Origin of the sequence: Aquimarina litoralis (assembly GCF_039523995.1) — a bacterium.
Classification (GTDB): domain Bacteria; phylum Bacteroidota; class Bacteroidia; order Flavobacteriales; family Flavobacteriaceae; genus Aquimarina; species Aquimarina litoralis.
Window position 1 is genome coordinate 1,944,438 of sequence record NZ_BAAAGE010000001.1, and the last position, 57,671, is coordinate 2,002,108.

Below are 57,671 nucleotides of genomic sequence, written 5' to 3' on the forward strand. Positions count from 1 at the left end.
GTGATGATAAAGGTCTATTAACCTTATTTAATAAAACGGCTAAAAAATGGCATGGATTGCAAGCTAAACCAATTTCTCCTTCGGATCTATCAGAATATTATGGTCTACGAAAACCTGATGGGATTACACCTTTAAAAGAAGAAGAGATTCCTCTTATAAAAGCATTAAGAGGCAATCAGGTAATGGATGATGAAATAGTGATTACATCGACATCTAGCAAACAAAGACATGTTGTAACCAACGGTTCTCAATTGATTGGTGTTAATGGCGAGGTTAGAGGAGCTGTGGTTGCTATGCACGATGTTACAGATAGAAAATTAGCTGAAGAGAAATTAAAAATAAGTGAACAAGCTTTTAGAGGAAATTTCGAAAGTGCAGCGACAGGAATGGCTATTATTGGTCTAGATGGAAGATGGATAGAAGTAAATGACGCTGTTTGCAATATGATAGGATATCGAAGGGAAGAATTAACTAACATGACATTCCAAGATATAACTCATCCTGAAGATTTAAATAAAGACTTAGGATTATTGAATAAGCTACTAAATGGTGAAATATCCTTTTACCATTTGGAAAAGAGATATTTTCATAAGAATGGTAGAGAAGTACACGGATTGCTTTCGGTTTCATTAGTAAGAGATAAAAAAGAGACACCATTATATTTTATTTCTCAAATAACCGATACCACTCAGAGTGTATATAATCAAAAGAGATTAGAAGATACTTTAGCTAAGTTAAAAGGTATTTTGGAATCGAGCAGTAGAGTTGGAATAATAGGGACCGATGTTTCAGGAATCATAACGACATTTAATAAAGGAGCTGAAAATCTTTTAGGATATGATCGCGAGGAAATGTTATATAAGCAAAGTTCAGTTATTATTCATGATCAGGAAGAAGTAGAATTGGCCGGGCGGAAATTGTCGCATGAGTTACATAAAGAAGTAAAAGGTTTTGATGTTTTTATTGAATTAACAAATAAAAAAAAGCATTACACCAAGGAGTGGACATATATTCGGAAGGATGGAAGAAGATTTCCTGTGCAGCTTACAGTCACTGCAATCAAAGAAAGGGATAAAACGATAGGTTACTTAGGAGTTGCTACAGATATTAGCGATATAAAAAAGGTTGAAGACGAGCTCAAATCCATTTTAGAACTAACGGAAGAACAAAATGAAAGGTTAAGAAATTTTGCTTACATCGTATCTCATAATTTAAAATCTCAATCAGGTAACTTCGAGATGTTACTTGATATTTATACCAAAGAAAATCCCGAAGCTGAAAAATCGGAGGTGATACAACTATTTAAAACCGCTTCTACTCGACTATCAGACACCATAAAACATTTAAACGAGGTAGTACAAATTAATAATTCTATTGGCGAAAATTTGACCTCCAGTAATCTTAAAAAATCCGTAGATGAAGTAGTGAAAACAATATCAGTAATCTCAAAGGACGCTGAAGTTACTATCAATAATAATATATCCGAGGAGTTATGGGTGCAAGCTATTCCTGCCTACCTAGATAGTATTATTTTAAATTTTGTAACTAATGGGATTAGATATAGATCTAAAAATCGTGATAGTTATATTAATATAGGAGCTAGGATTCAAGATGGTTTTATCGTCATGCTTATAGAAGATAACGGACTAGGAATAGATCTAAAAAAGTATGGTTCTAAGTTGTTTGGAATGTATAAAACTTTTCATGATAATCAAGATGCAAGAGGTATTGGACTATTTATTACAAAAAATCAGGTTGAAGCACTTGGTGGAAAAATTAAGGTTAAAAGTAAAGTAGATGAGGGAACTACATTTGAGATTTACCTTAAGAAAGGAAAGCAATTCTAAATTCAGATTGTCTTTTTTTAAAAATGGACTTTTTTAAGAAATATGTTGCAAAAATTAGCAAATTATTTAGGGAATATTCAGTAAATTTAAGTGATATTCAACGTTTGCACAATTCCCCATTCGTTTGTAAAAATAAAAATGAACATGACCATGAAATTGACGAGAGTAAAGGATATAGCGCAAGATTCGAATAGAGATCACTACCTAAAGGAAGAACTATATGGCTTAATCAAAACTGATAGTTATATTTTTGATTTTATACAAGAAGCAGCCTTAGATGGGATATGGTTTTGGGATCTATTGGATCCTGACAATGTATGGATGAATCCAAGATACTGGACGCTTTTTGGGTATGATCCGGCGACCAAACCTCATAAAACAGATGCTTGGCAAGAAATCGTCTTTAAAGAAGATTTAAAAAATGTATATGCCAATTTTACTGCGCACGCAGAGGATCCCTCAGTTCCATATGATCAAATAGTTAGATTTAAACATAAACTAGGACACACCGTATGGGTGCGTTGTAGAGGTGTAATGCTCAGAGATGATCAAGGGAAACCTGTTAAAATGCTTGGTGCTCATACCGATATTACTAATATCAAAGAAAAAGAAGAAGAGTTAAGGTTACAGTCCGCTTTTTTTGAGCACATTATTGATGGAACTGGATTAGGAACGTGGAAATGGAATGTTAAAACTGGTGAAACCATCCTAAATGAACGCTGGGCAGAGATGATAGGGTATACTTTAGAAGAGCTGGAACCAATCTCTTTAGGAACCTGGTTAGCACACTCAACCAAGGAAGATCAAGATCGATCGAATGAACTTCTTAAAGAACATTTTGAAAAAAGGACTCCTTATTATGAGTGTGAATTTAAAATGAAACACAAAAATGGAGAATGGATCTGGGTTTTAGACAGAGGGAAAGTAGTAAGCTGGGATGAAGAAGGTAACCCAGAATGGATGCTTGGTGCTCATACTGATATTACGGAGATCAAGAAAAAAGAAGAAGAACTAAGGATACAATCGGCTATATTTGAGCATATTATCGATGGGACGGATCTTGGTACTTGGCAGTGGAATCCCGAAACCGGAGAAACTATTTTTAATGAAAGATGGGCAGAAATTATTGGTTATACCTTAGATGAAATTGGACCGATTTCTATAGATACTTGGGTTAAATACACGCACCCTGATGATATCCAAAAGTCAAATACATGTCTGGAAGAATATTTCAAAGGAAATACTCCTATATACGAATGTGAGGTAAGGATGAAACACAAAAATGGGGGGTATGTTTGGATATTGACTAAGGGTAAAGTAGTTAGCTGGCATGAAAAAAGAAAACCAGAGTGGGTTTTCGGATCCCATCAAGATATTACAAGGAAAAAGCAAGACTTCGAAAGAAATAGACTTTTTATAGAGCAAGCTCCAAGTGCCATAGCGATGTTTGATAAAAAAATGAACTATTTGGCCGCATCGCAAAAATGGTTTCAGATTTATGATATAGAAGGAGAGGATATCATAGGAAAATCTTATTACAATATCTTTTCAAAGGTTAGCAAGATCAGAAAAATGAATATTGCTAAATGTTTAAAGGGTATGGTAATTAAAAATTATGAGGAAAAAATACATAGAAAAAAGGGAGATTTTGTCTGGTTATCTTGGGAATTGCGACCTTGGTACTCTGATGAAAATGAAATAGGAGGTATTATCATACACGTTTCAGATATTACCAGAATTAAAAAAGAAGAAGAGCTAAAATCCTTGTTAAGAGTAGCAGAAGATCAAAATCGAAGATTGAAAAATTTTGCACATATCGTTTCACATAATCTGAAGTCTCATTCTGGAAATTTTGAGATGTTATTGGATTTATTCTTACAGGAAAATCCAGAGATTAGAGATAATGAAATTATTAGGCTATTTAAAACTGCTTCTTTAAATCTTTCAGATACTATTGCGCATCTAAATGAGGTCGTATTGATTAATACTTCCTTAGATAAAAGTTTGGTTCCAATTGATCTCAAAGAAGCGATAGATGAAGTTATACGAGGCGTTTCTGCAATCGCAATAGAATCTGAAGTAGCCATAAATAACCAAGTAAATGATAATGTAAGAGTGATGGCAGTACCAGCTTACTTAGATAGTATATTACTTAACTTTATAACTAATGGTATTAAGTATAGATCATTAGAGCGGGAAAGTTACCTTACATTAAGTGCTGTAAAAGAAGATAAATATATGGTGTTATCAATTGAAGATAATGGATTAGGTATAGACCTAAGAAAGCATCGATCTAAATTATTCGGAATGTATAAAACCTTTCACACCGAAATTAAAAATGCTCGAGGGATAGGATTATTTATAACAAAGAACCAAGTAGAAGCTATTGGTGGTAAAATAGAAGTTAGTAGCGAAGTGGATAGAGGAACAACCTTTAAAATTTATATGAGATATGAGTAAAATAGATATTGCCTGTGTTATAGATGATGATCCAATTTTTGTTTTTGGAATTAAGAAGGTGATGCAACTCATCGACTTTTGTGAAGGAATCTTGGTCTTTAAAAACGGTCAAGAAGCTTTAGATAATCTAAAAGCAATCATTTCTGCCAAAGAACAATTACCGGATATCATATTGTTAGATTTAAATATGCCAATTTTAGATGGTTGGCAATTTTTAGAAGAGTTTATAAAGATTCCTTGTAATAAAAAAATTCTTATTTATGTAGTTTCATCTTCTGTAGATCCAGAGGATGTATTACGTGCTAAATCTTACGAAAGTGTTAGTGAGTATATTGTAAAACCAATATCAGTAGCAAAACTAAAAGAAGTGCTTTATGATTTTGAAAATGCGACTGGGTAAAAAATAGTAAGGTTTAATTCGTTAGCTCTCTAAATAAACTCTCTAGGTTTTTATTTTTTCTCGAAAGCTGCAGGATTTTTAGTTGATTATCATGCGCAAAATCAAAAACTGCTGGTCTCATATCTATTGTAGTATCAAATGTGAGTAAGTATACAAAGCCATGGACATTTTTAACCTGTTTGATATAATCAAATTTGGATAAAAAGGCTTCTTCTACTCGGTAATCAAATTCAACTTCAATGATCTGATCAGTTTGATCCATCATTTCATTTAAGTCTTTATCAGCTACTATTTCACCTTTGTTGATAATGATAACACGATCACACATGGCTTCTACTTCCTGCATAATATGTGTAGAAAGAAAAACTGTTTTTTCTTTGCCTACCGTTTTGATAAGTTCTCTGATTTCTACCAACTGATTTGGATCAAGTCCAGTGGTTGGCTCATCAAGAATTAATACTTTGGGATCATGAAGTAATGCACAAGCCAATCCTACGCGTTGGCGATATCCTTTAGATAATTGACTAATTTTTTTATTGGATTCTGGTAGTAAACCAGTTTGTTGTATTACTTCTTCAATTCGGGATTTAGTAACTTTATATACCTGAGCATTAAATGCCAAATACTCTCTAACATACATGTCTAAATACAAAGGATTGTGTTCTGGAAGATAGCCTACATTCCTTTGTACATCCATGGATTCTGAATGTATGTCAAATCCATTTACTTGTGCTTTTCCGGAGCTAGGATCTAAATAAGTAGTCAAAATTTTCATCATTGTGGATTTTCCAGCACCATTCGGACCTAAAAAGCCAACAATTTCTCCTTGTTTTACTTCAAAAGAAATTTCTTTCAAAGCATTTTGCTCATTATATACTTTAGAAATTTTTGAAACTGAAATAGACATAACTTCCCTTTATATTCAAAAGTACATAAAACCTTATTTATTGTATGTAAATCAAATAAAAAAATAAAAAATCAGATCATAACCTTTTGATAATGTTTAGATAAACTTCTCTGGGTTATATTTTGTTAAATTTATATGTAAAAGATTTTCAGTATGTTATCGAGTAAAATAGTAAGGTTTGTACTTAGATTATTTGACAAAATAGTATGTAATATTCAGCAAGTATTTTTTGTTGTATTATTTCCTTTTTTTAAACGGGGTTTATTCAAGCACTAATTATTTACCATTTTTTCTTACATAGTATTTTATTCCATTAATGGGCTCTAAGAATCATATTATTTGGGGAGTCACTACTGCTGCAGCTCAAACTGAAGGAGCTTTTGATAAAGATGGAAAGGGACCTTCTATTTGGGATACATTTACCAAGAATTCCAGAAAAATAAAGGATAAATCCAATAATCAGATTGCTACCAATTTTTACGAACGTTTTGCAGAAGATATTGATGTATGTGTCGATATAGGGTTAAAGATATTTCGCTTTTCTATCTCTTGGTCAAGAATAATTCCTGATGGAACTGGAGCTATTAACGAGAAAGGAATCGCATTTTATAATAAGGTAATAGATTATTGTCTTAAGGTTGGAATAGAGCCTTGGATCACTACATATCATTGGGATCTACCTCAAAAATTACAAGACAAAGGTGGATGGCGAAATAGGGAGGTAATCGCAGATTATGAAAATTATGTTCGTGTTCTCAAGGATCATTTCTCAGATCGTGTTAAAAATTGGATTCTTGTAAATGAAGCTATTGTTTGTATTGGAGCCGGATATTTCCTAGGCATACACGCTCCAGGAAAACGAGGAATTAAAAATTTCAGTGCAAGTATTCATCATATTTTATTAGCACAAGCTAAAGGATTTTATATTTTAAAAACAGACAATAATTTGCTTGTGGGTACCGCCGTAAGTTGTACTAAAATTGAGGCTTATACAGATCAAAAAAGAGATCAAAAAGCCGCACTTAGAATAGATGCATTAATGAATCGTTTATGCATAGAACCTTATATTGGATTAGGATACCCTAAAAATGAATTACCACTTGTAACTAACATTGAAAAATTCATACAAGAAGGAGATATGGAAATCATGAAAGTGGATTTTGATTTCTGGGGTATTCAAACATACGCTAGAGAAGTAGTAAAAAGTGCATGGTATATTCCTTATTTAGGCTGTGTTTTGGTAAGTCCAAAAAAAAGAAAAGTGCCTGTTTCAGTAATGGGGTGGGAAACATATTCAGAAGGAGCAGAATTTTTTTTAGAACGGTTTTCTAAATACGATCCAGAAAAACCCTTATGGTTATCAGAGTGCGGAATAGCTTTATCTGATGAAGAAGATGATTCTAAAAGGATTGCCTACTATAAGAAGATTATTAAAGGAATGGAAAACGTTATAGCCAAGAAGATTAATTTGAAAGGAATTTTGTTATGGACACTTGTCGATAATTTTGAATGGGCAGAAGGTTATATTCCTAAATTTGGAATCGTAGGTATGGATAAAACTACACTCAACCGAAAAATGAAAAAAACAGCAATCTGGCTTAAAGAGTACTTTTCGAATCAATTTGATTAAATATAAAATTCTGAAGAATGTTTAATTTCCTTTAGGACAAATGTACTGTTTAGAATACCAATGTTCTCTATTTTAGATAGTTTAGACTTTACAAAATCATGATACTCTTCAAGACTTTTGGTATGGATTTTTAATACGAAATCGACTTGCCCAGCCATATGATAACATTCTTGTACTTCATCTAAATTCTGAATTTGCTCTTCAAATTTTTCAATAAATGCCTCATTATGATAGCGCATAGATACTTGACAAATGGTGGTGATTGATCTGTCAATCAATTTTTTATCCAAAATTGCTACGTACTTTTTTATAAACCCTTGTTTTTCTAACCTACGTACTCGTTCATAAACAGGAGAAGGAGTTAAATTTAGAATAGAGGCTATTTCTTTAGCTGTCTTTTTAGAGTCTTTTTGAAGAATTCTAAGAATTGTTAAATCAGTTTGGTCTAATTGATCCATAAATGTTAATTAAAAATTACTTTAAATTTATTGTTATTATATTGTTAAAAGTAAATAAAACTAATTTTATGTTATTTTTCAGTAATAATTACTTAGTTTGTTTATTAAACCAAATATAAACATTGTTATTCTTATTTTAGTAAGTAAATAACACTGTAAAGTGTTAAAAAAATTAAAAGGAAAATGGATACAAAAGTTTTAGTAATTGGTGCAAATGGTCAGCTTGGTTCCGTATTAACCAAAGAGCTTCAGAAAAAATATACCATAGAAAATGTAATTGCTTCTGATCTTGAGCAAAGGGAATCTTATAAAGGAATTTTCGAAGTAATAGATGCAACGAATCAACAAAGAATCCAAGAGGTAGTAGAACGATATAAGATTACTCAGATATATCATTTGGCTGCAATTTTATCGGCCAAAGGAGAAGAAAATCCATTAGCTACCTGGGATATAAATATGAAAACACTTTTTAATGTTCTTGAAGTATCCAGAAAGAATCAAATAGAAAAAGTATTTTTCCCCAGTTCTATTGCTGTTTTTGGAGAAGGCGCTCCACTAATAAATACTCCAAACGACGCATATCTTAATCCAGCTACTGTATATGGAATGAGCAAGGCTTCAGGAGAAAATTGGGCTCAATATTACTTTCTTAAATATGGATTAGATGTTAGATCAATTAGATATCCCGGAGTAATAGGATACCAATCATTGCCTGGAGGAGGAACGACTGATTATGCAGTTGATATCTATCATAAAGCTGTAAAAGAAGAAGGCTTTAGTTGTTTTCTGAAAGAAGATGCAACCCTTCCCATGATATTTATGGAGGATGCAATAAGAGCTACTTTAGAATTAATGGATGCTCCAAAAGAAAATATTACCGTTAGAACTTCTTATAATATTGCGGGAGTAAGTTTTTCTCCAGAAGAAATTACCGCCGAAATTCGTAAATTATATCCCGATTTTAAGGTTACCTATGAACCCGATTTTAGACAAGAAATTGCAGCAAGATGGCCAAAATCTATAGAAGATACAGCTGCAAGAAAAGATTGGGGATGGCAAGCTAATTATGATCTTAAGAGTATTACTGAGATTATGATCCAAAAATTACAACAGAAGTACAAACAAGATTCAAGAAATAAAGAAATACTAATGTTTTAGAAATTACTGTTGCTAAAAAATCAAAATAATAAATATAATACAATAACAATATATACATGTTTTCAAATATAAAAGATGACTTACAGAAGGAATTAGATGATATCAAATCAGCTGGTTTGTATAAGTCAGAAAGAATAATCACAACACCACAAGGTGCCGAGATCGATACAACGAATACCAAAGATGTTTTGAATTTTTGCGCGAATAACTATCTTGGACTTTCTTCACATCCAGATGTTATTCAAGCTGGTAAAGATGCTATAGATTCTCACGGTTATGGATTGTCTTCTGTTCGCTTTATCTGCGGAACTCAAGATATACATAAAGAATTAGAACGTAAAACTGCGGAGTTTTTAGGAATGGAAGACTGTATTTTATATGCAGCAGCATTCGATGCAAACGGAGGAGTTTTTGAACCAATCCTTACAGCAGAAGATGCAATTATTTCAGACTCTCTAAATCATGCTTCTATTATTGATGGAATTCGTTTGTGCAAAGCAAAGCGATTTAGATACGAACATAATAATATGGTAGATCTCGAAAAACAATTAAAAGCTGCAGAAGGATCTAGAAGAATATTAATTGTTACTGATGGTTCATTTTCAATGGATGGAACCATTGCACAGTTAGATAAAATTTGTGATTTAGCGGATGCGTATAACGCTATGGTAATGATTGATGAATGTCATTCTACTGGTTTTCTTGGGAAAACTGGACGTGGAACCCATGAATATCGAAATGTAATGGGACGTGTAGATATTATTACAGGAACTTATGGTAAAGCTCTTGGAGGAGCATCAGGAGGTTTTACAGCGGCCAGAAAAGAAATTGTAGACATGTTACGTCAACGATCAAGACCTTACCTATTTTCTAATACCGTGGCGCCTTCTATTGTTGGAGCATCTATAAAAGTATTAGATCTATTGAGTTCCTCTACGGCCTTAAGAGATAAACTAGAAGAAAATACCAAGTATTTTAGATCTGAAATGACTGCCGCAGGGTTTGATATTGTTCCTGGAGATCACCCAATAGTACCAGTAATGTTATACGAGGCAACATTAGCTCAGGAATTTGCAGCAAAATTACTTGATGAAGGAATCTATGTGATTGGATTTTTCTATCCTGTTGTTCCTAAAGAAAAAGCACGTATTAGAGTTCAATTATCAGCTGGACATGATAGAGAACATCTAGAAAAAGCCGTTAAAGCATTTACCAAAGTAGGTAAAGAGCTGGGAGTAATATAATTACTAACGTTTGTTAGTGTTTTAAAACTTAGAAAATTCTTATAATAAAGGTTAGTTTGTTTAAAATTTAATAGTAATTACAGGTAAAAAATCAATAATTAATGATAATACCTGTGGATTGATGAAAAAAACTAAAATTTATTTTGTATAGTAATTGTTTTAGCTACTTTAGCAACGTAATTAAAATAGAAATGAACAACTTATTTACTTGGAACCGATTTTATTTTTTCTTCTTTTATTTTAAAGGAAGTTCGGGATCGCTATGTAAATAAATAAGTCAAATTTATAAATTAGAATCCCGATGTAGAATCGGGATTTTTTTTTGAACATAAAATTTAAAACGTTTGAGTAAGAGAGTTGCCATACAAGGAATAAAAGGATCGTATCACCATGGAGTGGCACAGGCATACTTTGGTAATGAGATTGATGTTCACGAATGCATGTCATTTCAGGAGTTAGTGCACAGCTTAGAAAATAAGAAAAGTACCGATGCAGTGATGGCGATCGAAAACTCTATCGCGGGATCAATTATTCCTAATTATGCCTACATTGATGAACATGATTTAACCATTTGTGGAGAATATTTTCAGCCAATTCATCATTGTTTAATGGCATTGGAAAATCAGGAAATTTCTGATATTAAAGAAGTATATTCTCATCCTATGGCTTTGCTACAGTGTAAAGATTTTTTTCGTAAGTACTCTCATATTAAGTTGGTAGAAGATGCGGATACTGCAGATGTGGCCAAAAGAATTCAAGAGAAAAAATTAAAAGGTATAGCGGCAGTTGCAGGAGAAACAGCAGCTAAAATTTATGATTTGGAAATTTTAGCAAAAAATATTCAAACTATAAAAACAAATAGTACCAGGTTTTTTATTCTCAATACAGATGAAAACTCTGGCTTAGATAGCAAGGAAATCAATAAAGCATCATTAAAATTTCTTACAGATCATAAAAGAGGTAGTTTGGCTACTGTACTTAACGTTATGAGTGATTGCAGACTGAATCTAACTAAAATTCAGTCATTACCAGTGATTGATATGCCATGGAAGTATTCCTTTTTTGTGGATGTGACTTTTGATAAATATGAAGAGTACCAAAAAGCTATTTCAATACTAAAAATTATGGCTTTGGAATTAAAAATACTAGGAGAATATAAAAATCAGAACGGATGAGTATTCAAACAGCAAAACGGTTAGAAACAATAGAGGAATATTATTTTTCTAAAAAGTTACGTGAAGTTAGGGCACTAGCAACTTCGGGAAAGCCGATTTTAAATATGGCTATCGGAAGTCCTGATTTGGACCCTCCAAAAGAAGTTGTAGAAGCTATACAGACAACAGTGTTACAAGATGGTGCACATAAATATCAGAGTTATCAAGGTGTCCCAGAACTTAGAAAGGCTTTTGCCAACTTTTATAATACTAACTATGGAGTAGCATTAAATCCTGAAAATGAGATTTTACCTTTAATGGGTTCTAAAGAAGGAATTATGCATATTTCATTAGCTTATCTTAATGAAGGTGATCAGGTGTTGGTGCCTAATCCTGGATACCCTACATATACATCTGTTACAAATTTGGTGGGTGCAGAACCACTATTTTATGATCTAAAAGAAGATAATAAATGGGAACCAGATTTAGAGTTGTTATCAAAAAAGGATCTTAGCGGAGTTAAGATTATGTGGATTAATTATCCTCATATGCCAACAGGAGCTTCGGGTAGTGTAGAGACTCTTAAAAAATTAATTGCTTTTGCAAAAAAGCATCATATACTATTGGTAAACGATAATCCGTACAGCTTTATATTAAATGATAATCCGACTAGCATTTTATCTGTAGAAGGTGCGAAAGATGTAGCACTAGAGTTAAATTCTCTAAGTAAAACCTTTAATATGGCTGGATGGCGAGTAGGAGTAGTAACTGGAAGTCAGGATAAAATTGAAGCAATCCTTAAAGTAAAAAGCAATATGGATAGTGGTATGTTTTTAGGTATTCAAAAAGGAGCTATTGCCGCACTAAAACTATCCAACGATTGGTATCATGAGATAAATGCTATCTATAAAGAAAGACGAAAATTGATATGGGAACTAGCTTCATTATTAGGTTGTTCATTTGATAAAACAGCAACCGGAATGTTTGTGTGGGCGAAATTGCCAGAAGGAATCGATGCAGTAGAATTTATTGATCATATATTGTATGAAAACAGTGTGTTTATAACTCCTGGAGATATTTTTGGGAGTAATGGTAAAGGATATATTCGTTTTTCGTTATGCGTTAATAAAGAAAATATAAAAGAAGCAATCGAACGACTTGAGAAAAAACAAACACAATTTGCGAATAATAATATCGTACATCAAAAATCGTAATTTGTATATAGAATGAGGGTATTTGTAATTGGAATAGGGTTAATAGGAGGATCATTTGCTATCGACATTAGAGCAGCTTTTAATGAAGCTAAACTCTATGGTATTGATAAAAATGAGCAACATTTGGACAAAGCAATTTCTCTAGGAATCATTGATGAAAAATCAACTTTTGAAGAATTAGATAAAGCTGATGTGGTAATTGTGTCTGTTCCTGTAGATGTTACGGTGAAGTTATTACCAAAAATTTTAGATAAAATTAATGATGAATGTCTCGTTTTTGATGTAGGTTCTACCAAAAAGAAGTTATGTACTTCGGTAGAAGATCATCCAAAAAGAAGAAATTATTTAGCAGCACACCCCATTGCAGGGACTGAGTTTTCAGGACCGCAAGCAGCGATAGCAAACCTTTATAGAGGAAAAACAAATATCATTTGTGAGGTGGAAAAAACAGCCTTTAAATTGCAAGAACGTGGCATGGAGATTTTTAACAGATTAGGAATGAGAATTCGATATATGGATCCTGCTTCGCATGATAAACATATAGCGTATGTTTCGCATTTATCCCATATTAGTTCGTTTATGCTAGGAAAGACGGTAATTGAAAAGGAAAAAAACGAGAGAGACATATTTGACATGGCAGGTAGTGGTTTTGCCTCTACAGTTCGTTTAGCAAAAAGTTCACCAGAAATGTGGACCCCAATTTTCAGACATAATAAAGAAAATGTCATAGAAACATTAACAGAATATATTGCAAATCTGACGCAGTTTAAAGAATTAATGGAAGAGGATAATTTTGTTGAAATATATAAGGAAATGGAAGATACAAATCATATAAAAGCTATTCTAAAAGGAATATCTTAACAACTATAACCCACGAAAAACGTAAAATTAAAACAGTATAAAAAATAGAAATGGAGAATAAGAAAGAACTTAGAAACTGGTTAGATGCATATAATTTGGATCATCCTTTGGTGATTGGAGGCCCTTGTAGTGCTGAAACTGAAGAGCAAGTAGTGAAAATCGCACATCAACTTAAAGATTCTGACGCAACTGTACTTAGAGCGGGAATCTGGAAACCTCGTACAAGACCAGGAAATTTTGAAGGAGTTGGTGCTTTAGGATTGAAATGGCTACAACGTGCTAAAGAAGAAACAGGAATGAAGATTGCTACCGAAGTGGCAAACCCACATCATGTAGAATTAGCATTAGAGCATGGAGTAGATGTTCTTTGGATAGGAGCAAGAAGTACAGTGTCACCTTTTATTGTTCAGGATATTGCAGATGCTTGTAAAGGAATTGATAATCCTGTATTGATCAAAAATCCTATCAATCCAGATCTTTCACTATGGTTAGGAGCAGTGGAGCGTTTCTATACTGCAGATGTGAAAAATTTAGGAGTAATTCACAGAGGCTTTTCTACTTATGAAAAAACTAAGTATAGAAATATACCTGAATGGCAGATTCCTATTGATCTTCAAAATCGTTTTCCCGATCTTCCATTAATTTTAGACCCTTCTCATATAGCGGGAAGAAGAGATCTGATTTTCGATCTTTCTCAAACAGCACTAGATCTTAATTTTGACGGATTAATTGTAGAAACTCACTATGATCCGGACAATGCTTGGAGTGATGCCGCTCAACAGATTACACCAGATACTTTAATTCAGCATATGAAAGATTTAAAAATTCGTAAAGAAGTAGGCGTAGACGAGTCTTACCAGAAAACATTAAGTGAGTTAAGAGCAAAAATTGATGTAGCGGACAATCAGCTATTAGATGTGCTATCTAAGAGAATGAAAATTTCTGATGAAATAGGAAAAGCAAAAGCAAAGCAAAATGTAGCTATACTGCAATCCAAGCGTTGGAATGAAATTTTAGGAAAAATGATTCTTGAAGGAGAAGAAAAAGGATTAAGCGAAGAATTTATTTTAAGAATTTACAAAGCTATTCACCAAGAGTCAATCAATCATCAAAAAAAGGTAGCGAAGTCTTAAATATGAATATTAGCTCTTTGGAATAGAGATTTATTTGCATCTTTGCGTTTATGACAGGAACTGTATATAAATCTACCGGAAGTTGGTATACCGTTAAATCGGAAGAAGGTGCTGTGTACGAATGTCGTATAAAGGGTAAATTTAGGATCAAAGGTATTAAAAGTACCAACCCAGTTTCTGTTGGAGATGTAGTGGATTTTAAGTTGGAAACTAAAAATGACAAAGAGACTGGTGTTATTGAGAATATTAGAGAACGCCGAAATTATATTATCAGGAAGTCGGTGAACTTATCTAAACAAACCCACATCATTGCCTCAAACATTGATGTGGTTTTTTTATTGGTTACTCTTAATAATCCTCCAACATTTACCGCGTTTATCGATCGATTTTTAGTTACTGCAGAAGCATACGATATCAAAGCTGTTTTACTGTTTAATAAAATAGATACTTATAGCGAAGATGAACTTTTAGAGATAAAATATCTCGCTGCCTTATATAGGGATATAGGGTATGAATGTATTGGGATTTCTGCAAAAACTGGCAAGAATGTCGATAAGGTTAAAGAGCTAATGAAAGGAAATACGAGTATGTTTTCAGGTCATAGTGGTGTTGGTAAATCTACATTAGTTAATCTTATAGAACCTAATTTGTCTCTAAAAACAGCTGAAATTAGTGATCAACATCAACAAGGTCAACATACCACCACTTTTGCTGAGATGTATGATCTTGGTTTCGATGCCAAAATTATCGACACACCTGGTATCAAGGGATTTGGGATTGTAGATATGGAAAAAGAAGAAGTCGGAGATTATTTTCCAGAGTTTTTTGAACTTAAACAACAATGTAAGTTTAATAATTGTCTTCATATTAATGAACCTAAGTGTGCCGTAAAAGAAGCATTAGAAAATGGAGAAATTGCTTGGTCCCGTTACAAAAGTTATCTGCAGATTTTAGAAGGTGAAGATGAACACTACCGCAAAAACAACTATAACGAAGAATGATTTTTAAAGTTTTAGATTAATATCTTCTTCAAGTATTGTATGTCATGAAAGCAGTAATTCAAAGAGTTTTAGAAGCTTCTGTTACCGTAAATCAAGAGATAATTTCTGAAATAAAATCGGGGCTTTTGATTTTATTGGGGATAGAAGATGATGATACAAAGGAGGATATTAATTGGTTGTCTGGAAAAATAAGCAGATTAAGAATTTTTGGAGATGATAAAGGTATGATGAATCAGAGTGTTGTAGATGTAGATGGAAATGCCATAGTGGTAAGTCAATTTACACTATATGCAAGTACAAAGAAAGGAAATAGGCCTAGTTTTATTAAAGCTGCGAAACCAGAGAAAGCAATACCATTGTATGAAGAATTTGTAAAACAATTCGAAAAAGATTTAGGAAAAAACGTTGGGACGGGTCAATTTGGAGCTGATATGAAAGTGTCTCTTATTAATGATGGACCGGTAACAATCATTATAGATACAAAGAATAAGGAATGATAATTATCTTTTCCAAAGAAATCAAGAGTTAATATTTTTAAAAAAAGATATAAAATGAATATTCAGAATGCTCAGAAAGCAGTAGATGATTGGATTAAAAATCATGGAGTTCGCTATTTTAACGAGCTTACTAATATGGCACAACTTACAGAAGAGGTTGGAGAAGTGGCTAGGATTATAGCTCGCAGATATGGGGAACAAAGTGAAAAAGAAAGTGATAAAAATAAGGATCTAGGAGAGGAACTAGCAGATGTTATGTTCGTGGTTTTATGTTTAGCAAATCAAACTGGAGTGGATCTTCAAGAAGCTTTTGATAAAAAGCTGGATATTAAAACAAAGAGAGATCACGATCGTCATCATAATAATGAGAAATTAAAGTAATGTTTAAAACAATTATATCTTCCAAAAGATATTGGATTACAGTAGTGCGTTTAGGACTTATAGCGATGATACTGCTTGGTTTTGTAACACACGTTATGGAGTATGGGGGGATTATCTCTGATACTTTTATGGACGACAAAATCAATAATGGTAGATGGGTAAGATATTTGATATCAAGGGCCGTAGGTGGACTTGCCTACGGAATGATTCAGGGATATTATTTTGAACTAAGAAAACACAAATCAAATCGATAAAATGAATTTGAAATTAAGCCATATTTCGAATATTAAGAATAACAACCTACAAATTACTGGATCGAAAAGTGAAACCAATAGGTTGTTGATTTTACAATCTCTTTATCCAGAAATTGAAATTGATAATATCTCTAATAGTGATGATTCTAGACTAATGAGAGCTGCATTAGCTAGTAATGAGGAACTTATTGATATTCATCATGCGGGTACTGCAATGCGATTTTTAACAGCATACTTTGCTGTGAAAAATGGAAGGACTACGGTACTTACGGGTAGCAAAAGAATGCAAGAAAGACCAATAAAAATATTGGTTGATGCTTTAACGCAATTAGGATGTGATATTTCTTATGTTAAAAATGAGGGATATCCTCCTATAAAAATTGTTGGTAAAAACCCCGAAAATCATAAAGTTTCACTCGCTGCAAATGTAAGCAGCCAATATATATCTGCTTTAATGCTGATAGCCTCTTCTTTGCCAAATGGATTAGAAATTACTTTAGAAGGAAAAGTAACCTCTGTGCCTTATATAAATATGACATTAAGTTTGCTTAAGGATGTTGGGATTAATGGGAGTTTTGAGAATAATATAATTCATATAGAACCTATAAAGATAGTATCACCCAAAACTGTGGTAGTGGAGTCTGATTGGAGCTCAGCTTCTTATTTTTATAGTATTGTTGCTTTGTCGGATTTTGGGACTGTAACATTAGGAAGTTATAAACAAGATAGTTATCAAGGAGATGCCTCTTTGTCCAAAATATATAAGAGATTAGGTGTTGAAACCACGTTTAAAGAGAATAGAATCACTCTTAAAAAGATCAATTCTTTAGATAGTTCGGATATCTTAGAATTGGATTTATCTAATTCTCCTGATATTGCACAAACAATCGCTGTTACCTGTTTTGGTCTAGGAAAAGCTTGCTATCTTACTGGTTTGCATACACTAAAGATTAAAGAGACAGATCGATTAGAAGCATTAAAAATCGAAATTGAAAAATTAGGAGGAGAAGTATCAATTACAGATGATTCTCTAAAGTTAAGCGCTTCTACATTAATTAACTCTGATATTACTATAGATACCTATCATGATCATAGAATGGCTATGGCTTTTGCGCCACTTGCGCTAAGAGTATCATTGTTTATTAATGATGCAGATGTAGTATCTAAGTCTTACCCTGATTTTTGGGATGATTTAAAGAAATTAGATTTTAAAGTGCTGTAAATAAAAATATATCTGTTGATTTACTTGACAACCCCTATATCCAGATTGTATATTTGCTGCTCCTAAAAAAGAAACACTAATGAAGTTATCACATTTCAACTTTGACCTTCCAAAAGAATTATTAGCAGAATACCCTTCAGAGAATAGGGATGAAGCGCGTCTAATGGTTCTTAATAGAAAAGATCAAACCATAGAGCATAAACAGTTTAAAGATCTAATTGATTATTTTGAACCTAATGATGTTATGGTTTTAAATAATACAAAAGTATTTCCAGCTAGATTATATGGAAATAAAGAAAAGACTGGTGCGAGAATTGAAGTGTTTTTATTAAGAGAATTAAATTCTGAAACTCGCTTATGGGACGTACTTGTTGATCCAGCACGAAAAATTAGAATAGGGAATAAGTTATACTTTGGAGATGATGAAAGTCTAGTTGCCGAAGTTATTGATAATACTACATCTAGAGGACGTACACTACGATTTTTGTATGACGGATCCTATGACGAGTTTAGACAAAAACTTACAGACTTAGGAGAAACTCCTCTACCAAAATATATCAAAAGAGAGGCAGAACCAGAAGACGAAGAAAGATATCAAACAATTTATGCTAAAAATGAAGGTGCTGTTGCAGCTCCTACTGCTGGATTACATTTTTCTAAACACCTAATGAAGCGTTTGGAAATAAAAGGAGTAGATTTTGCAGAAATTACTTTGCACGTTGGTTTAGGAACTTTTAACCCTGTAGAGGTAGAAGATTTGTCCAAGCACAAAATGGATAGCGAAGAAGCTTACATTACAGCAAAGGCTACAGAAACTATTAACCAAGGAATAGCTAATAAGCAAAGAATTTGTGCTGTAGGAACTACAGTAATGAGAGCTTTAGAGAGTTCCGTTTCTTCAGATAAAACTTTAAATGAATTTAGAGGTTGGACGAATAAGTTTATTTTTCCTCCATATGACTTTAGTATTGCAAATAGTATGATAACGAATTTTCATACACCAAAATCTACTTTATTAATGATGGTTTCTGCTTTTGCAGGTCATGATTTTATTAAAGAGGCTTATGAGCAAGCAGTGAAGGAAGAATATAAGTTTTATTCCTACGGAGATGCCATGCTGATCCTCTAATCATAAGACATTAAATTAGTAAGAAAAAAACCTCTGCTTTACATATTGATAAAGCAGAGGTTTTTTTAGAATATATCCAAAATAATATACTTCTTTTTAAATTCTAAATTAAAGTATGTATTCAAGTAGATGTTGTATAAATCTTAAAATTAATGGGTTATAATGTTTATTTCGTAAAAAATAACTATTTTGCGGCGCTTTTGACAAAAATTACGGTATAACCGTAATGCAAAAGTAGTTAGATATCGAATAATTCGGTTGTTTGTCGAAAAATAGAAAAGGAGCTAATAGTAGATTCTTCTTTTTTAAAAAATTAATCGTTTCTTGCAAACACCCTAAATCAAAAAACGTTAACCTATGAGCAGAATATTACACACTATATTTCTTTTCGTAACCTTATTCTCGTTTTCTCAAACTAAAGTTGGTAACCTTCATTATAATGATATCGATGTATTCGAAAATCATGAGTTAATGCTTAATGGTGCTGGAGAAAGAGAAAAATTATATACCATTGGATTATATTTAGATTTTGAAGTGGATGGTGTTGATGATGGACTAATGGTAGCTAATAAAGATGAAATTATGGCACTTACCATTAAAACTATAGCTGACATTTCTAATGATGAGTTAAAAGAAATTATTAGAAATGGTTTAGAAAGAGCTACAGATGGTAACAGTTATTTGATGGAAGATCAGATTAGAGATTTTATCAAGCTACTTCCAAAAGAAATAAACAAGTACGAGATCTTTAAGATTGTCTATACTAAGGATAAAAAGTTAACCCTCTATAAAAATAAAGAGCGATTAGGAGCGGTAAGAGATTGCTTAGAGTTTAAAAAGGCGCTGTTTAAAATTTGGTTGGGAGAAAATCCAATTGATTCTCAGCTCAAAGAGGATTTACTGGGTTCTTTTGATGCAAACCCGATTTTGGGAGAGTGGAAAGCTTATGATAAAAAAACTGGGGTAGCAATTAATGTTGTACAACTTTATATGATCGAGAATAAAGTTTTTGGATCTATCCAGAGAATGCTTCGTCAATCAGAAAGAGATGCAGTATGCTATGAATGTCAGGGAGATGATAAAAATCAGCCCGTTGAAGGATTAGTAATTCTGAAAAATTTAAAACTTAAAAATGAACTTAAGTATACCAGCGGTTTCTTTACTGATATCAAAACGGGTAAAGTATCAGATTGTCAGATCTGGATAGATGAAGATGATTTGGATGTGCTTAATGTTAAATATCGTGGTGGTGGCGGAGTACATCAATGGAAACGTGTTAAAACATCCCGTAAAGATAATCGAGAGGATTTTCGAACAGTAAAATTCTAAATTACTACATATCAACCATACTTTTTAAATTGTTTATATCACTTTCGGTATACACCTATCTTTTACATACTTTTGTAACGAAATGAAACCGAAAAAAAAAGATATAAGAGCGCTTACCAAAGAACAATTGCGTCAGTTTTTTGTGGACAATGGAGACAAAGCGTTTAGAGGGAATCAAGTATATGAATGGTTATGGAATAAAGGAGCTCACAGTTTCGAGGAGATGACCAATATTTCTAAATCAACTAGACAGATTTTAGAAGATCACTTTGTAATCAATCATATACGAGTAGATCAAATGCAGCGAAGTACCGATGGTACTATTAAGAATGCGGTAAGACTACACGATGGATTAGTAGTTGAATCTGTTTTAATACCAACTCCTACAAGGACTACGGCTTGTGTTTCATCACAAGTAGGATGTAGTTTAGATTGCCGTTTTTGCGCTACTGCAAGATTAAAAAGAATGCGAAACCTAAATCCAGATGAGATTTATGACCAAGTGGTAGCAATTGATAATGAAAGTAGACTATATCATAATCGACCGCTTTCTAACATTGTATTTATGGGAATGGGAGAGCCTTTAATGAATTACAATAATGTTCTTAAAGCTATAGATAAAATTACATCTTCAGAAGGTCTTGGAATGTCCCCAAAGCGAATTACTCTTTCAACTTCGGGAGTCCCCAAAATGATTAAAAAAATGGCGGATGATGAAGTTAAATTTAAATTAGCGGTGTCACTACATTCTGCAATTGATAGTGTAAGAACCTCCATTATGCCATTTAACGAAAACTTTCCTCTTAAAGATCTAAGAGAAGCCTTGGAATATTGGTATGGCAAAACCAAAAGTAGAATAACCTACGAATATGTGGTATGGAAGGGGATTAACGACGCCAAGAAAGATATAGATGCATTAGTGCAATTTTGTTCATATGTTCCCTGTAAAGTAAATTTGATTGAATATAACCCTATAGACGACGGAGAGTTTCAACAAGCTTCGAATGCCGCTACCGATAATTATATAAAGGCTCTAGAATCAAAAGGGTTTGTCGTAAATGTAAGAAGAAGTAGAGGAAAAGATATCGATGCAGCTTGCGGACAGTTGGCTAATAAATCCTAAATAAACGTTTCATATAAATTATTGATGAAGTGTTTTGATGCTCAATACGGATTATACTATCTTCGCAACTAGTTAACACACAAAATAATCTACCTCGGATTGAAAGTCGTTGAGCAAATAAAACTGCCTATTAGTGATGAGATGGAACTTTTTGAACAAAAGTTTTCTCAATCCATGTATTCTAATGTAGCTTTACTCAATAGAATTACCCATTATATCGTAAATAGAAAAGGAAAACAAATGAGACCAATGTTTGTTTTTCTTGTTGCTAAAATGGTTTCTGGAGGCGAAATAGAAGAGCGTACTTATAGAGGAGCTTCAGTGATAGAACTTATACATACAGCAAGTCTTGTTCATGATGATGTAGTAGATGATTCTAACCGTAGAAGAGGTTTTTTCTCGATTAATGCACTTTGGAAAAATAAAATAGCAGTCCTTATTGGTGATTATTTATTATCAAAGGGAATGTTGGTCTGTATTGATAATAATGATTTTGATTTGTTGAAAATCATTTCTGTTGCGGTACGAGAAATCGTAGAAGGAGAACTTTTACAAATTGAAAAAGCCAGAAATCTTGATATTACCGAAGATATCTACTACGAGATTATTAGACAAAAGACAGCTACATTAATTGCTGCTTGCTGCAGTGTAGGGGCATGCTCCGTAGAACCAGAATCTGAATCAGTGGAAAAAATGAGAAAATTCGGTGAACTCATCGGAATGGCTTTTCAGATAAAGGATGATCTATTTGATTATGGCGATACAGCTATTGGGAAGCCAACAGGAATAGATATCAAAGAGCAAAAAATGACATTGCCGTTGATCTATACATTAAACCATTGTACAAAAGAGAAGAAGAAATGGCTTATCAACTCTGTTAAGAATCACAATAAGAATAAGAAGCGAGTAAAAGAAGTTATTGATTTTGTAAAGGTTAGTGGGGGATTAGAGTATGCTACCAAAATCATGCATCAATTTAAAGAAGAAGCTTTAACGATCTTGTCAAAGTATCCAGAATCAGAGTATAGGTCTTCTCTAGAATTAATGGTTAGCTACGTAATCGATAGAAAAAAATAATTAAAATTCTCTTTATCTTTCTTGGAGTATGATAGTGCTCGCTCCAATTTTTTTAATCAAAAATAAAAGTTGGTATTAGTTTTGATGATCAAGGATAATTGTAAAATATTTTCTTGGATGAGATACTTTTAGGCTATAGTATCGTCTCTCTCAAAGAATGTCAAACGCATTTAATTTTAAACAATTCGTGTTTTATGAATAGAAAACTATTTTTATACATTGCTATTATAATAGTGATATCAAGTTGTGGATCTGTAGAGAAGTATAATAAACAAATAAGTAAGAAACATAGTCCAGAAGAATTAAAAGAAGATGTAGAGTATGCTTATAAAAAACTGAAAAAGTTGCATCCAGATGTATACTGGTATATTTCTCAGGAAGAATTAGATGGTAAGGTACATAAACTAAAGGATGAGTTAACAAAACCCTTAACTACAAAAGAGTTTTATACAGTATTTGCTCCTGTTATTACAAGTATTAAACAAGGACATTTATCTATACAAGCACCTTCAACAAAGCAAACCAAAGAGTCCATCAAAGAGAAAGGAAAAAGGGATTCTCCTTTTAACTCATTGTCCTTTGAGAGTTCGGAAGATAGGCTTTATGTGAAAAAGGTTTTTAAAGGAGATACTACAATCATAAAAGGATCTGAAGTTATTGCGTTCGAAGATGAAAAAGTAGAAGACCTTTTAGCTTCTTTTAAAACATTTCATGCTAGCGATGGATATAACCAAACTTTCATTCCAAAATTTATAGGTAATCGTTTCGGTTTCTTTTATATGAATACACATAAGCGAAAAGATAGTGTTTTATTACATTTAAAGTTTAAAGACAGTCTTTATCAAAAGTATATATACGCGAGTTATGATAAAGCGAAAGACTTATCTACTAAAAATGATACTATAAAGCAGGTAAAGAAAAGACTAAGTAAATTAGAAAGAAAAAAAGCAAAAGAAGCTCGGAAAAACCTCTACAAGAAAAATAATAAGTACGGATATAATAAACGAACAGATGATTATAACAGGAATTTTGATTTCTTAAAGTCGGAAAACGAAACGCTCATTGCCTATATGAAAATAAAGAGCTTTACTAATGGCGGGTATAAAGAGTTTTATAAAGAGAGTTTTGCTAAAATTGATTCTGCAAAATCTACAAACCTAGTAATAGATTTAAGAGGTAATTTGGGAGGGAGATTAACGGAAATTGATGATCTATATTCCTATGTGGCAGATAAAGAATATGTGTTTATAGAAAAATCAAAAATGACTGGAAGGTTAAGTTTTTTATATCCATATTTCCATACGAAATCAATAACGACCAAAACAGCCGCTACATTGTTATCTCCTATATTGGCAGTGTATCACTTGTTTAAGGTAAAAAAGGAAAAAGGAGATTCGTACTTTAAATTTAAATACAGTAAATTAAGAGATCCTAAGCCAAATAATTATAAGGGTAAGATTTATGTTTTAATCGATGGCGAAAGTTTTTCCGCTAGCAGTATTTTTTCTACACATTTAAAAGCAACAAAACGAGCAACTTTTGTAGGAGAAGAAACAGGTGGTGCATATAATGGTACTGTGGCAGGAGTCTATGCTCCAATAGAATTACCTAATTCTAAAATAAATATGCGTGTAGGGCTATTAAAAATTAATGCACCGTATACTATTGAACCAGATGGTTATGGGATTAAACCAGATGTTCCTATAGAAAGTAATGTAATGACAGAAGATAAAGAATTACAGTGGGTTATAAATGATATTGAAGGGTCGAAATAAAAAATATGTATTTTTTTATTATATCAGACAACCTTTTTAATTTTTGTTGCGTCTATGTATATAGAAGATCTTAAATAATTGATTTTACTTTGAAAGTTATTCAGTTTTATAAAAGCGAAACACAACTCATTAAGAAAGCTGCAAAAGGGCATCGTGATGCCCAGCATCAGATATATGAAAAGCATGCATCGAAAATGTTGAGCGTGTGCAGATATTATATAAAAGATATTCATCATGCAGAAGAAGTTATGCTGTCTGGATTTCTGAAAGTATTCATGAATTTAAAGAAGTTTAGTTTTCAGGGAAGTTTTGAAGGATGGATTCGAAGAATTATGATTAATGAGTCTATTTCATTTTTACGAAAGCAAAAGCAATTAGTTTTTACCGAGGATATTTCAATGTATAAGGAAGAGTCCTGGAATAATATACATATAGAACTAGGAGTAGGGCAAATCCAAGAGCTAATTGATAGTCTGCCAGAAGGGTATAAAATGGTGTTTATACTATATGCTGTAGAAGGATATAAGCACAATGAGATTGCTGAAATGCTGGATATTAGCATCAGTACATCTAAATCTCAACTCTTTAAGGCAAGAAAAGTGTTACAGCAAAAGTTAAACCAACAAAATATAATTAGTAATGGCGCCGTTAAAATTTGAAGATAATATAAAGGACAAGCTAGAACAGCGCACGATACAACCATCAGATGCGATTTGGGAAAGATTAGATCAAGAGCTTGACGAAAAAAATGGGCAAAAAAAAGTTAAGAAATATTGGTGGATGGGTCTAGCAGCTAGTATAGTAGGAGTTTTAATGATCACCACGTTTTTTACGAATTCTTCTAATAGTTTAAAACCTTCTAATAATCAATTGGTCGAGGTTACAAATGAAAAAAATGATAATAAACAATCAGAAGATATAGATGTACTTAATATTGATGCATTAAAAGAAGAGGAAATAATTGCTAATAAAGAAGTGAAAGAAGCAATTGAGAAAGAAATCAATACTCCTATTATAAAGAAGAATAAAGAAGAAAAATTACAGAATAAAAAATCCCTTCGATCTACTGTTGCCACCATCGGGTCCATACAAGAGATAGAAGAAAACTCAGTAGAAGATACAAAAATAGCTATTGCAGCAAAATCAGAAGTTATTACAGATCCAATTAAAGCAATAGAAGAGCCTTTGGAGCTAAATAAAGGAGTTATTGACAATAAAATTTCGGACATAGTAGCACAGGTAGAGCAACTCGAACAAAATAATAAAGTGGTTACGGATAAAGAGATAGAAGCTTTACTTCTAAAAGCTCAGCACGAAATAACTACACAACAAATTTTGCAATCTAATACAGTAAATGCTTCCGCACTGCTTCTAGACGTAGAATCAGAATTGGACGAGTCATTTAAAGATCGGGTTTTTGAAGCGCTAAAAACTGGTTTTGAAAAACTTAAAACAACTGTAGCAGAAAGAGATAATTAATATAAACATTCATCAATCAATTCTTACTTATTCCCTCTCATCTTCGAGAGGGGAAAAAGTAAGTCAAATCAATTATTTATGAGAACACTAATTATGTTCGTCGTGATTACGACAATGACACTTAATGCCCAATTTTTAATGGCACAAGAATCAGAAAATGCTGATAAAATAGAGGAATTAAAAAAAGAAAAAGAAGACATAGTGCTTTCTGAAAAGGAACAGCTTAAAAAAGGAGTAGAAGAGATTAATGAAAGATTGGTAAAAGGCGAAATAACAACTGATGAAGCTCAAGATTTAAAAGAAAGCTTAGCTAAAAAACATGCCTTAAATATTGAAAATAGATTGGCAATTGTGGATAATCAAATAGCATTATTAGAGCGTAATAATGCGTCATACCTTTCTGATAAAACAAAACTCTCTATAGGTTTTGGTGCTAGAGATCATGATGATGGTGATATTTTGTTCGGAATAAATGTGAAAAATACGAAGAAGGCCAAGAAGAAATATGATAAACGTACCTATTCGGATTTAGTGGTTGCTTTTGGATTGAACAATGCAATTGTGGAAGATCAATCACTTGATGATTCGGATTATAAAATTGCTGGAAGTAGATTTTTTGAAATCGGTTTAGCATGGAAAACAAGGGTTTTTAAGAATTCAAATTTTATGAGAATCAAATATGGAATTTCTTATCAATCTAATGGTCTAAAACCTACAGATAATAGATATTTCGTAGAAAATGGGGATCAGACGGAGTTAGAAGAATTTAGAGTGGAATTAGATAAATCTAAATTTAGAATGGATAACATAGTAGTTCCTGTACATTTTGAATTTGGTCCTTCTAGAAGAATAGAAACTGACGAAAGATTAAGGTTTTCTACAATGAAGAAATTTAGAATTGGCTTAGGTGGATATGCTGGTGCAAATATAAGTACACGGCAAAAATTAAAATATAAAGAAAACGGTGAGCGCGTAAAGGATAAAATCAAAAGAGATTATAATACCAATGACTTAATTTATGGTTTAAGCGGCTATTTCGGTTTTGGAGATATGTCTTTATATGCTAAGTATGATCTATCTCCAATTTTCGAAAATGCAGCAGTAGATCAGCGAAATGTGTCTTTGGGATTGCGTTTCGACCTTTAGGATTTACCATAATCGGTAAGGTTCTCTATTCAGTTTTCATATTGTAAGAAAAGCAGAGGTAAATTTTTAGACCAATTTAAATTTTAAGTGTTAGCCATTTTTTGCGGGAAAAGAGTTATGTGTAATCATAGCTCTTTTTTTTATTTCCATATTGATTGGGGTTTGAGCTTATATAGATTTTATAAGGGATCAAAAATACTCTACCAACTTACTATAGAAAATATTATTGTTTCTTCAATGTTAAATAATACACAAATTTAACACTATTGTTAAATTATCATTAAAATATAAATCCCTTAATTTGATTACGGTTTTAAAGTAAATACCTGATTGTAAGTATTTTATGACACTGTTTTTTTTTATTCCTTCATTAAATAATCTATATTTAAATCGCTTGAAATGTTAAATTTTTGAGTATAAAATTTAAGCTTTGATTATGCGCATGCCCCCTATTCGCAATCCAAAGACCTACTACTTATGCTAAAATATGGTTCAGTGAAGTAATTGTTAACCAAATTTTAGATATGAAAACACAATTCTATTATTTTGCATTTTTTATGCTTTGTAGTCTTGGGCTTATTGCTCAACAAAAACCTCAAAAAGCCAGCTTGTTTGGAAAGGCCGAGTATGTCAGAACCGTGCCTGCCCTATCAAAGATGGATAATATCATTTCAGCTAAAGGAATGATAAAACATGGTCAGGAAAAAAGAAGAGGTAGAAATACCTATGTTCCTGGAAAAGGACTTCCTGCTGCAGGACAAAACGATCCACTTATGCAGTTTCAGCAGAAGTCTGTAAGAGCAGCTATCTCTACAGAAGTAGCGAACTTCCAATCGCATGAAGGCTTTAGTACACCAACGGATCCAACTGGAGCTATTGGTCCTAACCATTATGTGTATGCATTTAACTCTGGTTTTGGAATTCGTGATAGAGCTGGAAATGTTCTATTAGCTGAAGCTTCTCTGGCTACCATTTTTCCTGGAGAAAGCTTAGGGGATCCAATCGTATTATATGATAATTATGCAGAGCGTTTTGTTATTATGCAGTTTAGTAACACTCCGAATGGTATTCTAATTGCAGTTGGACAAGGACCAGATCCTGTTAACGACGGGTGGTTTACTTACAGATTTAATACAGGTTCATTTCCTGATTATGAAAAAATATCTATATGGAGTGATGGATACTATATAACTGCTAATAAAGATTCTGGATCTGCTGGTAGTAGCGAAGTAGTTTATGCGGTAGAAAGAGATCTAATGTTAGTAGGAGATCCTAACGCTCAATTTGTTGGATTTCCGCTTCCTGGAATCACTACAAGTGGTTTCTATAGTCCAGGAGGATCTAGTGCAACAGGACCTACATTACCTCCTGTTGGAGTAGGGCATTCTATCATCTATTTACAGGATGATGGATGGACTGGAGTTTCTCAGGATCACGTAAAAGTATGGACAACGGATGTGGATTGGACAAACGTTGCTAATTCAACTATTTCTCAACCACAAGAAGTTTTAACGGCTCCTTTTGATAGTGTATTTGATGGAGGATCTTTCTCTAATTTACCACAACCTAGCGGTAATGATATCGATGCATTGCAAGCGACTATGTTATATATGACGACATATAGACGTTTCCCTAGTCATAACTCAATGATTTTTAATTTTGCTGTTGATTTAGATGGTAATGATGATCTTGCGGGTATTCGTTGGTATGAATTTAGACAAACAGCAGATGGTCAACCATGGACTATTTTTCAAGAAGGTACGTATGTGCAGCCAGATGGTTTGAGTGCTTTTTGTGGAAGTATGGCTATGGATGGTCAAGGAAATATTGGATTAGCTTATACAGTGGTAAGCACTTCTGTTTTCCCTTCTATTCGTTATACAGGAAGATTAGCTAGTGATCCAATAGGAACTATGACATTAGCAGAACAATCTGCAGTAGAAGGTACTCAGGTTGATCCTTCTTTCAGATATGGAGATTACGGTCACATGACTATCGATCCTACAGATGATTTAACATTCTGGCATACGGCTGAGTATTTTGATGGAGGTTTTAGAAAAAACCATGTAGTGGCATTTAATTTACAGCCAGATACTCCAGATACGGAAGCACCAACAGCTCCTACGAACTTAGTGGCTTCTAATACTACAGATGTTTCTACGACAATTAGTTGGGATGCTTCTACAGACAATATCGGAGTAACCGCATATGACGTATTCCAAGACGGAACATTAGTAACTACTGTAGCTACAACTTCTGCGGATATAACAGGATTGGCTCCTTCTACATCTTATGATTTTACCGTGGTAGCAAAAGATGCAGCTGGTAATGAGTCTCCTGCTAGTGCGGCGTTATCAGTAACTACAGAAGCTCCAGATACAGAAGCGCCAACAGCTCCTACGAATCTTACAGCATCTAGTACTACAGCTGGACAAACTACACTTAGTTGGGATGCTTCTACAGATAATGTAGGTGTTGCAGAATATGATGTGTTGCAAGATGGTGAGATCGTAGCTACGGTTTCTGATACTACAGTAATAGTTACTGGTTTAGCACCAGAAACAACATATGAATTTACAGTTGTTGCAAAAGATGCAGCAGGAAACGAGTCGGTAGCTAGTGATCCACTTTCGGTTACTACACCTGCAGCTTCAGGTTGTTTAGCAGGTTTAGTGCCTCCTTACGCAGAAAGTTTTGAAACTGGTTTAGGAGATTGGACTCAGAGCTCTGATGATGACCTAGATTGGACAGTAGATGCAGATGGAACACCATCTAATAGAACAGGGCCTTCTAGTGCTGCAGATGGTTCAAATTACATTTATGTGGAAGCTTCAGGAAACGGAGTAGGATTCCCTAATAAACAAGCAATCATTACTTCTCCATGTATCGATCTTTCAGGAGCTTCTTCTGCTTCTTTCTCGTTCCAATATCACATGTTTGGAGCAAACAACTTTGGTTCATTAGATGTTGAGGCAAGTAATGATGAAGGAGTAACTTGGACAAGTATTTGGAGTAGAAGTGGAAACCAAGGTAATTCTTGGCAGTCTGCTAGCATCGATTTAGCTGCATATGTAGGTACAGGAGTTCAGTTAAGATTTAACAGAGTAACTGGTGGTACTTGGAGAGCAGATGCTGCTATTGATGATGTACAGGTAACCGCTGATGGTGGACCTGGTGGATCGGATTGTGCTTCTGGAGATGTAACACTTAGTATTACTTTTGACGATTACCCTCAGGAAACCTCTTGGACCCTTACTGACTCTGAAGGAAGTGTTGTAGCTTCTGAAAGCTATTCTACTGCTAATCCAGATGGATCAACGGTTACAGAAACAATCTCAGATTTAGGAAATGGAACATATACATTTACAATTTCTGATTCTTTTGGAGATGGAATCTGCTGTGGATTCGGTAATGGTTCTTATACATTATCTAGTGATTCTGGTGTCATCGTAAGTGGTGGAGAGTTTGGAAGCTCTGAAGCAACTGATTTCTGTGTAGAAGGAGCAGGAGCAAGACTAGATACGTATCCATTAAGTGATCTTCGTGCTAACGACGATAATGCATTTACGATTTATCCTAATCCAGCTACAAATGTATTAAACGTTACAGTTGGTAATAGAACTATCGATAATGTTAAAATCTTCTCAATGTATGGCCAATTGGTTAGAGAAATTTCTGATCAAGGAAAGAAGAGTCAAATTGATATAAGTAATTTAGCTTCAGGAACATATTTCGTTCGTTTCTCTTCTTATAACGATGAACTTGAAGTAACTAGAAAGTTTGTTATAGCAGAGTAATAATAATCTATAACGAAGTTATAATTTAGCCAAAGGAGGCTGTCTGAAAAGGCAGCCTTTTTTTATATATGTTAACCAAAGAAAGAGTCTCAAGAATTATATTATTTTTGCCTCATGATTCATAAGTCGACCATAGATGCTGTATTCGAAACTGCCAGATTAGAGGAGGTTATTGGTGATTTTGTGCAACTGAAAAAATCAGGAAGTAATTTTAAAGGATTAAGTCCATTTAGTGAAGAGCGCACACCATCATTCATGGTATCTCCGGTAAAGCAAATTTGGAAAGATTTCTCTAGTGGTAAAGGAGGGAATGTAGTGGCGTTTCTTATGGAGCATGAGCATTTTACCTATCCCGAAGCAATAAAATACTTAGCTAAGAAGTATAACATTGAAGTAGAAGAAACAGAGCAGACAGATCGGCAAAAAGAGCAGGCAAACGAGCGAGAGAGTATGTATTTGGTAAGCGAGTTTGCAAATGATTTTTTTCAGAATACGTTACATAAAACAGAACAGGGCAAGGCTATTGGTCTAACGTATTTTAAAGAAAGAGGGTTTACTACAGAAACGATGCAGAAATTTGGATTAGGATACTCTCCAGATGTTTGGGATGCATTTACTAAAGAGGCTATTAAAAAAGGCTATAAATTAGAGTTTCTAGAAAAAACAGGGCTTACTATTGTTAAAGAAGAAAAGCAGTTTGATAGATTTAAAGGAAGAGTAATGTTTCCTATTCAATCTATGTCTGGTCGTGTTCTTGGTTTTGGAGGAAGGATTTTAACAAACGAGAAGAAAGCAGCTAAATATTTAAACTCGCCAGAGAGTGATATTTATCATAAAAGTAAGGTACTCTATGGTATTTATCATGCTAAGCAGTCCATAGCCAAAGAGGATAATTGTTTTTTAGTAGAAGGGTATACTGATGTTATACAGTTTCATCAGACTGGAGTAAAGAATGTGGTTTCTTCATCCGGTACAGCTTTAACTTCAGATCAAATTAGATTGATTAATAGACTTACCAAAAATATTACGGTCTTATTTGATGGTGATGCCGCTGGTATGAGAGCTTCTATACGAGGAATAGATCTTATTCTCGAGCAAGGAATGAATGTAAAGGTATGTAGCTTTCCTGATGGAGAAGACCCGGATAGTTTTGCGAAGCAAAATACTTTAGATGAACTTACGGAATATCTAAAGGAAAATGCTCAGGACTTTATTCGATTCAAAGCTTCATTATTGCAAGAAGAATCTAAAACAGATCCGATTAAAAAAGCGGAATTGGTGAGAGATATGGTGGTTAGTATTTCGAAGATTCCAGATGTGATAAAGCGTGAAATCTATGTGCAAGAGTGTTCTCGAATCATGGATATTTCTGAAGATGTACTTTTTGATACGTTAGCTCAAATTCGAAATGTTGGGAATAAGGAGTCGCGGAAACAAGAAAAAGAAGCTAAAAAACCTCTGGAAGTTGTAGATCAAAAGGTGCAAAAACAGCCTAAAGTAAATGAACTTAATAGTTTAGAAAAAAAGATTATTGAGATTTTACTGCTTTATGGTACTCAAGAAGAAGAGTTTGAGGATCTGGTGATGAAAGAAAATGAAGAAGGAGAGTTGTATTTGGAGCCAGAGCTTTATACAACAAAAGTATTCGAAAAAATATATTTAGATCTTCAGGAAGACGAAATAGAATTTACGCAGAGTATCTTCAGAGAAGTATATACCATATTGATAGAAAAGCTAAATCAGGAAGAAGACTTTAAAATAGAGCATTTTATAAATCAAATACCACCAGAAGTAGCTTACGAAATTACTGAAATTATGATGGATGAGGAACGTCATGCATTACACCGATGGTACGATAAAGAAATTCATGTAAAACAGAAGAAGCATACTGTTTCTCAGTATGTTTCAGATACGATTTTAAACTTACGTAGATTCTTAATTAACCAAAAAATAAATGAGCTTTCACAAGAAGTAAAAGCTCAAAATTTTGAAAATAATCTTAATATTTTAGAGGATATTAGAGATTATCAAACGTTAAAAAAACTATTATATCAAAAACTAAATAGAGTGATTTAATTTATGTGTAATAATCTAGATTGATGTATAAGATCTGCTAAATTATCAACCTTTAGTTTTTTCAACAATCTTGTTTTGTAAGTACTTACAGTTTTTTCGTTTATAGATAAGGTACTTGCAATATCTTTATTACGTTTACCAGAGGATAATAAATTCAATACTTCTATCTCTCTTGAAGAAAGTTTCTTGTATTTAACTACCATGTTATTCTCATTGGTATTCCCGTTTGCTAACTGCTGAGTAAGATTATCATTAAGATAAATACCACCTCGTGCAACTCTTTCAATAGCTTTTTTAAGAGTTTTGGTAGCAACGGTCTTGGATAAATATGCGGAAGCTCCAGCCTTTATTGCACTTAGCGCATACATTTCTTCTGGGTGTGAGCTAAATATAATAACCTTTATTCCAGTAAATTCTTTTTTTATGGTTCGCAAAGCCATAATGCCATTAATCTGAGGCAAGTCTAATTCCATGATTAGTATATCTGGGGTATTAGATTTCAAAATATCATACATTTCATTTCCGTTACTTACTTTTCCGATGATTTCGAAATCCTCAGAGTTTCTAAGTAAAGAAACAATCCCTTTTCTAGTAATAGGATGATGATCTGCGATTAGTACGTTTGTCATTCTTGTTTACAATTGATAAATGTTAATTTTTAATTTTAATGGGGTTAACATCTCTAGGGGTAATTCTGATATTTGTCTTCATGCAAAATTACTAAGAACTACTAGTCGTAAACTTTTTTTTACCAAGTTATCGATAAAATGTTGTTTAAATCAGATCAACGGGTATTTCACATACCGGAATTGGAACCATTTTGTGTTGATTTACGGTATTTAGACGAGAATAAATTGTAAAAACTTCTTTTTCTCTGCCAGAAAAATCGTCACTTTTCTTACCTAAATCCTTCATTTTCATAGCCCATTCCAGTTCGTCATAACTCGCTCCAATCTGATCCTCATCACTTCTGCTGTCTCCAAATAAACCATCTGTAGGAGTAGCTTTTTGTATCGATTCGGGTACTTCTAGTACTTTAGCCAATTCATATACCTGACTCTTTAATAAATCTGCAATTGGACTTATATCAACGCCGCCATCACCATATTTAGTATAAAAACCTACGCCAAAATCTTCAACTTTATTTCCCGTACCTGCTACTAAGTAGCTATTTATCCCAGCTAGATAATATAAAGTTGTCATTCGTAATCTGGCTCTAGTGTTGGCTAACGATAGATTTAATAGGGTTTCAGAGTCGCCGTTGGGAGCTACAGTTTTGAATTCTTCAAACACTGGAGTAAGATCTACTCTAGTATCAGATACTTTGTCAAAACGTTCTTTTAATTGAGCAATATGTTCTTGAGCTCTGTTTACCTGACTTTGAGCCTGATGTATCGGCATTTCTACGCACAAAACATTCAATCCTGTTTTAGCGCACAAACTTGAAGTTACTGCACTATCAATACCTCCACTAATTCCCACAACAAAACCATTAATATTTGCATTATTAGCATAATCCTTTAACCAGTTTACAATGTGGTCAATTACTTTTTCAGTCTGCATATTTTATTTTTTATAGTAGTTTTAATTTATATCTATGTTACATTTATAAACTATTATAATAGTTACAATATATGATAATAGTAAATTTGCGATATAAAATTAATAAAAAAAGCTAGCGTTAAATAGGAAGAGTAATTATTTGTGTAGATATTATAATATTTGAATGAAGTATAGTAAGTTTTTAAAAATAGTCGTAGTTTTTTGCATAATCATATCTTGTTCTAAAGAAAGTAAAATTGAAAAGGAAATTGCTGCAATACCCGTAAAAATTGGAATAGAACGTTTTGATAGGGTTTTTGCAGATGTTACAGAAGAAAATCTAGCATCTGTAAAAGATAAATATCCTTTCTTTTTTCCAGGTGAGAATAATGATAGCATTTGGATTCAAAAAACAAAAGATACATTGCAGATAGAGATTAATCAGGAAGTTGAAAAAGCATTTAGTGATCTTTCGGTGGAAAGAGAGCAATTAGAGTCTTTATTACAACATATTAAGTATTATTTTCCAGAGGCCACTGTTCCAAGAGTGATTACGATTACTTCTAATGTTAACTATCAAAAAAAAATCATTTTATCGGATGATTTGTTAATAATTTCTTTGGATACCTATTTAGGAGCAGGTCATCACTTCTATGGTGGGATTCAAGCGTATTTGAAAGATCGTTTCGTAAGAAGTCAGATGTTACCAGATATCGCAACTACCTATGCTAGACAATTGGTAGAGTTGCCTAAAGACAGAACATTTTTGGCAAATATGATTTATTACGGAAAAGAGCTATACTTAAAAGATCTATTTCTTCCTGATTTTCTAGATAGTGAAAAAATGGCGTACACAGAAAGCCAGTTCGATTGGGTGAAAGCTAACGAAGAAGAAATCTGGAGATATTTTATTGATCGACAATTATTATACAGTACTGAAGCAGATTTATCACCAAGATTTCTTTATCCAGGACCTTTTTCTAAATTTTATTTAGAGGAGATCGATCAAGAATCGCCAGACAGAGTGGGGCAGTATATAGGTTGGAGAATTGTAAGTGCGTATATGAAAAATAACAATGTATCTTTGCGCCAATTATTATTAACGGATGCCGAAACAATTTTTAGTGCATCGAAATATAAACCAGCGAGATAATGGCAAATACTCATAAATCCGAAATCAAAATTGAAATTGAACTTGATGAGAATAGGGTTCCTGAAAAATTAAATTGGACAGCAAAAGATGGTGGTGTGGAAGAGGAAGAGACAAAGGCATTACTGTTGTCAGTTTGGGATAATAAAAATAAAGAAAGTCTTCGTATTGATCTATGGACAAAAGATATGCCAGTGGATGAAATGAAAGTGTTTTTTCATCAGACATTGGTGTCTATGAGCGAAACTTTTAATAGAGCAACTCAGGATGAGAAAATGACGGCTACAATGAAGGATTTTTGTGATTATTTTGCGGAAAAACTCGATTTAAAAAGAAAGTAGTTTAGGATAGATATATGCTAAACTAAGTTAATTATGAAGCGAATAATCTTCGTGTATAATGCTCAATCTGATTCTTGGAGTAAATCCTTGGATTTTGCTCATAAAATTATAAGCCCTTCTTCATATAATTGCAGTTTATGCAGCTTAACACATGGAAGTTTTTCTGAAAGAAAAAAATGGAAGATATTTAGAGATACGACTTCCCATACACTGATTTTTGAATATAAAAATGAGTTTTTGAAACGTTTAGGAAATAACTATAATCAGACGTTTCATTTTCCAGTTATTATAGAGGAAAATCAGGGTAATTATGACATTCTAATTAGTTCAGATGAGCTGAATAAAATAGAGTCTTTAGACGAGTTAATAGAAAAAGTGAAGAATAAAATATGTTAAGAAGAAGCAAGCTGTTGATTGATTTCTTCAATATAATTCAAAACATCATCTTTGCCTAAACCATTAGAAGAAGACGTGATAAAATAATTAGGCATCTCCTCCCAATATTTCAGCATTTCGTTTATGTATGCTTCAATGTTTTGCGGTAGTTTCGTTTTCGAAAGTTTATCTGCTTTTGTAAAAATGATTGAAAAAGGTATTTGATTCTCTCCAAGCCATTGCATAAATTCTAAGTCAATCTTTTGGGGCTCATGTCTGCAGTCTACAAGTACAAAAGCTGATACTAATTGAGTACGCTTCGAAAAATATGTGGTGATAAATTTCTGAAATACTTTTTTTGACGATTTAGAAACTCTTGCATATCCATAGCCAGGTAAATCTACTAAAAACCAGTTTTTGTTTATAACAAAATGATTGATTAGTTGAGTTTTTCCTGGTCTTCCAGAAGTTTTGGCAAGACTTTTTCTGCCTGTCAGCATATTAATCAAAGAAGACTTTCCAACATTGGATCTTCCTATAAAAGCATATTCTGGCAAATTGTTTTTAGGGCATTTTGCCACATCGCTGTTACTCATTACAAATTCAGCGCTGCTAATCTTCATTAGATCCTTGGGATTAGAAATTACGCTCTTGTAACCAAGAATGTAATAGTTTGTTAAATTCTTCTGGGTGTTCCATCATGGCAGCATGACCACACTTATCAATCCAATAAAGGTCAGAATCAGGTAATAACCTGTTAAAATCATCTGCAACCTCAGGAGGAGTTACATTATCATTTTTACCCCAAATGATACACGTCGGTGTCTTCATGTTAGGAAGGTCTTTTGCCATGTTATGTCTTATGGCACTTTTAGCAATAGCAAGTGTTCTTATTAATTTGTTACGATCATTTACGGTAGCATAAACTTCGTCTACAATTTCTTTAGTAGCAATTGCTGGATCATAAAATACATTTTCGGCTTTTGCTTTAATATATTCATAATCACCACGTTTTGGGTAGCTTTCTCCCATGGCACTTTCGTACAATCCAGAACTACCAGTAATTACCAAGGCTTTTACTTTTTCTGGAAACATTTTGGTGCATAGAAGTCCAATATGACCACCAAGAGAATTACCAAGTAAAATTACTTCGTCATATCCAAGTTGGTCAATAAAATCTCTAAGATATTTGGCAAATGTGCCAACACTAGTTTTTATTAAAGGCATTTCATACAGAGGAAGCTCTGGAATCAATACTTTATATCCATTTTTTGGAAAATAATTGCTAACGCCATCAAAGTTGCTTAGTCCACCCATCAATCCGTGTAAAATCACGATTGGCGTGCCTTCCCCAAGCTCTAGATAACTGAATTTTCCGTCTTTTTTTAATTCGTGCTTCATTAATACTTCTTACAAGAATTAAAAGCAAATATAGCATTTTCATAATTAGTTTGAAGATTTTTTATGAATACTGCGACAGTATTTTTTTAGATTTTTTTAATCCTCCATTTTTTTTCTTCCTGAATAGGTCAAAACCAAGAATTTATACCTAAAACGATATTTCATTGATAAGCAAAATAGTAGGGCAAGTGTGTTGAGGTTTGAGGATTTTTGGAGACAACTTATTAACAATGTGGTAGATTGTGGTAAAAAGTGGTAAAATTTTCAATATATTTGACTAATTATAGAAGTAAGAAGGAAAAAGTGGTAAATCTTATAGGTACATACGAATGTAAAGCAGACGCAAAAGGGCGTTTGATGTTGCCTGTAGCATTTAAAAAACAGCTTTCGTCAATTTTGCAAGAGGGTTTTGTGTTAAAACGTTCAGTGTTTCAGCCTTGTTTGGAGCTGTATCCAATGGAAGAATGGAACCTGCTAATGCAAAAAATGAATAAGCTGAATCGCTTTAAAAAAAAGAATAACGATTTTATCCGAAGGTTTACTGCAGGGGTTAAGGTTGTGGAGATTGATACAACAGGACGTCTTTTAATACCTAAGGATTTAGTGAGTTTTGCTGGGATTACCAAAGAGCTAGTGCTGTCATCCGCTGTTAATATTATTGAGATATGGGATAAGACTCAATACGAAAAAGCAATTGATGATGCCGCTGTTGATTTTGCAGACCTGGCAGAAGAAGTAATGGGATTCGACGATGAAGCAGACGGAATATCATAATCCAGTTTTGTTAAAAGAAACTGTAGATGGCCTAGGTATAAAGCCAGATGGGATATATGTAGATGTAACCTTTGGAGGAGGTGGTCACTCTAGAGAGATTTTGAAAAGACTTGGTCCAAATGGAAAGCTATATGCTTTTGATCAAGATAAAGATGCTTTAACAAATGCTATTGATGATGATAGGTTTGTATTGATTAATGAAAATTTTAGGTTCATAAAAAGATTTCTTCGTTTTCATGGGGTTCGAAAAGTTAATGGGGTTTTAGGGGACTTTGGGGTTTCTTCACATCAATTTGATGTAGCTGAAAGAGGTTTTTCAACCAGATTTGAAGCGGATCTTGATATGAGAATGAATCAGGATCACGAATTATCAGCTTATCATGTGGTTAATGAATATGATGAGTCGGATTTAAGAATGATGTTTTTGCAATATGGGGAGTTAAGAAATGCTCCAAAATTAGCAAGAGCTATTGTGGGAGCTAGAAATAAGCAGCCTATTAAGACAAGTTTAGAGCTAAAAGAAATATTAAAGCCTTTTATGGTAAAGCATAAAGAACATAAGATACTTGCTCAGATATACCAAGCTATACGGATAGAGGTGAATCAGGAAATCGAAGTGTTGAAAGAGTTTTTGATGCAGACGCAGGAGATACTGGATATTGGAGGGAGAGTGAGTTTTATCTCCTATCATTCTTTAGAGGATAGATTAGTAAAGCGATTTATTCGTAATGGGATGTTCGAAGGAGAACCAGAGAAGGACTTGTATGGTAATGTGTCGGTTCCTTTTAAAAGAGTGGGAAAGTTAATTGTTCCTTCCGAAGAGGAGATTAAAATAAATAATCGAGCTAGAAGTGCAAAATTAAGAGTGGCAGAGAGAATTTGATAAAAGGTTATGAAGCAGACAGTGTATGATATATTAAAAGGTAAGTTTTTGATTGCAGATGATGCGATGAAAAATTGGCGTATGCTTCTCTTTCTTTCTTTTTTAGCCATTATTATGATTGCAAGTTCTCACAATGCAGAAAGTAAGGTTCATGAAATCGCTAGGTTGAATAATGAAGTAAGAGAATTGAGAACGCAATTCGTAGATGGAAGAACAGAGTTGATGCAGTTAAAAATGGAGTCTTCAGTAATTGAAAAGATGACGAAGAAAGGAATTAAAAGACCAACAAGACCACCACAGAAAATAATAGTAAAAGAATAATTTGTTTTGGCAGTAAAAGATAAGAACATATTAAATAGGTTGTACTTCATTTCAGGATGTATGTTCATCTTCGCTATTTTGGTGTTGGTAAAACTGGTAAAAACACAATTTGTTGAAGGGGATACATACCGTGCTAAAGGGGAGCAACGAGTTTTTAAAACATTTGATATACCAGCAAATCGAGGTAATTTATATGATAGCAAAGGGAATTTGTTAGCTACTTCAGTTCCTAAATATGATATTCGATTTGATGCGGTAACGGTAACCGATAAAGATTTTAGAGAAAATATAAATGAGTTGTCTAAGGCCTTGTCTAAAGAATTTGGGAAATCGCCAGAGTATTATGATGATGTATTAAGAAGAGCTCGAGATAATAAGAATAGATATTTCTTAGTGAAAAGGAATTTAGGGTATTCTCAGTATATGAGAGTAAAGAAATTTCCTTTGTTTAAATATGGTGCTAATCGTGGCGGACTGATTGTGGAACAACGTACGATTCGAGAACACCCTATTGGAAAGATAGCCGAGAGGACTGTAGGTTATGAGCGACGTGATGACCAAGGATATTATACCAGAGTAGGACTCGAAGGTGCTTACGGTCCATTTTTGAGAGGTAAAGAAGGAAAACGTAAAAAACAAAAAATTGCAAAAAACCAGTGGAAACCTATTGGAGATGCAAATGAAGTAGAACCTCAAGATGGATTTGATGTGATATCTACAATTGATGTGAATGTGCAAGATATTACCCATCATGCATTGTTAGCACAATTAGAAAAGTTTGAGGCGGAACACGGAACGGTTGTAGTAATGGAAACTAAGACTGGTGAGATAAAAGCAATTTCTAATCTAGGTAGGACGAAATCTGGAAAATACTACGAGAAATTAAATTATGCTGTTGGAGAATCTCATGAGCCTGGATCTACCTTTAAGTTAATGGCGATGGTTGCGGCGCTAGAGGATAAAGTAATTGACTCTAGTTATGTTGTGGATACAGAGAATGGAAGAGTCCGATTTTATGATCGTGTGGTGAAAGACTCTAAATGGGGAGGGTATGGAAAAATTTCGGCAGCTAAAGCTTTCGAGTTATCATCAAATACAGCTTTTGCTAAAATCATAGATGAAAATTATAAAGAAGATCCTAAAAAATTTGTAAACCGATTGATGAATATGGGGTTGCATAAAACATTAGGGTTGTCTATTAAAGGAGAAGGGAAACCTAAGATACCATATCCAGGTGATAAAGATTGGTACGGAACTACGCTTCCGTGGATGGCTCATGGATATGGGGTTGCTGTTACTCCTTTGCAGACATTAGCATTTTATAATGCAATAGCAAATGATGGGGAGATGGTAAAACCGAGATTTATTAAAGAAGTAAAAGCTTGGGATAAAACTCAAGAAAAATATGATAAAGAGGTTTTAAATCCTGCTATCTGCTCGAAAGAGACTGCTAAAATAGTTCAGGAAATGATGAAAAATGTTGTTATCAGAGGTACAGCTGATAATATACATACAGATAACTTTCAGATAGCTGGAAAAACAGGTACTTGTTGGGGTAATTATGGAAAAGATAAAGAGAGAGAATATATATCATCTTTTGCTGGATATTTTCCTGCAGAAGACCCAAGGTATTCTTGTATCGTAGTAATTCACAAGCCAAATAAGGAGAAAGGATATTATGGAAATATAGTAGCTGCACCAGTTTTTAAAACTATCGCGCTAAAAGTGTATAACGATATACCAGTGGTCGATGAAGTAAGTGCAGATATCGCAGAAAGTAAAGAGATAAGTGAGAGTTATGAAGGGTACTTTCAAAAAGCAAGAAAGCATAAAACTATAATGCCTAATGTAAAAGGAATGCCTGCAATGGATGTGATTTCTCTTTTAGAAAATATGGGGCTAAAAGTTGAAATCAAAGGTTCGGGGACAGTAAAAAGTCAGTCTATAGAACCAGGAACAAAAGTTAAGAACAATCAAACTATTAGGATAGAATTATCGTGATCGAGTTAAAAGATATTTTATATAAGGTACCTATTAATGCTGTTGTTGGAAATACTGCAACAACTATCAATAAGATTGAATTTGATTCTAGAAAAATCAAACAAGATGATGTTTTTGTGGCAATTTCAGGTACGGTTGTTAATGGGCATGATTATGTAGAGAAGGCAATTGATAAGGGGGCAATCGCAATTATTTGTGAGGAAATGCCAGAGTTTTTGATCGATGGTTTAGTGTATGTTCAAGTAGAGGATACTCAAAATGCATTGGCAATAATAGCAAATAATTATTTCGGATCTCCGTCAGAGAATTTGAAACTGGTTGGAGTAACAGGGACTAATGGAAAAACTACAATAGCAACCTTATTATATCAGCTTTTTAAGAAAGCTGGGTTTAAAGTAGGTCTTCTTTCAACTGTAAAAATACTAGTGGATGATGTAGAACATAAAGCTACCCATACGACACCAGATTCACTTACAATTAATCATTATCTGAAAGAAATGAATGATGCTGGTGTTGAGTATTGTTTTATGGAGGTGAGCTCTCATGGGATTGATCAAAAAAGAACAGAAGGATTGGAATTCGAAGGAGGTATTTTTACGAATCTATCTCATGATCATTTGGACTATCATAACACTTTTAAGGAGTACCGTGATGTTAAGAAACGATTTTTTGACCAGTTAGGTAGTAAAGCTTTTGCTTTAACAAATAAAGATGATAAAAACGGAAGCTTTATGCTTCAGAATACGAAAGCTAAGCAATATTCGTATGCACTTAAATCATATGCAGATTTTAGAGGGCAAATTCTTGAAAATAGTTTAGGCGGTCTTTTATTAAAAATAAATGATAATGATGTTTGGGCAAAGTTGATAGGAAGTTTTAATGCGTATAACCTTTTGGCAATTTTCGGAACCGCTGAATTGTTAGGTCTGGAAACCTTAGAGATTTTACAATTACTGAGTGATTTAGAAAGTGTGAGTGGTAGATTTCAGTATTTGATTTCTGATAAAAAAGTAACAGCAATAGTCGATTATGCACATACTCCTGATGCTTTAAAAAATGTCTTGGAGACGATCAATGATATCCGTACCAATAACGAAACTTTAATTACAGTAGTTGGTTGTGGAGGTGATAGAGATAAGGCAAAAAGACCTGTAATGGGTAATATCGCAACTGCTTTAAGTAATAAGGTGGTTTTTACAAGTGATAACCCAAGAACAGAAAATCCAGAACAGATTATAGAGGATATTGAAAAAGGAGTGGAGCCACAAAATTATAAGAAAATCATATCCATTACAGATCGTAAACAAGCCATTAGAACCGCTTGTCAATTTGCAGAAGAGAATGATATTATTCTAATAGCTGGAAAAGGTCATGAAACGTATCAAGAGACAAATGGAGAGAGGATTGATTTTAATGATTTTGAAATTGTAAAAGAAGAACTTAAAAAAATAGGAAAATAAATAAATCCTTTTCATTCCAGAGTTATTTGGATGTGTTGGAAAGGTATTGATGAGTATGTTATATTATTTGTTTCAATATTTAGAAAATGAATATCAGTTTCCTGGAGCATCTTTGTTTCAGTTTATCACCTTCAGAGCGGCGATGGCGATTATCCTATCGTTATTGATATCTACTATCTATGGTAAACGAATTATCAGCTTCCTAAGAACTAAGCAGATGGGCGAAAGTATTAGGGAATTAGGTTTAGAAGGACAAGCTGAAAAAGCTGGTACTCCAACGATGGGAGGAATTATTATAATCCTTGCTACTGTGGTGCCTGCATTGCTTTTTGCTAAAATCGATAATATATACATCATCCTTTTGCTGATTACCACGCTGTGGATGGGAGTAATTGGCTTTACAGATGATTATTTAAAGATTAAAAAGAAAGATAAAGAAGGGTTAGCGGGTAAATTTAAAGTAATTGGTCAGGTTGGATTAGGTCTTATTGTTGGTTGTACTATGTATTTCCACGATGATATTACGATAAAGGAAGAGAAGTTAAATTCGGATATCGTACAAATAGAATCTAGTGAAGAGCAATCAGATTTTAATCCTGCGGTGAAATCTACTAAAACTACAATTCCGTTTTCTAAGAATAATGAGTTTGATTATGCTAGTTTGATCACCTGGATCAATCCAGACTTAGCTAAATATGCGTGGTTGATTTTCATTCCTATTGTAATTATTATAGTAACTGCGGTTTCGAACGGAGCTAATCTAACGGATGGGATAGATGGTTTGGCTGCTGGATCTTCAGCAATTATTGTACTTACACTAGCACTGTTTGCTTGGGTGTCTGGTAATATCGTTTTTTCAGATTATCTCAATGTAATGTATATACCCAATTCGGGAGAGATGACCATTTACATTGCTGCTTTTGCAGGAGCACTCGTTGGGTTCTTATGGTACAATACGTATCCAGCACAAGTTTTTATGGGAGATACAGGTAGCTTAACAATTGGCGGAATAATCGCTGTAATTGCTATTGCTATTAGAAAGGAGCTTTTGATTCCTATTGTTTGTGGAATATTTTTTATAGAAACCCTTTCTGTAATGATGCAGGTAAGTTGGTTTAAGTATACTAGGAAAAAATATGGAGAAGGAAGAAGGATATTTTTGATGTCGCCATTACATCATCATTATCAGAAAAAAGGGATTCATGAGAGTAAAATAGTCGCAAGATTTTGGATTATAGGAATTATTCTGGCAATCGTAGCGGTAATTACGCTTAAAGTAAGATAGTGTGAAGCGATTAGTTGTTTTAGGAGCAGGAGAAAGTGGTGTAGGAACGGCTATTCTGGGTAAAAAAGAAGGGTATCAGGTTTTTGTTTCTGATAAAGGAAAGATAACTGATCATTATAAAAAGGTTCTTAGAAATTTTGAAATAGAATGGGAAGAAGAAAAGCATACAGAAGATAAAATTCTAAATGCTGATGTAGTCATGAAAAGCCCTGGAATTCCTGATAAAGTGCTTTTAATAAAGAAGCTAAATGGATTAGGAATACCAGTGATTTCAGAGATTGAGTTTGCATCACAGTTTACCTCCGCTACTATTGTTGGAATTACAGGTAGTAATGGAAAAACCACCACAACGATGCTTACGCATCATTTGGTAAGTCATGGAGGTTTAGATGTAAACATGGGAGGTAATATTGGAGATAGTTTTGCGAAGCAGGTTGCAGAAAATGATGCTGAATATTATGTGTTAGAGCTAAGTAGTTTTCAGTTAGATGGAATCAAAACATTTGCGCCACATATTGCTGTGTTAACTAATATCACTCCTGATCACTTAGATCGATATGATCACAAATTTGAAAACTATATAGCTTCAAAATTCAGGATTGTAATGAATCAAAATGAGAATGATTATTTCATTTATGATTCCGATGATGAAGTGATTACAAAGTATTTGACAGAGCATCCTATTCGTTCAAAATTACTGCCTTTTTCATTAAAGGAAAAAGTAGAGAATGGAGCGTATTTAGAAGAAGATAATATAAAAATAATAATAGACAACAACGAATTAACCATGCCGACAAAAGATTTAGCATTAAAAGGAAATCACAACGTTAAAAATGCTATGGCAGCAGCCACAGTATCACAATTATTGAAAATAAGAAAGACTACTATAAGAGAGTGTCTAGAAAATTTTCATGGGGTAGAACATAGACTAGAAAATGTCTTAAAAATTAATAACGTTCAGTATGTGAACGATTCCAAAGCGACCAATGTTAACGCTACTTTTTATGCGTTAGATGCTATGAAATCTTCTACGGTTTGGATTGTAGGAGGTGTAGACAAGGGAAATGATTATACAGAGTTGTATCCCCTGGTAAACGAAAAAGTAAAAGCAATTATTTGTTTAGGTGTGGATAATAGCAAGATTATCAATGCTTTTGGTAATTGTGTAGATAATATCATAGAAACACAATCAATGAAAGATGCTGTTAACATAGCTTATAAGATAGCAGAGCGTAATGAAAATGTATTGTTGTCACCTGCTTGCGCTAGTTTTGATTTGTTTAAAAACTACGAAGATAGAGGAAGGCAATTCAAAGAAGCCGTAAGAGAATTATAACATTGTTTGACATAAAAGAAATAGAGAATAAGAATTTAGTAGAGTGACCAAAGTTTTAAAAAATATAAAGGGAGATAAAGTTATATGGGCAATTGTAGCCCTGTTGGCATTGTTTTCGTTCCTTCCTGTGTATAGTGCTAGTAGTAATTTGGCATATTTGTACGGAGATGGAAATACCTTTGTGTATCTAGTAAAGCATTTTGCACACTTGCTTTTAGGTTTTGGTATTATGTATTGGGTGCATAAAATTCCTTTCCATTATTTTAAAGGGCTTTCTATTATTATGATACCAGTAGTCATAGTATTGTTGTTGTTTACAATGGCTCAAAATAATACTATAGGAGGAGCAAATGCTAGTAGATGGATTCGGTTGCCTTTTGTCGGAGTTACTTTCCAAACATCTACATTAGCTGCGGTAGTCTTAATGGCCTATGTAGCTAGATATCTTTCTAAAATAAAGAATAAAAAAATCAGCTTTAAAGAATCCTTACTTCCATTATGGTTGCCTGTCTTTTTAGTGCTGATGTTGATATTACCAGCTAATTTCTCCACGGCGGCAATTATCTTTTCTATGGTAATTATGTTGGTGTTTTTAGGAGGGTATCCCATAAGATATATCTCGGTAATATTGGGTTCAGGGTTACTAGTGCTTACCTTTTTTATTCTAACGGCAAAGGCTTTTCCAGATGCATTTCCGAATAGGGTAGATACATGGGTAAGTAGAGCAGAAAACTTCTTTAATGATAAAGATACTCCTGAGGATTATCAGATAGAGCGCGCTAAAATTGCTATTGCGAGAGGAGGAGTGATAGGAAAGGGACCTGGTAAAAGTGTGCAAAGAAATTTTTTGCCACAATCTTCTTCAGATTTTATTTATGCGATTATTATAGAAGAGTGGGGGTTAATAGGAGGAGTTTTTCTAATGTTCCTGTATTTAATGCTGTTGTTTAGATTGGTTATTGTAGCACATAAGAGTTCGGATATATTCGGAAAACTATTGGTAGTTGGTGTAGGATTGCCTATTGTATTTCAGGCATTAATCAATATGGCTGTGGCTGTAGAGCTTTTTCCGGTGACCGGGCAAACACTTCCTTTAGTTAGTAGTGGAGGTACCTCTATATGGATGACTTGTATGGCACTCGGAATGGTATTAAGTGTGAGTAGTAAAAGAAGTGTTGATATAAATGAAGAGGAGTCTGATCCTATAAATGCAAATAAAGAAGAATTAACCACAGAAGAAAATCCTTTAGAGGTATTGAGTGAAGCAATATGATAAAGCAACCTAAGATTATATTATCAGGTGGAGGTACAGGTGGACATATTTATCCTGCAATCTCCATAGCTAATGAATTGAAAAGTAGGTATCCAGAAGCTTCTATTTTATTTGTTGGGGCTAAAGATCGTATGGAAATGCAAAAAGTTCCAGAAGCAGGATATCCTATAGAAGGTTTATGGATTAGTGGTATTCAGAGAAAACTATCATTGAGTAATTTGATGTTTCCCTTCAAGTTGATTAGTAGTCTTTGGAAATCAAAAAAGATTATTAAAAAGTTTCAGCCAGATGTGGTAATTGGTACTGGAGGTTTTGCTAGTGGGCCTTTATTAAAAATGGCAAATTCTGCAAATATTCCAACGGTACTTCAGGAACAAAATTCGTTTCCAGGAATTACTAATAAATGGTTAGCAAAAGGAGCAGATAAAATTTGCGTCGCTTACGATGATATGGATCGGTTTTTTCCGGAAGATAAGATCATCAAAACTGGAAATCCTGTTCGTCAGGATTTGTTGGAAATTGATAGTAAAAGAAATGAAGGGCTCATTACATATAATCTTGATCCAGAAAAGAAAACGATTTTGGTTATTGGAGGAAGTTTAGGAGCCAGAAGAATCAATCAACTTATAGAAAAAGAGTTGACTTTTTTTGATAAAAATGAAATTCAAGTGTTATGGCAATGTGGTAAGCTGTATTATGAGGAGTATAAAAAATATGATAGCACTAAAGGAGTTCAGGTTCATCAGTTTTTGAATACTATGGATTTGGCTTATGCTGCAGCAGATGTAATTGTTTCTAGAGCTGGAGCTAGTTCAGTATCTGAATTGTGTATCGTGGCAAAACCTACATTGTTTATACCATCTCCCAATGTAGCTGAGGATCATCAAACAAAAAACGCCAATGCAATTGTAAGTCAGAATGGTGCTAAAATGCTTCAGGAAAGTGAGCTTGATGAGAAATTTGAGAAAACGATTACACAATTATTGTCGTCAGAAGCTATGCAGATAAAGTTGACACATGCGATAAAAAAGCTTGCATTACCAGATGCTACAAAAGATATTGTAAACGAGATTGAATTATTGATAAGAAGGAATTGAGATTAAAGGGATGAATAGAGATTTAAATAGTATACATAACATCTATTTTATTGGTATTGGAGGTATCGGTATGAGTGCCCTTGCAAGATATTTTAAGTTTTTAGGTAAAAATGTAGCTGGGTATGATAAAACACCAACTCAGATAACTAAAGATCTGGAAGCATTAGGAATTCAAATTCACTTTACGGATGATGTAAGTGTGATTCCGAAACAGTATTTGGAAAAGGAAGAAACACTGGTGGTATACACGCCTGCGATACCAAATACACATACAGAATTGAATTTCTTTAAGAGCCAAAGTTTTTCTATCAAGAAGAGAGCTGAGATTTTGGGATTCATCACTAAAGATAGATATACATTAGCAGTTGCAGGAACACATGGCAAAACGACTACTACAGCAATTTTAGCACATTTATTAAAAGAAAGTGGAGCAAAAGTGACAGCTTTTTTAGGTGGAATAAGTGAAAACTATAATTCTAATCTAGTGTTAGAAGGAGATGAAGTTATTGTGGTAGAAGCTGATGAATTTGATAGGTCATTTTTGCAGTTGTATCCAGATATCGCATCGGTGACATCTATGGATGCAGATCATCTAGATATTTATAAAAAAGCAGATGCTTTAGAAGAGTCTTTTAATGAATTTGCTTCAAAAGTGAAAGACCATATTTTGGTTCGTAATGGATTACCACTTTCAGGGAATACTTTTGGAATCGATGATGACTCTGATTACTGTGCTCAAAATATTAGAATAGAAAACGGAACATATATTTTTGATTTAAAAACACCTTCTCAACTAATTAAGGATTTGCATTTAAACCTGCCAGGTAAACATAACTTGTTAAATGCTATCACAGCCTTTGCTATGGCATTGCTTTATGGCTCCCCAACCACTGCCTTAGCAAAGGCTTTATATAGTTTTAGAGGTGTACAAAGAAGATTTAGCTATCAGATCAAATCAGATTCATTAGTGTATGTGGATGATTATGCGCACCACCCAACAGAAATAGATGCGCTACATCAGGCAATTAGAGAAATGCATCCGGGAAAAGAGGTGTTAGCAATTTTTCAGCCTCACTTATATAGCAGAACACAGGATTTTGGCGTGGACTTCGCAAGGAGTTTAAGTCAGTTTGATCAACTATTATTATTGGATATTTATCCAGCTAGAGAGCTCCCGATAGAAGGAGTAACATCGAAGTGGTTGCTGGAGATGATTGATTTGGAAGATAAAAAAATAGTATCAAAAGAAAGTTTAATTGAAGAAGTTTTAAAAAGCAAAGCTGAAGTTATCACAACAATTGGCGCTGGCGATATTGGAGAAGAAGTTACAAGTATAAAAGAAGCATTGTTAAAGGTATGAAGCGGATATTGACATATGTAAAATATATTGGACTCATTGGATTGATAGCCTTTCTTTTTGCGTTTACAAGTACTAGAAACGAAAAAAGAAAAATAGAAGGAGTGGAGATAGAATTCATTGAAGAACAGAATCCTTACATAAATGAATTAACGGTTAATAAATTGTTAATACAAAATCAAGTTGGAGTGACGAACGTAGGTAAAGAAATTTTAGTTTTGAATAATGTAGAGAAGGGGCTGGATGCACACAAAATGATTGAAGATTCAGATGTGTATCTCACTGTTAGCGGACAACTTAAGGCACGAATCAAGCAGCGTACACCTATCGCTAGGGTTAACGCAGTCGTTCCTTTTTATGTCGATGTTACAGGTAATACGATGCCATTATCGGATAATTATTCGGCTCACGTTCCTCTTGTAAGCAATGTTTCAGAACGAGAAGTTTCAGAAGTTTTTCCATTATTAAGAAAAATTCAGGAAGATGAGTTTTTAAAAAAACATGTGGTAAGTGTTTATCAAAACAATATTGGTAATTATCTATTGGGATTACGGGTATATGATTTTGAAGTTGTTTTTGGAAAAATAGAAAGTTTAAATAGTAAGGTTAAAAATTTTAAGGCATTTTATCAAAAGGCATTAAAAGATAAAAGCCTAGGAAAATATAAGAAAGTAAGTTTGCAGTTTAGGAATCAAGTTGTGTGTACAATAAAATGATGCCAATATGGAAAGAGCAGAAAGTGAAATAGCGGTAGGATTAGATATAGGAACAACGAAGATTGTTGCTATGGTCGGTAGGTACAATGAGTACGGGAAGATGGAAGTATTGGGTGTAGGTAAATCCAAAAGCTTGGGTGTACATCGTGGAGTAGTTAATAATATAACGCAAACAATACAATCTATACAACAAGCTGTACAAGAAGCGGAAAGTGTTTCTGGTGTAAAAATAAATGATGTTACTGTAGGAATAGCGGGACAACATATTAGAAGCTTGCAGCACAGTGATTATATCACAAGGCCTAATGCAGATGCGGTAATTGATGAAGGTGATATAGACACATTATGTAATCAAGTGCATAAATTAGTGATGTTACCTGGTGAGGAAATATTACATGTCCTACCACAAGAATATAAAGTGGATGGTCAGGCTGAAATTAAAGAGCCTGTAGGGATGTATGGAGGGCGTTTAGAAGCAAACTTTCATGTAGTAGTGGGGCAAGTTACTTCGATCCGAAATATCGGTAGATGTGTAAAAAGTTCTGGGTTGGAACTTTCGGAGGTTACTCTAGAGCCTTTGGCTTCTGCAAATGCAGTGTTAAGTCAGGAAGAAAAGGAAGCTGGTGTTGCGTTGATAGATATCGGTGGTGGAACTACAGATCTTGCCATTTTTAAAGATGGTATCATTCGTCATACGGCAGTGATTCCGTTTGGTGGAAATGTGATTACTGAAGATATTAAAGAAGGTTGTTCTATTATAGAAAAACAAGCGGAATTACTTAAAATCAAATTTGGGTCTGCTTGGCCTGGAGAAAATAAGGATAATGAGATTGTTTCTATACCAGGATTAAGAGGAAGAGAACCAAAAGAGATTACATTAAAGAACTTATCAAAGATTATTCACGCACGCGTGGTAGAAATCATTGAACAAGTCTTTTTAGAGATTAAGAATTATGGACATGAGTCCCCAAAGAAGAAGTTAATTGCAGGGATTGTATTAACAGGTGGAGGATCACAGTTAAAACACCTAAAGCAGCTTGTAGAATATATCACAGGAATGGATACCAGAATAGGATATCCAAACGAACATTTGGCAGGAAATAGTGATCCAGAAACAACAAGCCCTATGTATGCAACAGCAGTAGGATTGGTAATGGATAGCCTTGTTCATATTAAGAAACAGAAAAAAGCAGCGGTCAGAGAAGCTGTTGTTGAAGATAAATTGAATACAGAACAAGAAACCACGACTACTATTGAAGGAGAGAGTATTGAAGAAGAAAAACCGGTGGTAGATTCAAGACCAAGAAAAAATATTCTTGAGAAGTGGACAGAGAAATTCAAGGAGTTTCTGGACAATGCCGAATAGGGCCGAGCATAAAGAAAATGTCCAGTGGATATTTTTAACTAGGTACCAAGGTCAAGGAATCGGAGAAATTAAAGAAAAATGAAGCTCGGTTTTGAGCTAAGAAAATATTAAAAATAAAAGTAAGAGAACAAGAAAATTAGCAGTTATGAGTAACAACGAGGAGTTTGAAAACATTTCTTTTGATTTACCCAAGAATCAATCAAATGTAATAAAAGTTATTGGAGTTGGTGGCGGTGGTAGTAATGCCATCAATCATATGTTCCAACAAGGAATCAAGGGAGTTGATTTCGTTATTTGTAATACGGATGCACAAGCATTAGAAAATAGCCCTATACCAAATAAGATACAATTGGGAGTATCTCTTACTGAAGGATTAGGAGCTGGTGCAAATCCAGAAATTGGAGAGCAATCAGCAGTAGAAAGCTATGAAGAGATTAAGTTAATGTTGGATACGAATACCAAAATGGTATTCATTACTGCTGGAATGGGTGGAGGTACCGGAACGGGAGCAGCTCCTATCATTGCTAAAATGGCAAAAGAATTGGATATTCTTACTGTAGGAATTGTAACAATTCCATTTCAGTTCGAAGGTAAAATGAGAAACGAGCAAGCGCAGTTAGGTGTTGAAAAATTGCGTTCTCATGTAGATTCTTTAGTGGTAATTAATAATAATAAACTTCGTGAAGTATACGGTAATTTAGGTTTCAAAGCCGGTTTTTCCAAAGCTGATGAAGTATTAGCAACTGCATCTCGAGGAATTGCAGAAGTAATTACGCATCACTATACTCAAAATATCGATTTACGAGATGCTAAAACGGTATTAAGTAATAGTGGAACTGCAATTATGGGATCTGCACATGCATCTGGTGCAAAAAGAGCTCATGATGCTATTGTAAAAGCATTAGATTCTCCATTATTAAACGATAATAAAATTACTGGTGCTAAGAATGTATTATTGTTAATTGTTTCTGGTAAAGAAGAAATTACAATCGATGAAATTGGAGAAATTAATGACCATATTCAGCAAGAAGCTGGTCATGGTGCCAATATTATCATGGGGGTTGGTGAAGATGAATCTTTAGAAGATGCCATATCAGTTACTGTAATTGCTACTGGATTTGATGTAGAACAGCAAGATGAAATTGTAAATACAGAAACCAAAAAGATCATTCATACATTAGAAGAAGAACAGCGTGCGACTACCCAGGATTTAACACCTAAGTCTACATCGCGTTCTACTCCGGTTATAAATCCGATACCTCCAAAAGAGGAAGTAAAAGAAGAACCAGCTATTATTAAGCATGAGTTGATCGAGGAGGAAGAAGAAGAAAATATAAGTGAGTCTCTGTTGCTTCCTACAACAGAATTTTTAAAGAACATAGATGTTGTAGAGCCAGAAGAGGTAAATCCTTTTTCTGTAGATAATGATTTTGTTATTATCAATGCTCAGGAAATCATTAACCAAATCGAGGTAAATGATGCGAATGAGATTGCTGCTGCTGAATCTGAAAAGGAAGATCAATTTACCTTAGCATTTGATATGCCAGTAGGTGGAAACGAAGAACCAAAAGTACAGCAGGAGAGTACGATTTTTGATACTCCAAAGCAAGAGGAAGAAAAACCGATAGTTTTTGATCTTACTGATGATATTTTAGAGGTAGAGGTAAATGAACCAATTGAGGTGGTGCCTACCAGTGAAACTACAGCAGGTGATGTTCGTAGATATAGCCTAGAAGAATATATGGAAGAGGAGAAGAGATTAACTGAAGCTAAACCATTAGCAGAAGTAATTGAGGAAGATGAGGAAGTTATTTTTGAGAAAAAAACTGTAGAGCCTACTCCAGCAGCAGAACCTGAGGAAAATGTAGATCCTATAGATCAGCCAATTTCTGAAACTCTAAAAGCTAGGGCTGCAGAGCGTAGAGCGAAAATGAAAGAGTTTAATTATAAGTTTAGAAATAACGCTTCACATATAGATGACATCGAAAAAGAACCAGCATATAAGCGTGCAGGTTTAGATGTAGACTCTCGACCAGAATCTTCAGAATTGTCTAGAACTTCATTAGGAACGGATAGTAATGATGATATTCAATTGAGAAAAAACAATTCTTTTCTTCATGATAATGTAGACTAAGAAATAGAAAATGTTTTTCAGATAAACCGATAATCTAAAATAGATTATCGGTTTATTTTTTATCTTCGCAATCCAAAAGATTAAAACCAGTAATTATGAGTTTACAGGCCAAGGTTATGACTGCCATGAAAGAAGCTATGAAAGCAAAAGATACTAATGCTTTAACTTCATTGCGAGCAATTAAATCTGCTATTTTGTTAGCACAAACAGAGAGTGGAGCAAAAGAAGATTTAAGCGAAGATCAGGAGTTAAAATTGCTTCAGAAACTTGTAAAACAAAGAAAAGATAGTGCTGCAATTTTTACCGAACAAGGAAGAGAAGATTTAGCACAGCCCGAACTTGATCAAGCCAAGGTAATTGAACAATTTTTACCGGAGCAATTAAGTGAGGAAGAAATAGAAAAAGTAATAGTTGATATTATTGCTAAAACAGGTGCAGAAGGAATGAAAGATATAGGGAAAGTAATGGGAATGGCATCTGGACAGTTAACTGGTAAAGCAGATGGAAAAACTATCTCTACAATCGTAAAGAGTAAATTGTCATAGAACAATAATAAGGCCCAGTGGCGCAACTGAATAGCGCATCAGATTTCGGCTCTGAGGGTTGGGGGTTTGAATCCCTCCTGGGTCACATCAAGCACAAAACCTGCAATTTCATTGCAGGTTTTTGTTATTTGGAAAAAACCAAAACGCTAGTTTTGTATTTGCAGCAGTGAGTATAATGAGATAGACAAAGTTAATCTCTCCTCTGTCGTATCAAATGGACAAATATGTTTCGCTAACTCTTGTACTTTTTTTGTTTGTATTGAAGTGATCTTATACTCAGATCCAATCTGTAGAAAGTTCAATTTTTATTTTGGTAATATTCTTCAAATCAATGGTGATGATGATGCCAGAATCTCCATAACAGATTAAGTGTTCATTTTTTATTTCTGCCTTACAAATGGGATTTGAAAATGTAAAAAAGATAGCCCAATTCAGGATTCCTGATAGGGAAGTGGATGCAATAAATCCTTCATTACCCATGCCACCATCTCCAAAAACAAATTGTTGATTTTGATATTCAAACGCTCCATGAAAAATATCGCATTCAACCCAGATATCATCATTATATTTTTCAAGACTTTCTAAAGTGGTATCACATGTTGGCGACCAATAGCGTTTCGTTTCACCATTATTCGGGTTATAAGTACTGTAGGCGTTTGCTATGATGATATCTCCTTCTCCCATGATGATAGCATCATATCCTGGCAAGTATCCTTGTTTCCATTTTTCTTGTATTTTCGGGTGCATCGTATATTCTAATTCGTTAAAGTCTATTTGTTCTATTTCTTTCAAAAAAGCTTTGGGTAAAAGTTCTAAAAACTGTTTGAGTTCGGCCACTTTTTCAATTACAAAATTATCGTTGTTTAAGGTGTTAAGTTCGATTTTTTCTGTTTCCATAGGCTGTAACTCTTCGTTAAAAGAACTACACAACTGATATTTAAAATGGATAACTTCATTGCCAATTTCAATACTAACTAAAGCCGTTAAAAAGTGAGGTTTTATCGTAACGTTAGACCATTGGTAATCATCAAAATCTAATTCTAGTCGCCATTGTCTATTTGCTTCCCAAGTTGCATATTCAAAATAATGTTCAATAGTTAGTGGATGATGAAATTCATTTTCTTCTAAAATCTGTTCGTATGCTGGAAAAATAGCATCTTTAATTAAAGGAAATTGTTCTCGTAGTAAGGAGTTAATTTCCTGATAAAACAAACTTTCTTTTACAAAGTCTATTGCTGTCATGATATATCGATTTAATATCCTTGATGAGGTTTATAAAAGATAGTTTCCTTCATATCATATGCTCTGATATAATACTGAAGGACTTCATCGAAAGTAGCTAATTCGATTGGATCATTAAATCTAGGAAGAATCATAAAGGAGTGATTAGTTAGATATACATGCTCACCATCAAATGTATGTGCTATCAACATACTATTTCGTATGGCATCTTTCTGTTCGTTGTTTTTCCATTCCCACAGATCAATATCATTTATAAAATTATTCTCAAAAAAATCTTTATCAGGAGATATTACATTTAGGTATTCTATTTTTTCGGAAATAACTCCATATCCATACGCTTTAATGAATTGTACATAAGATGTTGATACTTCAAAATCCATCACATTACTTATACTATCAATGTCTATGTTTATTTTTTCTCCTATAATCTCCAAATTCATAGTATATGCTATTATTTAAATTGTTTTTCTCCAATTTTTATAAAACCAATCTTTGTCTGTTGGTAATTGATGTTCTGAACAATCAAAGGTTTCATGTACCGAAAATATGTCTCCTCTATCTACAGCTTCAGCGGTCCACATATGAAGTAAATCATGTTTATATCTCACTTGTTTTAACTCTTTCTTTAAATTTTTAAAGCAATATATATGACCAAACATTCCGTTACCATAAGGACTATAGTTACTGTGTTTACAACTTAAACAGGTATTTAAATACATATGTTCAGGTAATTGATTTTGTATGGCTATCATTGCATCTTCCATCCATTCTAATTTCTTTTCAACAGTAAATTCTCCAAAGGATGTAGTTAACGTCAAGCAAGTAAGTTCGCTATCTAAACCTTTAATAGTTGTAGTTTCACCAATTTCTACATGTACTATTAGTGGCGCTGTGAATTTATCTTTTTTGATCGAATCAAAAAGTAAAATAGGAATTGTTACTGCTAACGTAAAGTTGGTCAAATCTCCCGACCCATCCTGAAACATTTCATACTCAAATTTTGTGTCATCAATCTCTTCTGCTTCCAACATTTCAAAATCTTGTCCATCGAAATTAATCCCTCTTAGCGTAAAGTTCATATAACTCCCATCAGATTTTATGACAATTTCTTCCGTACCTCTTTTGTCTTGATATATTGTTTTATATTCCCTCATTGTATTTTTTATTTTTCTATTATAAAAGGAAACCCAATATCTGTAACCTTACTTTGTGTTCCTTTTGCTATTGGATTGATTTGAAACTCAAACGTAGCTTCCTCAATACCATCTTGTAATGTAAAACCTCCTAGAATAGTAATAGCATAGGTGCCATTTGCTATTTGTATTTTTTGTCTAACTCCTAATTGAGTAGCTTCTTTTAAACGATGTACACCACCATCTTCTGTCCAATTCTTTAAATAGGGTACTGTTACCATACAAATTTCATTATGAATAACTTCGAGGATGTATCCTGTTTTTTCTAATACTAACAAACTTGTATCTTCTGTAAATACAGAAGATTCATTATCGATGTTAAAAAAAATAGTATACGGTTGATTGATTATACCACCCATCGGAATCATAACTCCTTTTTGAACTGCTACTTCAGCACTTTCATTCGTAGTAAATTCGTTCATGAGATCGTCACCCAAATGATGCTCATTTTTAAAACGTATTAAATTGGTGGGATCTGTGAGAAAAAAATAATCCCAAGTATCATTTAAACATTCCGTAAATTTTATCATAGTGTATCTTTAATTAAAACTCAGGCGTTACTTTGCCATTTTTTTGAATTCCTTTTAATATCCAGAATATTCCTGATTTTAAAATATTAACGTTTGTAACCGTTATTTCTTTTTTAATTCTGCGTATTTCATCTACTTCTAATCTTAGATAAGATACTGTATAACGTCCTTCTTCTTCTTGTTCTTGAATAATGACTGATTCTTTGGCTTTAGGCATTTGTACCTCTATCATTGATTCATCTAATTTATGAATCGCAGCTTTCGGAAAATGTCCTTTTAACTCTGTAATCAATTGGTCCATAAATTATTATTTATATCCAAAAATGGTAAAAACATCTTTTTCTTGCTCAAAAGGGATATTCAATTTATGCAGCAATTGATGTATTTCTTCTGTCTCATCTAAAATTTTTGGTGATACCAAACGACCTTGGGGTATTTGATAGGTTCCTCTTATTTCTAACCATTCGATGGTAAAAAAAATAGGTAATCCTTCTTCCCAAAAACTAGACCAGTCACCTTGATATTTTGGAGGACTTGGAAAATCATTAAATGTAAATTTAGCCTTGTCCCACTGAATTAATTTTTCGTTATAAGCAG

54 protein-coding genes and 1 tRNA gene (2 of these 55 cut by a window edge) are annotated in these 57,671 nt (G+C 33.6%); 43 read left to right on the forward strand and 12 right to left on the reverse strand.

Translation table 11 applies throughout. The features are described 5' to 3' along the window. The 3 genes from ABD077_RS07840 to ABD077_RS07850 form a co-directional block, all read left to right on the forward strand. A protein-coding gene (locus tag ABD077_RS07840; RefSeq protein WP_343911775.1) for a PAS domain S-box protein crosses the window boundary here: on the forward strand, positions 1 to 1,847 show its 3' portion. 1,282 nt of this gene lie to the left of the window's left edge; 1,847 of the gene's 3,129 nt are visible here — the last part of the coding sequence; the start codon falls outside the window, past its left edge; its stop codon occupies positions 1,845 to 1,847. A gap of 150 nt (positions 1,848 to 1,997) precedes the next feature. After that, on the forward strand, positions 1,998 to 4,307 hold the full coding sequence (locus tag ABD077_RS07845; protein WP_343911776.1) for a PAS domain-containing protein: 2,310 nt from the start codon (positions 1,998 to 2,000) through the stop codon (positions 4,305 to 4,307). After that, complete coding sequence (locus ABD077_RS07850) at positions 4,300 to 4,707, forward strand: response regulator (protein WP_299603113.1); 408 nt, start codon at positions 4,300 to 4,302, stop codon at positions 4,705 to 4,707. Before ABD077_RS07845 ends, ABD077_RS07850 begins: the two co-directional genes overlap by 8 nt. A gap of 13 nt (positions 4,708 to 4,720) precedes the next feature. Here the strand turns inward: ABD077_RS07850 and gldA are convergent, their stop codons facing one another. Next, complete coding sequence (gldA, locus tag ABD077_RS07855; protein ID WP_343911777.1) at positions 4,721 to 5,614, reverse strand: gliding motility-associated ABC transporter ATP-binding subunit GldA; 894 nt, start codon at positions 5,612 to 5,614, stop codon at positions 4,721 to 4,723. Positions 5,615 to 5,930: 316 nt separating this feature from the next. Between gldA and ABD077_RS07860 the strand changes: the two genes are divergently transcribed. Beyond that, the gene (locus ABD077_RS07860) at positions 5,931 to 7,244 is read left to right on the forward strand and encodes a glycoside hydrolase family 1 protein (protein ID WP_343911778.1); all 1,314 of its coding nucleotides are present in this window, start codon (positions 5,931 to 5,933) and stop codon (positions 7,242 to 7,244) included. On the opposite strand, the gene ABD077_RS07865 is transcribed toward ABD077_RS07860, so the two are convergent. After that, positions 7,241 to 7,702, reverse strand: a complete 462-nt coding sequence (locus ABD077_RS07865; protein WP_343911779.1) for an Lrp/AsnC family transcriptional regulator — start codon at positions 7,700 to 7,702, stop codon at positions 7,241 to 7,243. The genes ABD077_RS07860 and ABD077_RS07865 overlap by 4 nt on opposite strands. Before the next feature lie 183 nt (positions 7,703 to 7,885). Between ABD077_RS07865 and ABD077_RS07870 the strand changes: the two genes are divergently transcribed. The 21 genes from ABD077_RS07870 (at position 7,886) to dnaG (ending at position 32,752) form a co-directional block, all read left to right on the forward strand. After that, entirely contained in the window at positions 7,886 to 8,860 is a 975-nt protein-coding gene (locus ABD077_RS07870; RefSeq protein ID WP_343911780.1) for an NAD-dependent epimerase/dehydratase family protein, read from the forward strand. Positions 8,861 to 8,916: 56 nt separating this feature from the next. Continuing rightward, positions 8,917 to 10,104, forward strand: coding sequence for a glycine C-acetyltransferase (gene kbl / locus ABD077_RS07875; protein ID WP_343911781.1), 1,188 nt, complete (start codon positions 8,917 to 8,919; stop codon positions 10,102 to 10,104). Between the two features lie 344 nt (positions 10,105 to 10,448). Further along, the gene (locus ABD077_RS07880; protein ID WP_343911782.1) at positions 10,449 to 11,279 is read left to right on the forward strand and encodes a prephenate dehydratase; all 831 of its coding nucleotides are present in this window, start codon (positions 10,449 to 10,451) and stop codon (positions 11,277 to 11,279) included. Further along, a complete protein-coding gene (locus ABD077_RS07885; protein WP_343911783.1) occupies positions 11,276 to 12,472 on the forward strand; it encodes a pyridoxal phosphate-dependent aminotransferase in 1,197 nt (398 codons plus the stop codon). The genes ABD077_RS07880 and ABD077_RS07885 overlap by 4 nt, the downstream gene beginning before the upstream one ends. A 12-nt stretch (positions 12,473 to 12,484) precedes the next feature. Continuing rightward, positions 12,485 to 13,333 carry a prephenate dehydrogenase gene (locus ABD077_RS07890; RefSeq protein WP_343911784.1) on the forward strand — a complete coding sequence of 283 codons (849 nt, stop codon included), beginning with the start codon at positions 12,485 to 12,487 and terminating at the stop codon, positions 13,331 to 13,333. A 50-nt stretch (positions 13,334 to 13,383) separates the two neighbouring features. Beyond that, positions 13,384 to 14,466 (forward strand): bifunctional 3-deoxy-7-phosphoheptulonate synthase/chorismate mutase type II, encoded by a 1,083-nt coding sequence (locus ABD077_RS07895; RefSeq protein WP_299603086.1) that lies wholly within the window; start codon positions 13,384 to 13,386, stop codon positions 14,464 to 14,466. Between the two features lie 50 nt (positions 14,467 to 14,516). After that, positions 14,517 to 15,467 (forward strand): ribosome small subunit-dependent GTPase A, encoded by a 951-nt coding sequence (gene rsgA / locus ABD077_RS07900; protein ID WP_343911785.1) that lies wholly within the window; start codon positions 14,517 to 14,519, stop codon positions 15,465 to 15,467. A 44-nt stretch (positions 15,468 to 15,511) separates the two neighbouring features. Then, on the forward strand, positions 15,512 to 15,964 hold the full coding sequence (gene dtd / locus ABD077_RS07905) for a D-aminoacyl-tRNA deacylase (protein WP_343911786.1): 453 nt from the start codon (positions 15,512 to 15,514) through the stop codon (positions 15,962 to 15,964). Between the two features lie 54 nt (positions 15,965 to 16,018). Further along, entirely contained in the window at positions 16,019 to 16,345 is a 327-nt protein-coding gene (locus tag ABD077_RS07910; protein ID WP_299603073.1) for a nucleotide pyrophosphohydrolase, read from the forward strand. Then, positions 16,345 to 16,599 carry a hypothetical protein gene (locus ABD077_RS07915; RefSeq protein ID WP_343911787.1) on the forward strand — a complete coding sequence of 85 codons (255 nt, stop codon included), beginning with the start codon at positions 16,345 to 16,347 and terminating at the stop codon, positions 16,597 to 16,599. Before ABD077_RS07910 ends, ABD077_RS07915 begins: the two co-directional genes overlap by 1 nt. A gap of 1 nt (position 16,600) precedes the next feature. Continuing rightward, positions 16,601 to 17,821, forward strand: coding sequence for a 3-phosphoshikimate 1-carboxyvinyltransferase (locus tag ABD077_RS07920; protein WP_343911788.1), 1,221 nt, complete (start codon positions 16,601 to 16,603; stop codon positions 17,819 to 17,821). 79 nt (positions 17,822 to 17,900) lie between these two features. After that, entirely contained in the window at positions 17,901 to 18,950 is a 1,050-nt protein-coding gene (gene queA, locus ABD077_RS07925) for a tRNA preQ1(34) S-adenosylmethionine ribosyltransferase-isomerase QueA (RefSeq protein ID WP_299603064.1), read from the forward strand. 357 nt (positions 18,951 to 19,307) lie between these two features. Continuing rightward, a complete protein-coding gene (locus ABD077_RS07930; RefSeq protein ID WP_343911789.1) occupies positions 19,308 to 20,279 on the forward strand; it encodes a chalcone isomerase family protein in 972 nt (323 codons plus the stop codon). An 82-nt stretch (positions 20,280 to 20,361) separates the two neighbouring features. Further along, entirely contained in the window at positions 20,362 to 21,402 is a 1,041-nt protein-coding gene (gene rlmN / locus ABD077_RS07935) for a dual-specificity RNA methyltransferase RlmN (RefSeq protein WP_343911790.1), read from the forward strand. A gap of 99 nt (positions 21,403 to 21,501) precedes the next feature. Next, positions 21,502 to 22,479, forward strand: coding sequence for a polyprenyl synthetase family protein (locus tag ABD077_RS07940; RefSeq protein ID WP_343911791.1), 978 nt, complete (start codon positions 21,502 to 21,504; stop codon positions 22,477 to 22,479). A 194-nt stretch (positions 22,480 to 22,673) separates the two neighbouring features. After that, complete coding sequence (locus tag ABD077_RS07945) at positions 22,674 to 24,254, forward strand: S41 family peptidase (protein WP_343911792.1); 1,581 nt, start codon at positions 22,674 to 22,676, stop codon at positions 24,252 to 24,254. Positions 24,255 to 24,343: 89 nt separating this feature from the next. Continuing rightward, positions 24,344 to 24,913: an RNA polymerase sigma factor gene (locus tag ABD077_RS07950; RefSeq protein ID WP_343911793.1), complete on the forward strand. Its 570-nt coding sequence runs from the start codon at positions 24,344 to 24,346 to the stop codon at positions 24,911 to 24,913. Next, complete coding sequence (locus ABD077_RS07955) at positions 24,894 to 25,733, forward strand: hypothetical protein (RefSeq protein WP_343911794.1); 840 nt, start codon at positions 24,894 to 24,896, stop codon at positions 25,731 to 25,733. Before ABD077_RS07950 ends, ABD077_RS07955 begins: the two co-directional genes overlap by 20 nt. A 78-nt stretch (positions 25,734 to 25,811) precedes the next feature. Next, positions 25,812 to 26,879 carry a hypothetical protein gene (locus ABD077_RS07960; RefSeq protein WP_343911795.1) on the forward strand — a complete coding sequence of 356 codons (1,068 nt, stop codon included), beginning with the start codon at positions 25,812 to 25,814 and terminating at the stop codon, positions 26,877 to 26,879. A gap of 524 nt (positions 26,880 to 27,403) precedes the next feature. Continuing rightward, positions 27,404 to 30,676, forward strand: a complete 3,273-nt coding sequence (locus tag ABD077_RS07965; RefSeq protein WP_343911796.1) for a T9SS-dependent choice-of-anchor J family protein — start codon at positions 27,404 to 27,406, stop codon at positions 30,674 to 30,676. Between the two features lie 114 nt (positions 30,677 to 30,790). Further along, positions 30,791 to 32,752: a DNA primase gene (gene dnaG / locus ABD077_RS07970; protein ID WP_343911797.1), complete on the forward strand. Its 1,962-nt coding sequence runs from the start codon at positions 30,791 to 30,793 to the stop codon at positions 32,750 to 32,752. On the opposite strand, the gene ABD077_RS07975 is transcribed toward dnaG, so the two are convergent. Both ABD077_RS07975 and nadE read right to left on the reverse strand, forming a co-directional pair. Further along, positions 32,749 to 33,381: a response regulator gene (locus tag ABD077_RS07975; RefSeq protein WP_091407582.1), complete on the reverse strand. Its 633-nt coding sequence runs from the start codon at positions 33,379 to 33,381 to the stop codon at positions 32,749 to 32,751. The two genes, dnaG and ABD077_RS07975, sit on opposite strands and share 4 nt — an antisense overlap. 145 nt (positions 33,382 to 33,526) lie before the next feature. Continuing rightward, on the reverse strand, positions 33,527 to 34,315 hold the full coding sequence (gene nadE / locus ABD077_RS07980) for an NAD(+) synthase (protein WP_343911798.1): 789 nt from the start codon (positions 34,313 to 34,315) through the stop codon (positions 33,527 to 33,529). A gap of 163 nt (positions 34,316 to 34,478) precedes the next feature. Between nadE and gldB the strand changes: the two genes are divergently transcribed. The 3 genes from gldB to ABD077_RS07995 are packed head-to-tail and all read left to right on the forward strand — an operon-like array spanning position 34,479 to position 36,181. After that, positions 34,479 to 35,447 carry a gliding motility lipoprotein GldB gene (gene gldB, locus ABD077_RS07985; RefSeq protein WP_343911799.1) on the forward strand — a complete coding sequence of 323 codons (969 nt, stop codon included), beginning with the start codon at positions 34,479 to 34,481 and terminating at the stop codon, positions 35,445 to 35,447. Further along, a complete protein-coding gene (gldC, locus tag ABD077_RS07990) occupies positions 35,447 to 35,785 on the forward strand; it encodes a gliding motility protein GldC (protein WP_343911800.1) in 339 nt (112 codons plus the stop codon). The genes gldB and gldC overlap by 1 nt, the downstream gene beginning before the upstream one ends. Before the next feature lie 33 nt (positions 35,786 to 35,818). Continuing rightward, positions 35,819 to 36,181, forward strand: coding sequence for a GTPase (locus ABD077_RS07995; RefSeq protein ID WP_343911801.1), 363 nt, complete (start codon positions 35,819 to 35,821; stop codon positions 36,179 to 36,181). Here ABD077_RS07995 and yihA read toward each other — a convergent pair. Together yihA and ABD077_RS08005 are read right to left on the reverse strand one after the other, a co-directional pair. Continuing rightward, positions 36,178 to 36,783, reverse strand: a complete 606-nt coding sequence (yihA, locus tag ABD077_RS08000) for a ribosome biogenesis GTP-binding protein YihA/YsxC (RefSeq protein WP_343911802.1) — start codon at positions 36,781 to 36,783, stop codon at positions 36,178 to 36,180. The genes ABD077_RS07995 and yihA overlap by 4 nt on opposite strands. Positions 36,784 to 36,796: 13 nt before the next feature. Continuing rightward, complete coding sequence (locus ABD077_RS08005) at positions 36,797 to 37,561, reverse strand: alpha/beta fold hydrolase (protein ID WP_299603025.1); 765 nt, start codon at positions 37,559 to 37,561, stop codon at positions 36,797 to 36,799. A 303-nt stretch (positions 37,562 to 37,864) separates the two neighbouring features. On the opposite strand from ABD077_RS08005, the gene mraZ reads away from it, so the two are divergent. The 15 genes from mraZ (at position 37,865) to ABD077_RS08080 (ending at position 54,194) form a co-directional block, all read left to right on the forward strand. After that, positions 37,865 to 38,335, forward strand: a complete 471-nt coding sequence (gene mraZ / locus ABD077_RS08010) for a division/cell wall cluster transcriptional repressor MraZ (RefSeq protein WP_343911975.1) — start codon at positions 37,865 to 37,867, stop codon at positions 38,333 to 38,335. Next, entirely contained in the window at positions 38,313 to 39,218 is a 906-nt protein-coding gene (gene rsmH / locus ABD077_RS08015) for a 16S rRNA (cytosine(1402)-N(4))-methyltransferase RsmH (RefSeq protein WP_343911803.1), read from the forward strand. Before mraZ ends, rsmH begins: the two co-directional genes overlap by 23 nt. A 9-nt stretch (positions 39,219 to 39,227) precedes the next feature. Then, positions 39,228 to 39,539 carry an FtsL-like putative cell division protein gene (locus ABD077_RS08020; RefSeq protein WP_299603019.1) on the forward strand — a complete coding sequence of 104 codons (312 nt, stop codon included), beginning with the start codon at positions 39,228 to 39,230 and terminating at the stop codon, positions 39,537 to 39,539. Positions 39,540 to 39,545: 6 nt separating this feature from the next. After that, a complete protein-coding gene (locus ABD077_RS08025; RefSeq protein ID WP_343911804.1) occupies positions 39,546 to 41,540 on the forward strand; it encodes a penicillin-binding protein in 1,995 nt (664 codons plus the stop codon). Continuing rightward, positions 41,537 to 43,000, forward strand: coding sequence for a UDP-N-acetylmuramoyl-L-alanyl-D-glutamate--2,6-diaminopimelate ligase (locus ABD077_RS08030; RefSeq protein ID WP_343911805.1), 1,464 nt, complete (start codon positions 41,537 to 41,539; stop codon positions 42,998 to 43,000). Before ABD077_RS08025 ends, ABD077_RS08030 begins: the two co-directional genes overlap by 4 nt. 55 nt (positions 43,001 to 43,055) lie before the next feature. Continuing rightward, positions 43,056 to 44,285, forward strand: a complete 1,230-nt coding sequence (mraY, locus tag ABD077_RS08035; RefSeq protein ID WP_299604647.1) for a phospho-N-acetylmuramoyl-pentapeptide-transferase — start codon at positions 43,056 to 43,058, stop codon at positions 44,283 to 44,285. Position 44,286: 1 nt separating this feature from the next. After that, entirely contained in the window at positions 44,287 to 45,621 is a 1,335-nt protein-coding gene (gene murD, locus ABD077_RS08040) for a UDP-N-acetylmuramoyl-L-alanine--D-glutamate ligase (protein WP_343911806.1), read from the forward strand. A 43-nt stretch (positions 45,622 to 45,664) separates the two neighbouring features. Continuing rightward, positions 45,665 to 46,894 carry an FtsW/RodA/SpoVE family cell cycle protein gene (locus ABD077_RS08045; RefSeq protein WP_343911807.1) on the forward strand — a complete coding sequence of 410 codons (1,230 nt, stop codon included), beginning with the start codon at positions 45,665 to 45,667 and terminating at the stop codon, positions 46,892 to 46,894. Beyond that, positions 46,891 to 47,991, forward strand: a complete 1,101-nt coding sequence (gene murG, locus ABD077_RS08050) for an undecaprenyldiphospho-muramoylpentapeptide beta-N-acetylglucosaminyltransferase (RefSeq protein ID WP_343911808.1) — start codon at positions 46,891 to 46,893, stop codon at positions 47,989 to 47,991. Before ABD077_RS08045 ends, murG begins: the two co-directional genes overlap by 4 nt. 10 nt (positions 47,992 to 48,001) lie before the next feature. After that, positions 48,002 to 49,351 (forward strand): UDP-N-acetylmuramate--L-alanine ligase, encoded by a 1,350-nt coding sequence (gene murC / locus ABD077_RS08055; protein WP_343911809.1) that lies wholly within the window; start codon positions 48,002 to 48,004, stop codon positions 49,349 to 49,351. After that, on the forward strand, positions 49,348 to 50,064 hold the full coding sequence (locus ABD077_RS08060) for a cell division protein FtsQ/DivIB (protein WP_343911810.1): 717 nt from the start codon (positions 49,348 to 49,350) through the stop codon (positions 50,062 to 50,064). The genes murC and ABD077_RS08060 overlap by 4 nt, the downstream gene beginning before the upstream one ends. 7 nt (positions 50,065 to 50,071) lie before the next feature. Then, entirely contained in the window at positions 50,072 to 51,430 is a 1,359-nt protein-coding gene (ftsA, locus tag ABD077_RS08065) for a cell division protein FtsA (protein ID WP_343911811.1), read from the forward strand. A gap of 145 nt (positions 51,431 to 51,575) precedes the next feature. Beyond that, on the forward strand, positions 51,576 to 53,564 hold the full coding sequence (ftsZ, locus tag ABD077_RS08070; RefSeq protein WP_343911812.1) for a cell division protein FtsZ: 1,989 nt from the start codon (positions 51,576 to 51,578) through the stop codon (positions 53,562 to 53,564). Positions 53,565 to 53,659: 95 nt separating this feature from the next. After that, positions 53,660 to 54,109, forward strand: a complete 450-nt coding sequence (locus tag ABD077_RS08075; protein ID WP_343911813.1) for a GatB/YqeY domain-containing protein — start codon at positions 53,660 to 53,662, stop codon at positions 54,107 to 54,109. A gap of 11 nt (positions 54,110 to 54,120) precedes the next feature. After that, a tRNA-Arg gene (locus tag ABD077_RS08080) sits at positions 54,121 to 54,194 on the forward strand. A 191-nt stretch (positions 54,195 to 54,385) separates the two neighbouring features. Here ABD077_RS08080 and ABD077_RS08085 read toward each other — a convergent pair. The 6 genes in view from ABD077_RS08085 to ABD077_RS08110 are tightly spaced (at most 15 nt apart) and all read right to left on the reverse strand, a layout consistent with a single transcriptional unit that may run on beyond the window. Continuing rightward, a complete protein-coding gene (locus ABD077_RS08085; protein WP_343911814.1) occupies positions 54,386 to 55,351 on the reverse strand; it encodes a hypothetical protein in 966 nt (321 codons plus the stop codon). Positions 55,352 to 55,362: 11 nt separating this feature from the next. Beyond that, positions 55,363 to 55,791 carry a hypothetical protein gene (locus tag ABD077_RS08090; RefSeq protein WP_343911815.1) on the reverse strand — a complete coding sequence of 143 codons (429 nt, stop codon included), beginning with the start codon at positions 55,789 to 55,791 and terminating at the stop codon, positions 55,363 to 55,365. A 15-nt stretch (positions 55,792 to 55,806) separates the two neighbouring features. Continuing rightward, positions 55,807 to 56,505 carry a DUF6304 family protein gene (locus ABD077_RS08095; RefSeq protein ID WP_343911816.1) on the reverse strand — a complete coding sequence of 233 codons (699 nt, stop codon included), beginning with the start codon at positions 56,503 to 56,505 and terminating at the stop codon, positions 55,807 to 55,809. Positions 56,506 to 56,513: 8 nt separating this feature from the next. Beyond that, a complete protein-coding gene (locus tag ABD077_RS08100) occupies positions 56,514 to 57,074 on the reverse strand; it encodes a hypothetical protein (RefSeq protein ID WP_343911817.1) in 561 nt (186 codons plus the stop codon). Positions 57,075 to 57,087: 13 nt separating this feature from the next. Beyond that, complete coding sequence (locus tag ABD077_RS08105; RefSeq protein WP_343911818.1) at positions 57,088 to 57,375, reverse strand: hypothetical protein; 288 nt, start codon at positions 57,373 to 57,375, stop codon at positions 57,088 to 57,090. Positions 57,376 to 57,381: 6 nt separating this feature from the next. Then, positions 57,382 to 57,671 carry the 3' portion of a DUF6678 family protein gene (locus tag ABD077_RS08110; RefSeq protein ID WP_343911819.1) on the reverse strand. The gene runs 217 nt beyond the window's last position, so only the last 290 of its 507 coding nucleotides appear in the window; its start codon lies off the right edge, out of view; its stop codon occupies positions 57,382 to 57,384.

Excerpts from the sequence above, each read along its gene's own strand:
- ABD077_RS07845 (WP_343911776.1), top strand. The coding sequence starts at position 1,998 with ATGAAATTGACGAGAGTAAAGGATATAGCGCAAGATTCGAATAGAGAT.
- ABD077_RS07850 (WP_299603113.1), top strand. The coding sequence starts at position 4,300 with ATGAGTAAAATAGATATTGCCTGTGTTATAGATGATGATCCAATTTTT.
- gldA (WP_343911777.1), bottom strand. The coding sequence starts at position 5,614 with ATGTCTATTTCAGTTTCAAAAATTTCTAAAGTATATAATGAGCAAAAT.
- ABD077_RS07860 (WP_343911778.1), top strand. The coding sequence starts at position 5,931 with ATGGGCTCTAAGAATCATATTATTTGGGGAGTCACTACTGCTGCAGCT.
- ABD077_RS07865 (WP_343911779.1), bottom strand. The coding sequence starts at position 7,702 with ATGGATCAATTAGACCAAACTGATTTAACAATTCTTAGAATTCTTCAA.
- ABD077_RS07870 (WP_343911780.1), top strand. The coding sequence starts at position 7,886 with ATGGATACAAAAGTTTTAGTAATTGGTGCAAATGGTCAGCTTGGTTCC.
- kbl (WP_343911781.1), top strand. The coding sequence starts at position 8,917 with ATGTTTTCAAATATAAAAGATGACTTACAGAAGGAATTAGATGATATC.
- ABD077_RS07885 (WP_343911783.1), top strand. The coding sequence starts at position 11,276 with ATGAGTATTCAAACAGCAAAACGGTTAGAAACAATAGAGGAATATTAT.
- ABD077_RS07890 (WP_343911784.1), top strand. The coding sequence starts at position 12,485 with ATGAGGGTATTTGTAATTGGAATAGGGTTAATAGGAGGATCATTTGCT.
- ABD077_RS07895 (WP_299603086.1), top strand. The coding sequence starts at position 13,384 with ATGGAGAATAAGAAAGAACTTAGAAACTGGTTAGATGCATATAATTTG.
- rsgA (WP_343911785.1), top strand. The coding sequence starts at position 14,517 with ATGACAGGAACTGTATATAAATCTACCGGAAGTTGGTATACCGTTAAA.
- dtd (WP_343911786.1), top strand. The coding sequence starts at position 15,512 with ATGAAAGCAGTAATTCAAAGAGTTTTAGAAGCTTCTGTTACCGTAAAT.
- ABD077_RS07910 (WP_299603073.1), top strand. The coding sequence starts at position 16,019 with ATGAATATTCAGAATGCTCAGAAAGCAGTAGATGATTGGATTAAAAAT.
- ABD077_RS07915 (WP_343911787.1), top strand. The coding sequence starts at position 16,345 with ATGTTTAAAACAATTATATCTTCCAAAAGATATTGGATTACAGTAGTG.
- ABD077_RS07920 (WP_343911788.1), top strand. The coding sequence starts at position 16,601 with ATGAATTTGAAATTAAGCCATATTTCGAATATTAAGAATAACAACCTA.
- queA (WP_299603064.1), top strand. The coding sequence starts at position 17,901 with ATGAAGTTATCACATTTCAACTTTGACCTTCCAAAAGAATTATTAGCA.
- ABD077_RS07930 (WP_343911789.1), top strand. The coding sequence starts at position 19,308 with ATGAGCAGAATATTACACACTATATTTCTTTTCGTAACCTTATTCTCG.
- rlmN (WP_343911790.1), top strand. The coding sequence starts at position 20,362 with ATGAAACCGAAAAAAAAAGATATAAGAGCGCTTACCAAAGAACAATTG.
- ABD077_RS07945 (WP_343911792.1), top strand. The coding sequence starts at position 22,674 with ATGAATAGAAAACTATTTTTATACATTGCTATTATAATAGTGATATCA.
- ABD077_RS07955 (WP_343911794.1), top strand. The coding sequence starts at position 24,894 with ATGGCGCCGTTAAAATTTGAAGATAATATAAAGGACAAGCTAGAACAG.
- ABD077_RS07960 (WP_343911795.1), top strand. The coding sequence starts at position 25,812 with ATGAGAACACTAATTATGTTCGTCGTGATTACGACAATGACACTTAAT.
- ABD077_RS07965 (WP_343911796.1), top strand. The coding sequence starts at position 27,404 with ATGAAAACACAATTCTATTATTTTGCATTTTTTATGCTTTGTAGTCTT.
- dnaG (WP_343911797.1), top strand. The coding sequence starts at position 30,791 with ATGATTCATAAGTCGACCATAGATGCTGTATTCGAAACTGCCAGATTA.
- ABD077_RS07975 (WP_091407582.1), bottom strand. The coding sequence starts at position 33,381 with ATGACAAACGTACTAATCGCAGATCATCATCCTATTACTAGAAAAGGG.
- nadE (WP_343911798.1), bottom strand. The coding sequence starts at position 34,315 with ATGCAGACTGAAAAAGTAATTGACCACATTGTAAACTGGTTAAAGGAT.
- gldB (WP_343911799.1), top strand. The coding sequence starts at position 34,479 with ATGAAGTATAGTAAGTTTTTAAAAATAGTCGTAGTTTTTTGCATAATC.
- gldC (WP_343911800.1), top strand. The coding sequence starts at position 35,447 with ATGGCAAATACTCATAAATCCGAAATCAAAATTGAAATTGAACTTGAT.
- ABD077_RS07995 (WP_343911801.1), top strand. The coding sequence starts at position 35,819 with ATGAAGCGAATAATCTTCGTGTATAATGCTCAATCTGATTCTTGGAGT.
- yihA (WP_343911802.1), bottom strand. The coding sequence starts at position 36,783 with ATGAAGATTAGCAGCGCTGAATTTGTAATGAGTAACAGCGATGTGGCA.
- ABD077_RS08005 (WP_299603025.1), bottom strand. The coding sequence starts at position 37,561 with ATGAAGCACGAATTAAAAAAAGACGGAAAATTCAGTTATCTAGAGCTT.
- rsmH (WP_343911803.1), top strand. The coding sequence starts at position 38,313 with ATGAAGCAGACGGAATATCATAATCCAGTTTTGTTAAAAGAAACTGTA.
- ABD077_RS08020 (WP_299603019.1), top strand. The coding sequence starts at position 39,228 with ATGAAGCAGACAGTGTATGATATATTAAAAGGTAAGTTTTTGATTGCA.
- mraY (WP_299604647.1), top strand. The coding sequence starts at position 43,056 with ATGTTATATTATTTGTTTCAATATTTAGAAAATGAATATCAGTTTCCT.
- murG (WP_343911808.1), top strand. The coding sequence starts at position 46,891 with ATGATAAAGCAACCTAAGATTATATTATCAGGTGGAGGTACAGGTGGA.
- murC (WP_343911809.1), top strand. The coding sequence starts at position 48,002 with ATGAATAGAGATTTAAATAGTATACATAACATCTATTTTATTGGTATT.
- ABD077_RS08060 (WP_343911810.1), top strand. The coding sequence starts at position 49,348 with ATGAAGCGGATATTGACATATGTAAAATATATTGGACTCATTGGATTG.
- ftsA (WP_343911811.1), top strand. The coding sequence starts at position 50,072 with ATGGAAAGAGCAGAAAGTGAAATAGCGGTAGGATTAGATATAGGAACA.
- ftsZ (WP_343911812.1), top strand. The coding sequence starts at position 51,576 with ATGAGTAACAACGAGGAGTTTGAAAACATTTCTTTTGATTTACCCAAG.
- ABD077_RS08075 (WP_343911813.1), top strand. The coding sequence starts at position 53,660 with ATGAGTTTACAGGCCAAGGTTATGACTGCCATGAAAGAAGCTATGAAA.
- ABD077_RS08085 (WP_343911814.1), bottom strand. The coding sequence starts at position 55,351 with ATGACAGCAATAGACTTTGTAAAAGAAAGTTTGTTTTATCAGGAAATT.
- ABD077_RS08090 (WP_343911815.1), bottom strand. The coding sequence starts at position 55,791 with ATGAATTTGGAGATTATAGGAGAAAAAATAAACATAGACATTGATAGT.
- ABD077_RS08095 (WP_343911816.1), bottom strand. The coding sequence starts at position 56,505 with ATGAGGGAATATAAAACAATATATCAAGACAAAAGAGGTACGGAAGAA.
- ABD077_RS08100 (WP_343911817.1), bottom strand. The coding sequence starts at position 57,074 with ATGATAAAATTTACGGAATGTTTAAATGATACTTGGGATTATTTTTTT.
- ABD077_RS08105 (WP_343911818.1), bottom strand. The coding sequence starts at position 57,375 with ATGGACCAATTGATTACAGAGTTAAAAGGACATTTTCCGAAAGCTGCG.